We start from the raw sequence: 55,926 nt of genomic DNA on the forward strand, positions 1-55,926 counted from the left end.
GACAACCCGGTGGCCCGCGCTTACCGCGACGTGCGGCTGGTGTCGATTGGCGGTGGCGCCGACGAAATCATGCTCGGGATCATCTGCAAACTCATGGGCATCCTGCCGGGGAAAAAGAAATGAACGCCCTGCCCGATTGCCAGACGCTGCTGTTGGAGTCGCATAACGGCGTGCTGCACATCACCCTCAATCGCCCGGAAAGCAGGAATGCCATGAGTCTGCACATGGTCGCCGAACTGCGTGCGGTCCTTGCGGCGGTGCGTGATGATCGAGCGGTCCGGGCCTTGGTGATCGGCGGTGCCGGCGGGCATTTCTGTGCCGGTGGCGACATCAAGGACATGGCCAGCGCACGAGCCCAAGGCCCGGACGCCTATCGCGAGTTGAACCGGGCCTTCGGCGCCCTGCTGCAAGAGGTGCAACACGCGCCGCAAGTGGTGATCACAGTGCTGCAAGGCGCGGTGTTGGGCGGTGGCCTGGGCCTGGCCTGCGTCAGCGATGTCGCCCTGGCCGATCACCTGGCGCAGTTCGGACTCCCGGAAACCAGCCTTGGCGTGCTGCCCGCGCAAATCGCCCCGTTTGTGGTCCAGCGCATCGGCCTGACCCAGGCCCGGCGCCTGGCGTTGACCGCCGCGCGTTTCGACGGCACACAAGCGCGGCGCATGGGCCTGGTGCACTTTGTCGAGCATGACGCGCAAGCGCTGGCCGAACGCCTCGATGAAATCCTCGCCCATGTGCTGTGTTGTGCGCCGGGGGCGAATGCGACGACTAAAAAATTGCTGCTGGCGAGTGCCGGGCAACCGTCGGATGCGCTGCTGGATGACGCGGCGCAGTGGTTTAGTGAAGCGGTGACGGGGGCGGAAGGCATCGAAGGGACCATGGCTTTTGTGCAAAAAAGAAAACCGGGGTGGGCCTCCTAAAAGCATCGCGAGTAAACCCGCTCCCACATTCGAACGCATTTCAAATGTGGGAGCGGGTTTACTCGCGAAGAGGCCATCACATCCACCGCAAATATCAAGGAAAGCCTTCATGCCCGGACTCAGAAAAATCCTGATCGCCAACCGCGGTGAAATCGCCTGCCGCCTCCAGCGCACCGCCCAGGCGCTGGGCTATCGCACCGTCGCCCTCTTCAGCGATGCCGACGCCGATGCCCTGCACGTACAAATGGCCGACGAAGCCGTCAACATCGGCCCGGCCCCGGTGCAGCAGTCTTATCTGAACATCCCGGCCATCATCGACGCCGCCCGGCGCACCGGTGCCGATGCGATTCACCCCGGCTACGGCTTCCTCTCGGAAAACGCTGGCTTCGCCCTTGCCTGCCGCGACGCTGGCATCACTTTCATTGGCCCCAGCCCCGAAGCCATTGAGCTAATGGGCAGCAAACGCCTGTCGAAAATTGCCATGATCGACGCGGGCGTGCCCTGTGTTAAAGGCTATCAAGGCGCCGAACAGGACGACGCAACCCTGAGTCGCGAAGCCGAACGCATCGGCTACCCATTGATGATCAAGGCCAGTGCTGGCGGCGGCGGACGGGGCATGCGCCTGGTGCAGGATGCCAGCGAGTTGCTGGAACAACTGCGCACTGCCCGCTCGGAAGCGCAGCATGGTTTTGGCAGCGACGAACTGATTCTCGAACAAGCCTTGATTGACCCGCGCCACGTCGAGATTCAGCTGTTTGGCGATCAGCACGGCAACCTGATCTATCTCGGCGAGCGCGACTGTTCGATCCAGCGTCGCCATCAAAAAGTCATCGAAGAAGCGCCCTGCCCGGTGATGACCAGCGAGTTGCGTCAGGCCATGGGTGAGGCCGCGCTCAAGGCCGGCCGGGCGGTGAATTACGTCGGTGCCGGCACGGTGGAATTTCTGCTGGATGCACGCGGGCAGTTCTACTTTCTGGAGATGAACACCCGGCTGCAAGTTGAACACCCGGTGACCGAACTGATCACTGGGCTGGACCTTGTGGCCTGGCAATTACTCGTCGCCGAAGGGCAACCGCTGCCGCTACGACAAGAGCAAGTTCAGCTCAACGGGCATGCCATGGAAGTGCGTTTGTACGCCGAAGATCCCGCTCACGGCTTTCTGCCGCAAACCGGTCAAGTCACGGCGTGGGAACCGGCGTTGCAGAATGGTGTGCGGATCGATCATGGCTTGATTGAAGGCCAGCACATCAGTCCGTTCTATGACCCGATGCTGGGCAAGATCATCGCCCACGGTGCAACCCGCGAAGAGGCCCGGCGCAAGTTGTTGCGGGCGGTGCAGGACAGCGTGTTGCTGGGCGTACAGAGCAATCAGCGCCTGCTTGCCGGTCTGCTGCAACACCCGCAGTTCATCAGTGGCGAGTTCAGCACCGGGTTCATCCCGACCTACTTTGCTGACGATCCGTGCTTGCAGGCGCATGTCCCGAGCGCTGCGGAGCTGGCCATCGCTGCGGCGCTGTTTTATCAAGCGTCGGCACAGGCTCACGCGGCACCGCTGAAGGGCTGGCGCAACAATGCCAGCGTGCCGTTGCACTATCGCATCGGCCTGAATGACCAGGATTGGCCGGTGGAATTAAACGCCTTGCCTGACGGGACGTTTCGGATTCAAGTCGCCGGGCAACTGCTCAACTTGAAAATCATCCGTAGCGATGGACGCCGGGCAATGCTGGAGATCGACGGCATCCACCAGCGTCATGCCTATCGCCTCGAGGCCGGGCACCTGTGGTTGTTCGCGCGCCCCGGCAGTTTGAAACTGCTGGATCGGACCCAGGCGCTGGTCAGCAGTCAGGCCAGCGTCAGTTCCGGCACGCTCAAGGCACCGATGGACGGCGCCATCGTTGACGTACTGGTCAGTGAGGGCAGCGCGGTCAGCAAAGGCCAGCTATTGGTGGTGCTTGAAGCCATGAAAATGGAGCATCCGCTCAAGTCGGGCATCGACGGCGTCCTCAAACGCTTGCAGGTTCAGGTCGGCGATCAGGTCAAAAATCGTCAGATTTTGTTGGAGGTCGAATAAGCCGCTAGGCGGATCCGCCGGGTTTGGCTACGCTCAAGCCCTATCAGGACGCGGATACCAGGAAACCTGCGATGCCTCACTGGCTGGTGATAGATCTGGAAGCCACCACCGATGAAGGTGGCTGGCCAGTAACGGAAATGGAAATCATCGAAATCGGTGCCACCCTGGTGGACCGCAAAGGTCGCGAACTGGACCACTTCCAGCGTTTCGTGCGGCCACTGCGGCGGCCCTTGCTGACACCGTTTTGCCGGGAGCTGACGCACATCACCCAAGGCAATATCGACACCGCGCAACCGCTGACCGAGGTCTGGCCGGCGTTCGAGCGTTGGCTGGGCCAGCATCATTCACGCCTGGAAGGCTGGGCGAGCTGGGGCGATTACGACCGCAAACAGTTGGTTCAGGAGTGGGAACGCCTGCAACTCGACAGCGCCTTGAGCCGCGTGCCGCACATGAACCTCAAGCAGCGCTTTGCCAAGGCCCGGCGCCTGGAACGCCCGCTGGGGCTCAATGGCGCCCTGCAACTGGCAGGCATGCAGTTCACCGGGCAGCAACACCGGGCGCTGGAAGATGCGCGCAATACAGCTCGCTTGTTACCGCTGACTCTCCCCACCTAGAGTGGTGACGGCGCTCAAGGCCTTGTGCATACTGGCCGGCCCTTTTTAGCCCTTTTCGAGGAATCGCCCATGTTTAAAGTCAACGAGTACTTCGACGGCACCGTCAAGTCGATCGCCTTTGGCACCGCTGAAGGTCCTGCGACCATCGGCGTCATGGCTCCGGGCGAATACGAATTCGGTACCAGCCAGCGTGAAATCATGCACGTGGTCAGCGGCGCCCTGACCGTCAAACTGCCTGATGGCAACGACTGGGAAACCTTCGCGGCCGGTAGCCAGTTCAACGTGCCTGCCAACAGCAAGTTCCAGCTGAAAGTGGCCGTCGACACCGCTTACCTGTGTGAATACCGCGGCTAACCCCCGGGTTTTCATAGCGACAAAAAAATGCCCGTGTCATTGGACACGGGCATTTTTCATTCAGGGGGTTTTATTCGAGAATCGTCACCGGCATCCCGACTTCGAGACAACCGTTGCTGTCGTTGACCAGATTCTGCCCAAACATCGCGCCGTCGGCCTCGGCACGGTATTTCTGCAACGTGGCCAGCGGTTCCCGGTCATCGCTGCGCTCACCGGTCTGCGGATCGATGGTGGTCAGAATGCAACGTGAGCAGGACTTGACCACCCGAAACTCGACATCGCCGATGCGAATTCGCTTCCAGCTGTCTTCGGCATAGGCTTCGCTGCCCTCGATCACCAGGTTCGGTCGAAAGCGCAGCATTTCCAGGGACCGTCCGACCTTTTGCGACAAATCTTCCAGGGACGCCTGCCCGATCAATAACAATGGATAACCATCGGCGAACGCCACCTGATCATCGTCCTTGCCGTAACCGGCTTCGGTCATGCGTGCGCGATCGAGGGGAACCTGCACCAGGCGCGTCGGCTTGCCAATGAACGCACTGACCCACGCGCCCGCCTCGTCACCGGCATCCGGCACACGCAAGGTGTCGCGCCAGATCGTGACGCCACGCAGTTCAGCGTTGCTGGAGGGCAAGGCGATATCGATCGGAGAGTGGCCCGGAGCGCTGAGGGTCAAGCCGCCGTCGGCATTCCACAGCGCCGACAACTGGCTCATGGACGCTACAGCGCGCTGGGTCAGGAAGCGTCCGCTGGCCTCATCTACCAGCATCCAGCGTCGATCACCGTCCAGCCCCAGTTTGTCGAGGCCGACCTGTTGCAAGGTTTCACCCTTGCCGGATTTCAACGGATAACGGTAAAGCGCGCTCAGACGCAACATGGCCAGCTCCCTGGTGGTCAAAAAAGGCCACCCTATACGAGCTTGGTCACCGAATCAAAGGCAGAAAACAGAACACTCCCACAGGTCGTGATCAGGCCGGGACTTCGTCGAGCATCAGGCGCTGGCGGACCACGTCGACGAGTTTGTCCGGCTGGAATTTGGAGAGGAAGTTATCGCAGCCGACTTTTTTGACCATAGAGTCGTTGAAGCTGCCCGACAGGGAGGTGTGCAGGACCACATAAAGGCCACGCAGGCGCGGATCATTACGGATTTCGGTGGTCAGGCGATAGCCGTCCATTTCCGGCATTTCGGCGTCAGTGAACACCATCAACAATTTGTCGGTCATGGACACGCCCGTATCCGCCCAGGCCTTGAGCATGTTCAGCGCCTTCAAGCCATCGCTGGCAATGTGCATCTTCACACCCAACTGACCCAGGGTGTCGCGCAATTGCGACAGGGCGACATTGGAGTCATCCACCAACAGCACTTCACGGCCACGGGCGCGTTCAAGTACCGGATCGTCGAGTTTTTCGCGCGAGACCTTGGCGTTGTACGGCACGATTTCGGCCAGGACTTTCTCAACGTCAATGATTTCCACCAACTGGTCATCGACCTTGCTGATCGCCGTGAGGTAATGCTGGCGACCGGCACTGGCTGGCGGCGGCAGAATGGCTTCCCAGTTCATGTTGACGATGCGGTCCACACCGCCGACCAGGAACGCCTGCACCGACCGGTTGTACTCGGTGACGATGATCGTGCTGGTCGGGCTCGGGATCAGCGGACGCATGCCGATGGCCTGGGACAGGTCGATCACCGGCAACGTCTGGCCACGCAGATTGACCACGCCGCAGACGAACGGATGACGCTGTGGCATCAGGGTCAGTTTGGGCAGTTGCAGCACTTCCTGCACTTTAAAGACGTTGATCGCGAACAATTGCCGGCCGGCCAGGCGAAACATGAGAATTTCCAGGCGATTCTCACCCACCAGTTGCGTGCGTTGGTCTACCGTGTCGAGAATGCCGGCCATCAATGACTCCTGGGCTTGTTCTGATTAATTCACTTAAAGAGGGTTATCGGCTGTTATTGCCAGATCTTGACCCTGAGACAAAATGCCACGATCGAGCATTGATGTCACATTAACATCATGGTTTACTGCATCTGCGATTCACCTGCTTCATTCCCTGCCGCGCGACCATTGTTTGCACGATAGGTTCCCCCGCGTAAGGGATTCCCCTAGTAACAATCAGGCCCAACCTGATATTCGCAATATCCAATAGCCATTAATGTGACGCCATTCTCATTGCATGAACGGAGTCAGGCTTTTGTGTGCGATCGCAGGTAAGTGGCCATCCACCCTCTCGAGTTCCCAAGCCTGCCATCAGGCCTGCGGGAGCGCGATCTCATGCCGGCATGGCAGCGTCGGGACGTTGGACGTCCTGGTCGACATACGCGACATCCCCTCATTTGACATGACGTTGTGGAGATAAGCATGCCGAACAAACCCAAGCAGTGGGCTCAGCGTTTGCCGGAGTTTCTTGTCGAGGCAGAAACCCTCCTGGCTAAATCGGAGGAGTGCCTGAGCCACCTGCAGCTGATCAGCAATGACAAGGACGCAATCGATTGCATGCTCAGCAGTCTGCTTAAACTGGCGAGCCGGGCCGATGCCCTGGCGCTGGAAGCCGTGTCGGAATTTTCCCTGCATATTCACGGCTTGCTGAACCACGCCCACACCCACATCGACCTGCACGAGCAAGCACTGGGCGCGCTGAAGGATTGCTTCACGTTGATGGCCTGGCAACTCGAACTCATCGATCAGACCACCGGGCAGCTTAGCCTGGATGACAGCGAACAGACGTCGCTGATCGAAGCGTTTGCAGTCCAGATTGGACAGAGTCATTTTCAGTTAACGGCTAATTCCAAACCGTTTACGCTCGTTTCCTATTCGGAACGGCAGGCTTGAATTAGTCTGACAACTTAGCTATGCGTATTCTTATTGCCATGCAGCCGCTCTATAAATGAGCGGGCTCATGTCGCAATTGAATATTTCATACCTTTGCGCGACAACTCGATATTAATCGTTATTCCCCTCCGTAAAACTTTTCCATAGTGGAACTATCGTCCGCGGCGATATTCCCTGACTCTATGGACATATATACCAAACGCGACCAACGGTATCTTAAGTGGTATTATGCCGACCATTAGTTGACGCCAATTAATGGCAAAGTGGCTTCAGGTCAGAGCCGGCCGATAAAGGCTGTAGTTCCACCTCTGAAGCGCGCTCTGCCCAAGACCAGTCACTACAGATTTTCAGACAGAGACCCGTCAGCCACTATGGCCGGTCTGCCCGCAGCGAACATTCATTGGCTCCATCCGCTATGTACGCCAGCCTCAAGTCAGTCACCTCATGGCCACCTTCCCAGAAAAACGCTCGACGGCTCACGCTATTGCTGTGCACCTGCTCGGCTCTTGGCAGCCTGCTGGTCTTCGGTCTCTCCCCCCCCCTTGCACTGAGCTTGTTGGCGTTCAATATCGCGGCACTGGCCTGCGTCTTGGTCCAGGATCACCTCTCTGGCAAGTCGATAAAATTCGAACCGCAAGAGCTGGCGGACCGCCTGTTGGAAGTACAGGAAAATGAACGCCATCGCCTGAGCAGAGAATTGCACGACGATATTGGCCAGTTGCTGACCGCCGCAAAGCTGCAAAGTGAATGGCTCAAACGTCGGATGCCTGATGAAATGCAGGCCCAGTGCGCAGTGCTTTGCGACACACTGGAAGAAACCCTGACCAAGGTTCGTGACGTCTCGGCCATCCTTAATCCCAGGCAGTTGACGAGCCTAGGGCTGGAAGCCAGTTTGCGTGCGCATCTGCTCAAGACCCTGGCCAACACCTCAGTGCACTGGAGCCTGGAATGCCATCAACGGTTGACGGGTGTACCGGAAGAAATGGCGGTGGCAGCCTTTCGAATCACCCAGGAAGCAGTGACCAATATTTTGCGTCATGCCGAAGCGAAAAATCTTCTGGTACGACTGCAACGCATGCCCCAAGGCCTGACACTATTGATCAGCGACGACGGCCAGGGTTTCGCACCCGTGGTTGATCCCGGTCGAGAGGGACAGCGCGGGATGGCCGGGATGCGGGAACGGATCGATCAGTTGGGCGGGACCTTGGCCGTGACCAGTGAGCCGGGCAAAGGCACTCAAATCGAAGCACTCTTCCCATGGGCGCCGCGTGCGCTCGAACGGGCCAGTACGAATAAGGTTTTGCATTGACTTGTAATTTACTTCTGGTGGACGACCACTCGCTGATCAGGGCAGGCGTACGCGCCCTGGTGCTGGATATCCCCGGCTATGCGGTAGTTGGCGAGGCCAATGACGGCTCGCAGCTGCTCGAAATTGTCGAGAAACTGGCTCCTGACATTGTTCTGCTGGATATCTCCATGAAGGAGACCAGCGGTCTTGAAGCCTTGCAGCGTCTCAAGCGGGTGCGCCCGCAAAGCAAGGTGCTGATCTTGTCGATGCACACCGATCCCGCGCTCATCATGCAAGCGCTGGAGTCTGGCGCTCATGGCTATTTACTCAAGGACACCACGGCCACCGAGCTGGAACATGCGCTGGATGCCCTGCGCAACAATGAACGCTACCTCAGCCCCGCCATCGCCCACACGGTCATCAACCAGGCGCTGATCCGGAACCAGAAACAGCAGCCGGAAACGCACGAATCACATAACCTGACGGCGCGGCAACTGGAAATCCTGCGACTGATTGTTCGCGGAAAATCCACCCGGGAAATCGCCAATGGCCTGGGCCTCAGTATCAAGACCGTTGAAACCCACCGTTCGCAGATCATGAAGCGCCTGCAGATCTACGATGTGGCCGGCCTGGTTTTGTTTGCCGTTCGCGAGCAAATCATCAGCCTGGACGATTAGCTGACCGCGATGTACTCAAAAGCGGTGAGTTCTCCGGCAAATGCACGCGCAATGCCGCGGCACGCGCCGTAAACCGCAGGTTGTCGCCCTCCAGAGGTTCGCCATCAAGGTTGATGTGCAGACCTTCCGAGACCTTGATCTCGACCCAGGGCAAACGAGCGCGCACAAACATGTTGTCGATGCCAAAGCCATCGGCCAGCAGGTTTTTCAAGGTACCGACCACTTCCTGCGGCGCCGGTAAAATACTGATATCCAGCAGACCATCGTCAGCCAGCGCCTCCGGGCACAGCACATGCCCACCTCCCGCCTGCCGACCATTGCCAATACCGAGCGCCAATAGCTCGCCGCGCCAATGAAAGTCCGGCCCCTGCAACTCGCCATAAGCCGCATGCAACTCGCTGAAGCGCGATAAACCGGTAAACAGATACGCTGCGCCGCCGAGGACTTTTTTCAGGTCTTCCGACGTATTGGCCGTGACCTGGCTGCCGAAACCGCCCGTGGCCATGTTCAGAAAGACCTGCCCTCCTACTTCGCCCAGATCGATAGCGTGTGGTGCAACCTCAAGAAGATCCAGTGCCAGCGCTGGTTCTAGAGGCACGCCAGCCGCGCGAGCAAAATCATTGGCCGTACCCAAGGGCATCAGGACCAGGCTGGCCTGATTCGGGTGCGCCGCCAAGGCCTCGGCGATATCGCGTAACGTGCCGTCGCCACCACCGGCAATCAGTTGCGTGTAGCCTGCGCTTAGCGCTTCTTCCACCAACCGCTGCGCGTCACCCGCTTCCCAAGTCAGTCGGACCGCCAGTATCCACCCCTGCTGGCGCTTGCCTTCGACGGCCGCGCGGACCTCCTCGTTGAGTGCCTGCTTGCCATGCAGAATCAACAGCGCCTTGCGCTCACTCATTGTTGTAACTCCTGATTCGAATTCATTCAGAAGATGTTGACCTCACTGCCCCCTATAAAGGTCGCTCTGCGTTGAGATATTTCAAGGCATGGAGGTTTGCGGTCCTACAGACCGGGATATTTTCTTACGATATATGAGGAATCGGCTCAATTGACCCATCAAGGCGATTGGTTCACCTTGGTGTCGGCGCTTATCAGTCATCAAAAGCAAATACACAGGGATGTGCAAACAATGATCAGACACTCATCAAGGGCTACAAAAAACACACGCTATACGAGCTTCGGCCATTCAAAGGGCATTGATGCAAGGAGTGCCTTTCTCCATGCAAACTCATGACATCAAGTTGCCGTTCAACCCGGCGAAGCCGTTCTCGGAAAATCGCGCCGGTCCTCAGGCTGAATTCAACAACAACGCAAAACCCGCTGCAGGAGTTGACATGGAACCTCGCGTCATTGAACTGGAAACTCATCTGAAATACATCCGAAGAGACATGGATGAAGTGCGCAATGACGTCAAATCCATCAAGCACAGACTTGCCTATTCGGCAGGCGGGGCGGCGGTCGTCCTCGGGCTGTTGGGTTGGGTTGCCAACAGCCGCTTCGATCAGGTCGTGACACTTCTCGTTCGTTAAGCGTTAGCCATGCAAGCAAGACCCGACAGCTTTATCGGGCTTGCGGCAAATGAGCACGACGAGATCAGTTCAGGACTTCGCTCAGAGGAATGAACATGACAGGGTCATCCTCGATCAACGTGCGATCTTCCAGCACCTCAACCAGGCCATCAGCCCAAGCGGCACTGCGAAGTACGCCAGAGCTCTGATTCTTGTAAATGATCGCCCGGCCATTCTCCAGGCGTCCACGCAAGTACTCTCGTCGATTGCCAGCTTTTGGCCAGACGAATCCGGCCGGCACCTGAAACTTCAGCGGCTCGACCTCTTTTACACCCTGACGGCGCAGAAGATAGGGTTTTGCCAACAACGCAAAAGTGACCAGTGTCGACGCCGGATTGCCGGGCAAACCAATCACAGGCACACCGCGAAAATGCCCAAAGGTCAGTGGCTTACCCGGTTTAATGGCGAGTTTCCACAGCGTCAACTCGCCGGCCTCACGCAAGGCCATGCCCAGGAAGTCGGCTTCGCCTACCGACACCCCGCCCGTAGAGAGGATCAGATCAACATCCTTCAACTCGCCCAGACGGGCACGAGTGGTTACCAAATCATCGGGAAGAATGCCGGCATCGATAACTTCACAACCCAGGCGATGCAACCAACTGCACAGCAACACGCGATTGCTGTTGTAGATTTGCCCTGGGCCCAGGGCCTGCCCCGGCTCGACCAATTCATCTCCGGTTGAGAGAACCGCAACACGGACCTTGCGAACGACATCGAGCTCAGCGCATCCCAGCGATGCCGCCAAGCCCTGTTCGATTGATCCAAGGCGCGTGCCGGCCGGCAAAACAAGTTCGCCAACCGTTGTTTCCTGACCTTGAGGCCGGATGTTCTGACCAGGGGTCATGGGCTCGATGAAACGGACTCGATCGTCCGCCTGAACCTCGGCATTTTCTTGCATCTCGACACAGTCGGCGCCTGCTGGCACCGGTGCACCGGTAAAGATTCGGGCACAGGTACCGGGTTGCAGCGGTTCGGGCGCCTGACCTGCAAATATCTTCTGACTGACCACCAACGGTTCACCCGTCCAGTCAGCGACCCGCAGGGCGTAGCCGTCCATGGCACTGTTCGGCCAAGGTGGCAGATCAAGGGTTGAAACCAGGTCATCGGCGAGCACGCGCCCCTGAACCTGCGCCACAGGCAAACGTTCACGCTCGCGGATGGGCGACGTCTCTGCCATCTCCAGCAAACGCGCCAGCGCCGTCTCGACCGGCATCAGGCTGCCGGTTTTACCTGGCTTACCCACGGGATTCACAGGGTTCAGCCTGCTTCAAGTGAGCCACGAAATTGCAGGGACGATGCCGAGAATCCAGCTGTTCGGCGAGAATGCCATCCCAGCCAGTGCGCACGGCATTGGTCGAACCGGGCAGGCAGCAGACCAGCGTACCGTTGGCCAAACCGGCCAGCGCCCGGGACTGGACGGTCGAGGTACCAATGTCGGCAACGGAAATCTGCCGGAACAGCTCACCAAAACCATCTACCTGCTTGTCCAACAGGCAACTCACCGCTTCTGGCGTGCTATCACGGCCGGTGAACCCGGTGCCACCAGTAATCAGCACAACCTGCACCACCTCATCGGCAATCCAGTTGGCGACTTGCGCGCGGATTTTGTAGAGATCATCTTTAAGCAACACCCGAGCGGCCAGGTTGTGGCCGGCGGCACTCAAGCGATCGACGAACATCTGGCCTGAGGTATCGGTTTCCAGGGTTCGGGTATCACTGACTGTCAGCACCGCGATGTTAAGCGGCGCGAAAGGTACATCAGCCTTGGCTTTCATAGGCTCGTCCAGTTGTAGGAAAAACAGCTCGGTGTTATATCACAGCGCTTCACTTTTTCAGCGCCCCCATGGAGACCTGCCATGACCTCGAACCCAGCATTGCCACCCTGCTCCATTCTGCTCCTGGCAGGTGGCCGCGGCCAACGCATGGGCGGGCAGGACAAGGGTTTGCTGGAATGGCACGGCAAGCCGCTGATCGCGCACCTGCATCACAAGACCCGCGACCTGAGCGATGACTTGATCATCTCGTGCAACAGAAACCTGGACACCTACGCGCCTTACGCTGATCAGTTGGTTCATGACGACGAAGGCGATTTCCCCGGCCCACTTGCCGGGATTCGCGCCGGCCTCAAGGCTGCCCGTCATCCTTATTTGTTGGTGTTGCCGTGCGACGTACCCCGCATCAACGCCGAACTGCTTCACAGCATGCGCGAAACCGCCAGCCAGCATCCGGACAAACCGCTGATGCTGCGCCAGGGCGCACATTGGGAACCGTTGCTGTGCGTTATCCCTGTTTCACTCTGCGACGCGTTCGACACGGCATGGAATGAAGGTGAACGCAGCCCTGGACGCATCATGCGCAAACTGGAGGCAACCGCCCTGCAATGCGCAGACAACGACCCGCGACTGGCCAACCTCAACACCCCGCAATTGTTAAGCACGCATACCGTGTCAGAATGACACTAGCCAAGGAACTTGCGTGCGTTGTGTACGTCTACAAGCTCAGTAACCAAAAGAATTTTTATTCGGAGATACACTCATGACTCATCGGACCCTCGCCACTCTCATGCTCGCAGCAGGCCTCGCGACTTTGGCGGGTTGCGCATCGCCGACAGTGATCACCTTGAATGACGGCCGCGAAATCCAGGCAGTCGACTCGCCAAAGTACGATGAGCAGTCGGGCTTTTACGAATTCGAACAGCTGGATGGCAAGGAAACCCGCATCAACAAGGATCAGGTTCGTACCGTTAAAGAGTTGTAATCTTTACTGCACCTGCCAGATAAGACAAAGCCCGCTTTATGCGGGCTTTTTCGTGACCGGGATTTTTCACCACTGCAAGGTGATGGTGCTTTCAAACGCTCTTTCCTGGCCGGTGACCGGATCCACAAACCGCAATCCCTGCGCGAGCAGTTTCAGCGGATTGGCATAGTCATCTTCAACGTCCTTGAGCACCTGTGGGTAAAACGGATCGTTACAGATACTGGCGCCCAGCGCAGTCATGTGAACCCGCAATTGATGTTTCTTGCCCGTCACCGGGTAAAGCGCATACCGCCAGAGATCCCCGTTCTTTTCCCGAACCTCGACGGCTGTCTCGGTATTGCTGATACCCGGACCTTCCTGCATGCGGAAAAACGGCTCGCCATCGATGAGCCGGCTTTTATGCACCAAGGGAAAGGTCAGATCAGGCAATGCAGGGGCGATAGCCTCGTAGTTCTTTTCAATCTGCCGTGTCGGAAACAACGACTGATACGCTGAACGGCTCTGTGGGTTGGCGGAAAACAGCACAAGCCCCGCGGTATGCCGGTCAATGCGATGCAACGGCACCAGGTGTGGGTTATCCAGACGACGGATCAATCTTCTCAGCAGCGTTTGTTCAACGTACTCGCCTGCCGGAGTCACCGGCAAAAAATGCGGTTTGTCAGCAACCACCAGATGCTCATCGGCATAGAGGATCGACTCTACCACCGGGATCGGATTTTCGTCCGGGACCTCACGGAAATAATGAATCCGCAGCCCTTCCTTGTACGGCAGATCAAGTGCGATAGGCATTCCGTGCCCGTCGAGCACGCGACCGCGGGCCACCCTGTCCAGCCATTGTTCACGACCGATAGCGCTGAAATGTTCGCACAGGCAATCGATAACGGTCAGCCACGAACCCGGCGGCAAGTAGAGTGTGCTGGCCTGGTTGTGTGCGGCAGAAAAAGATGAAGTGGACATACGAAAGCTCTGACCCTCAATACAGGGCGGCATTATCCAACAGTGGCCGAATCGAACCTAGCAGAGAATCCTCACGCCGGAATCTGCGTGCGCGCCGCGGCTTCGGTGAACTCCTTGAGCCAGCGCAACACATCGACGGCTTCCCAGCGAGCCGGGTCGTAAAGTGCGTACAACAACCCCTGATAGCCCACGACATCAAGCTGCCGGTGGTAACCCGCACGCTGGAACAACGCCTCGATCTCGGCAAAACAGGTGTTGAAGTGCAGTTTGTTAAAAGGCGTTTTTCCTTCCGTCACCAGACCGTCCAGACGCAATTCGAGGACAGCCTCGCGCACAACATCGACCGACATCCGGTTCACGCTGTTTTTCAATTGTTCGACATTGACCACGATTCATCCCTCTCACGCCTGGAACTGCCTTCCCAACCCCGCAAACTCGAGAGGTAAGGCAGCACTACGAATAACTGTATACGCATACAGTATCCGAAGAGCATCGGTTAAGCCAAGGGGATCAGTCGCAAAGTTCGACAGACGGGACCATCGCCAGCACAAAAACCGCTTAACGCAAGAACGCCACCACCTCGTCGGCACTGAATGGCCAACCGAGTTCCGCGCCGGTATCGACTCGTCGCAGGACCGGAATACGCAGACTGTAGGCGGCGAACCAGGTTTCATCGTCAGCAATATCTACCAGCTCGACCAGCAGACCGCGTTCGACAAACTCCATCAGCATCGCTTCGGCCACTTCACAGAGATGGCACCCCAAGGTGCCGAACAACTGACATTCAGGAAGCATGAGCGCTCAACCGCGAAAAATTAAGTGACTATTCTAGGCCTGCCCCGAAAAGCCGTCGAGCCGTCGAATCGTCTGCCCGGCAGCAAGAATCGCCATGATGGCGGAATAACCCTGACGCAAATCAGGCGCCGTTTGCGCCATTTAAGCAATGCTCACGTTTTTTTTGCTTCTACGCTTGAGTAGCCAGCGTCGTTCAGCGGAGTTTTTTGTGTTTGCCAATCTCTTGATTATTCTCGTCTCCTCTCTAGTGGTCATAGCGTTGTTCCAGCGCCTGCGATTGCCCCCGGTGCTGGGTTACCTGTGCGTGGGGCTGATGATTGGCCCGACCGCCTTCAACTGGGTGAATGAGAGCGAAGGGTTGCCACACCTTGCCGAGCTAGGCGTGGTGTTCCTGCTGTTCTCCCTCGGTCTTGAGTTTTCCCTGACGAAAATGATCGCACTGCGACATGTGGTGTTCGGTCTGGGCAGTTTGCAAGTGCTGGCCTGCGGACTGTTGCTGGGGGTTCTGCTGATGATGTTCGGGATGCCGGTCACCCCTGCGCTGTTGCTGGGCGCGGGGCTGGCGCTGTCGTCCACTGCCATCGTCAGCAAGGAGCTGACCAGCCTTGGCGAAATTTTCAGCAGTCATGGCCAGAATGCCATCGCCGTATTGCTGTTCCAGGACGTGGTGGCCGTCTTGCTGCTGACACTGGTGCCCGTGTTCGCCGGCAACAGCGATCAGGCATGGTATTGGGCGCTGCCCCTGACCCTGATAAAAACCGTGGTGTTGTTCGGCGGTTTGCTATTGGCCAGCCGCTGGTTGTTGCCAAGGCTGTTCCATGAAGTCGCCGCCGCCCGTTCCGCCGAACTGTTCGTACTGCTGGCGCTAGTGATTGTGCTGCTGACGGCCTGGCTGACTCACTTGCTGGGTCTTTCCCCTGCCCTCGGCGCGTTCCTCGCCGGCATGTTGCTGGGCGAAAGTCATTATCGGCATCAGGTCGAGGCCGATATCCGCCCGTTTCGCGACATTCTGCTCGGGTTGTTTTTCGTTACCATCGGCATGCTGATCAACTTGAATCTGTTCGCCAGCCACACGCTGCTGATCCTTGGCCTGACCCTGGGATTGCTGCTGATCAAGGGCACCGTGGTGGCGCTGCTGGTCAAATGGCGTGGCAGCGACGGCGAAACTGCCTGGCGCAGTGGCCTGGCACTGGCCCAGGGGGGTGAGTTCTGCTTTGCATTGATGGCGCAGATGCAGCAAAGCGACCTGATGCCCGCGCACCTCGGCGGCTTATTACTGGCTGCCACGTTCTGTTCGATGCTGGTCACGCCACTGATGCTGCGCGCAGCCCCATCCATCGCAAAACATCTGCATCGAAAATCCAACAAGGAGGCACAACTTGAAGAGATCAGCGCGCTGAATGCGGATCTGGACAAGCATGTGGTCATCTGTGGTTACGGGCGCGTCGGCCAGTCCATCGGGCGCTGCCTGAGTCATCAGCAACAACCTTACATTGCGCTGGACCACGATCCGGTCAGGGTCGAGGAAGCGGCCGTCAGCGAAAGCAGCGTGCACTATGGAGACTCGCGCCGAGGTGAATTACTGCTTGCCGTCGGACTGGCGCGCGCCAGGTTGCTGGTGATCGCGGTGGACCAACCTGACATCGCGCTGGAGATCCTCAAGGAGGCTCGCCGAATCAATTCAAGAGTGCCGATTCTGGTTCGTACCCGCGACGACAGCCAACTGGCCGAACTGAAAGAAGCCGGCGCCAACGAAGTCGTACCCGAGTTGCTGGAGTCCAGCCTGATGCTCGCCTCCCATGCACTGATCATGCTGGGACTGCCCGCCCATCAGGTACAGGAGCGGGCCGATCAGATCCGGCATGATCGCTACCGGATGCTCCACGACTTTTATCCGGGAGCCGAAGATGCAGAGAAGTAATTCAGTCCTGACTGACGGCGCCGATCTTGTGCACCGACAAATCCGCGCCGTAGTACTCCTCTTCCTGGCTCAAGCGCAGCCCATGAAACGCCTTGATCGTTCCATACACCGCAAAACCGCCAGCCAGCGCCACGACCACACCCAGCGAGGTGCCGATCAACTGGCTGATCAGACTTACACCGCCCAGGCCGCCCAACGCAGTCTGGCCAAAAATGCCGCACGCGATACCGCCCCACACGCCACACAGACCGTGCAAAGGCCACACACCCAACACATCGTCGATATGCCATTTGCCCTGCGCCGCGGTAAAGCACCAGACAAACAATGCACCGGCGATGGCGCCGGTCACCAATGCGCCCACCGGGTGCATCAAGTCGGAACCGGCGCAAATGGCCACAAGCCCGGCCAAGGGGCCGTTGTGCAGAAAGCCTGGGTCGTTGCGCCCGACGATCAGCGCCGCCACGGTGCCACCTACCATGGCCATCAGCGAGTTCACCGCTACCAGCCCGCTAACGCCTTGCAGGGTCTGGGCGCTCATGACGTTGAAGCCAAACCAGCCGACAATCAGGATCCACGAACCCAAGGCGAGGAAGGGAATGCTCGACGGTGCAAACGCCACCAGGCGGCCGTCGCGATAGCGTCCTTGTCGTGGCCCGAGCAACAACACCGCCGCGAGAGCCAGCCAGCCGCCCATGGCATGCACCACCACGGAACCGGCAAAGTCATGGAAGCTGGCGCCGAATCGCGCCAGCAACCAGGCCTGCAGACCATAATTGCCGTTCCAGATCATCCCTTCGAAAAAGGGATAGATGAACGCCACAATCAGCGCGGTCGCGCACAACTGCGGGACGAACCGGGCGCGTTCGGCAATACCGCCGGAAATGATCGCCGGGATGGCGGCTGCAAAGGTCAGCAGGAAAAAGAATTTCACCAGTCCATAACCATGGTCGGCATTGATCACCGCCGCCGGTTGCATGAACGTCACGCCGTAGGAAATCCAATAGCCTATAAAGAAGTAGGCCAGGGTCGAAATGGCGAAGTCGCTGAGAATCTTCGACAAGGCGTTGACCTGGTTCTTTTGCCGAACCGTGCCAACCTCAAGAAAGGCGAAACCGGCGTGCATGGCCAACACCATGACCGCGCCAATGAGGATGAACAATGTATTGGAGCTATGGACCAGACTGTCCACAGCGCTTTGCAGATTTTCCATGGAATGGCAGACCTTAAGACTGAAAAAAAGCACCAAAGCAGTTCGTGCAAACCATCGATGCACCAAGTTGCGGCTTATACGGATCGAATTACTGATCCCCATGAACCGCTTTGGCGCATCAGAGCGAAATCGTCGCGCGAGTTTTTATTGTTTGAGTCGAGGTTTTCCTGAAATCATGCCCGGCAACAGCGCATCGGCGCCGGCAAACGCACCACGACACAGCAAAAGTTGTACCAGTCATTTGTACTGAACCTTCGCGCAAGGCTCATACTCGAACCCATCAGAAGTCACTTACGGAGATCTACCCATGGCCAGCATCAAGGCAAAGACTGCTCAAGAAATCCTGATGAACGATTTTCAGACCCTGGTCAGCGACACGGAGCGGTTGCTGGAGCACACCGCGACCCTGGCCGGCGATCAGGCGGATGAACTGCGCACCCAGATCCACGACAGCCTGTTGCGTGCCCGGGAAACCCTGAAGCTGACCGAAGACTCGTTGCGCGAACGCGGCCAGGCCGCCGTCACCGCGACTGAAGACTACGTGCAGGCCAACCCATGGCAATCGGTCGGCATCGCCGCCGGGGTAGGCTTCCTCATTGGCCTGCTAGCTTCTCGGCGCTGATATGTCTATCGGCGAATCCAGCTCGTCTGCGACGGGCACAAGCGCTTCATCGCGGCGCCTGGGTGCCGCTTTTCTCGGACTGTTGCACAGCCATGTCGAACTGTTCGGCATCGAGTTGCAGGAACAAAAGGCACGCACCGTAAGCCTGCTGCTGTTTGCAGGCCTGGCGCTGGTCTTTGCATTGTTGTTGCTGGTGGGGTTGTCGACCCTGGTGTTGATTGTGTTTTGGGACACCTATCGCCTGGCCGCCATCATCGGGCTCTGCGTGTTCTACACCCTTGCCGCGATCTTCTGCGGATTGCGCTTGAAAGCAGCGGTCTTCGATGAGTCCTCGCCCTTCCATGGCACCCTGGAAGAATTGGCCAACGATCGGGAGCGCCTGCTGCCATGAGCCTGCCTCAACTGCCCAACAACAGCTCGCGCGCGGAAATGCGCAAGGCGCTGATTCGCCTGCGCATGGAAATGCACCGTCAGGAAATCCGCCTCGAGTCCCGGGAACTGCTGCAACCCTTGCAGCGGATTCGCGGCATGAAGCAAGATCTGCAGGACGGTTTTGGCATCAAGCACGCCCCGCTCTGGGGCGTGGCGGCCGTCACCTTGCTCGGCTTCCTGACAGGCAAGAGTACCCGCAACGGCGGCGCCAGCAGCCTGACTCGGCTGGTTCGTCTGGGCACCAGCCTGGGGCCCTTGATCAAGCTGGTCCTGCAAAGCAATTCGCGCAAAGACTAATTAGCCACTATCTGGCTGCATTCTTGCAATACCACCGGGATGAACCTCTCTATCGAGGGGTTCAATCCTGTGTGCCCACCCGGTAAACAGGCGTAATCCAAAACAAGAATCTAACAAGGAGGCCACGTGATCGACGGGCAACCGCTCGCCTGCTTTCAACCCTTCATCGATACCGCCACCGGCCGTATCGCCGGTGTCGAGGCATTGGGCCGACTGCAACTGGCCAACGGTCAACTGGCCTCGGTAGGTCCGCTGTTCGCCGACCCGAGGACACCCGCCATCGCGTTGCGGCGTCTTGATCGCCAGATCCGCGACAACGCATTGAGCCGTTTGCATGAAGCGCCCTCGGACTGGTTTCTCAGCCTGAACATTTCCCCGCGCTGGATCAATCGCCTGCGGCCGGATCAAGCGCTGCCAAGCCTCAAACAACTGTGCAGGCACAACGTCGACCCGCAACGCATCGTCTTCGAGATCACCGAACTGGGCGGCGACATTCAGCGCCTGGCTGACGTCGTGGCTCGCTACCGAGAGGCAGGCGCACGAATCGCCATTGATGATTTCGGTGCCGGTTATTCTCAACTCGATCGCGTACTGGCCCTGCAGCCGGACATCCTCAAGCTCGACATGCGATTGTTCCAGGCGGCGGCGTTGGGCGGTCCGAGCAGCGATGTGGTGAAGGCGCTAGCCCAGATGGCCGAGAAAACCGGTTGCTGGATCATTGCCGAAGGCGTGGAAACAGAAGCTCAATTGAGTTTTGCCCTGGAGTGCGGCTCGCGGTACGTGCAGGGTTTTCTGTTTGCCAAGGCACAAACCGACTTCTTCGCCGCGGACGCTTTTGTCGAGCGCTTCGCGCAACTGCGCCAACGCTATGTTCAACAAAAACTGGCTGAGCGTGGGCGGCTGATGATCATGCGCCAGCAACTCGGCGAGCTGATGACCCTGTTACAGACATGGGCCCAAGCCCACGCACCGCTCAGCGCCCTGCCCCACCTGGACGCATTCCCCTGGCTGTTGCGTTTCTATCAATGCGATCGCCACGGCACGCAACTGACACCCAACCTTGAATGGCGAAACAATGCCTGGGAATCGGACACCCGGTACCTGGGTCACAACTGGTCATGGCGTCCGTATTTCTATCACTTGCTGGCAGAGGGCTGGGACGAGCGTCGGCTTACACTTTCCAACACGTACCGCGATGCCACCAGTAACCAGTATTGCCTCACCGCCGGGCAATTTTTCGACAATGGTGATCGACTGCTGCTCATCGACATCGACGCCGCCGGGCTCTAGGCTAAGGCATCAGTCACCTGACGGAGAGACCAGCCTTGGATTGGCAAACCCTGCTTACCCGCGAACGCCTCGGAAAACCTCTGCACAGCCCGGAAGAACTCGGCCGCAGTCCTTTCCACAAAGACCATGACCGCATTATTTTCTCAGGTGCCTTTCGCCGGCTGGGACGCAAGACCCAAGTCCATCCGGTCAGCAGCAACGATCACATTCACACGCGCCTGACCCACTCGCTGGAAGTCAGTTGCGTCGGCCGCTCGTTGGGCATGCGCGTGGGTGAAACCATCCGCAGCGCCCTGCCGGACTGGTGCGAACCGAGCGACCTGGGGATGGTCGTGCAATCGGCTTGCCTGGCCCATGACATCGGCAATCCACCTTTCGGCCATTCAGGCGAAGATGCCATCCGCCACTGGTTCCAACAGGCAGCCGGCCGTGGTTGGCTGGATGACATGAGCGAAGTCGAACGTAATGACTTTCTGAATTTCGAAGGCAATGCCCAAGGCTTCCGGGTGCTCACTCAGTTGGAGTACCACCAGTTTGATGGTGGTACCCGTCTCACGTACGCCACGCTGGGTACGTACCTGAAGTATCCCTGGACGGCGAAGCACGCTGACTCGCTGGGCTACAAGAAGCACAAGTTCGGCTGTTATCAGAGCGAACTGCCGTTGCTGGAGCAGATCGCTCATAAACTCGGCCTGCCACAACTGGAGGAACAACGCTGGGCACGTCATCCATTGGTGTACCTGATGGAAGCCGCCGATGACATCTGCTACGCGCTGATCGACCTGGAAGACGGCCTGGAAATGGAGTTGCTTGAATACACCGAAGTCGAGTCGTTATTGCTCAACCTGGTGGGCGACGATCTTCCGGAAACCTACCGCCAACTGGGCCCGCTGGATTCGCGCCGACGCAAACTGGCCATCCTGCGGGGCAAAGCCATCGAACACCTGACCAATGCCGCGGCCCGGGCCTTCGTCGAACAACAGGACGCCCTGCTGGCCGGTACACTGCCCGGCGATTTGGTGGAACACATGCATGGCCCAGCCAAGCGCTGTGTCCTGAATGCCAAAGACATGGCCAGGAAAAAAATCTTCCAGGACAAGCGCAAGACACTGCATGAAATCGGCGCCTACACCACGCTGGAGATTCTACTGAACGCTTTCTGCGGCGCGGCACTGGAACAACACAACGGTCGAACGCCATCCTTCAAAAGTCGCCGCATCCTCGACTTGTTGGGCAACAACGCACCCGATCCTCGCGGGCCTTTGCACACTTCATTCCTGCGCATGATCGACTTCATCGCCGGCATGACCGACAGCTACGCCAGTGAAATGGCCCTGGAAATGACCGGTCGTTCAAGCCGCTGATGCCCCCGCCCCGACCCGCTGTTCAGATTGTCTGGAGAGCGGGTCGGGTGCTGGAATGATCAGGTACTACGTCGGATCAACAAAATCTACCGTTACCGGATATTTGATAAAAACATTGAAACAATCAGACTTTATAAACATATTGACCCTGACACTCCCCTAAAAACCTATCACTCAAACATCAACTAAATACATACAACACTTCCATTGATCCTGATTCAAAACCGAACTGGAACGTAGTCCTATTCTTCTTCAATTGTAGGATTTGTCCTATATCACTGCTATCGACCTGTCAGTTCATGCGCCCCTACAACTATCTGAGCTAAGGTGCGCGCTTTATTTGAGCTTGCATGGGATATGATTATGAACTCCGTTTTTATTGTCGACGATCACCCCGTTATCCGTCTTGCCGTCCGAATGTTGCTCGAACATGAAGGTTATAAAGTCGTCGGCGAAACTGATAACGGTGTCGACGCCATGCAGATGGTCCGCGAATGCATGCCAGACCTGGTTATTCTCGACATCAGCATTCCCAAACTGGATGGGCTGGAAGTTCTCTCCCGTTTTAATGCCATGTGTACTCCGTTAAAAACCCTGGTTTTAACGGCCCAGTGCCCGACCTTGTTCGGTATTCGCTGCATGCAGTCCGGCGCGTCGGGATATGTCTGCAAACAGGAAGACCTGAGTGAGCTGGTCAGTGCAATCAAAGCGGTGCTTTCCGGTTACAACTACTTCCCCAGCCAGGCGCTGAACCCCGTCCGTAGCGATGACACGCGATATGCCGACCTGGAGCTATTCAAGTCAGTCAACGACCGGGAATTAATGGTATTGCAACTGTTTGCACAAGGCCGCACCAACAAGGAAATTGCCAAGGGCATGTTCCTGAGCAACAAGACCGTCAGCACCTATAAAAAGCGTTTGATGCAAAAACTCAAAGCCAAATCACTGGTTGAACTTATCGATATGGCAAAACGCAACGCCTTAGTGTGAGAGACCGGATGCCCAGTCGTTTAAAGGATTATCTGATACTGATCACCGCCGGCTTATGCCTGAGCACGTCAGTGTCTGCGACACACTCCGCCAGCGAGCATTACACCCTGCTCAGTCGCTCAATGGTCGGGCACATGGAAGTACAGCTGGATAAATCACAGCGACAATGGATCAAAAACAAACGCGAACTGATTCTGGGCAGCTCAGCCCCCGATTACCCGCCTTTCGACCTGACCAGCAGCGGCAGCGACTATGAAGGCTTCACCGCCGATTACGCGGGCATCCTTGGCAAGGCGACCGGCCTGCCAGTCAAGGTTCAGCGCTACGCATCCCGGGAAGACGCCATCGAGGCGCTGGAAAACGGCGAGGTCGACATGCTCGGCAGCGCCAACGGATTTGAGGCACGCAACGCCGACATTGTGCTGTCGACACCTTACGCCGCGGATCAACCGGTTCTGGTGACACGAGAAGGAGAAAACCGATCCCTGTCCGACGGACTGGCCGGATTGCGGTTGAGCATGGTGTACCACTACTTACCGATGGAAGAAGTCAAAGCCCTTTATCCGAAGGCGATCATCACGGTCTACCCGTCTTACCAGAACGCAATTAACGCGGTCGCGTTCGATCAGGCAGATGTCTTTCTCGGCGACACCATTTCAACCCACTACCTGATCAACAAGGGTTACCTGAACAACGTCCGGATGGCTAACTTCGGTAAACACGAAGTCCACGGTTTCAGTTTTGCCGTGCACCGAAACAACCCGGAACTGCTTGGGATCATCAACACGATACTGAATGCCACACCCACCCATTCGCGCGAAGAGATCGCCAAACGCTGGAGTGCAGGCAGTGACATCCTTCTCACCGATCACAAACTGCAACTTACCACTCGTGAAGAACGCTGGCTGGCGCAACATCCGGTGGTTAGCGTGGTGGTCAATGAGGCGTTTGCGCCGCTGACATTTTTCGATAACGACGACAACTTTCGAGGTGTCGCCGCCGATCTGCTCGAACTGATCAGGTTGCGCACCGGTCTGCGCTTCGAGATCCATCGCAGCCGAAGCGATGACGAGATGATCGAGCGCATCAGTCAGCATCAGACCGACCTGATTGCCGCTCTGCTGCCCAGCGCCCACCGTGAAACGCTGGTGAACTTCAGCCGTCCTTATCTGGAAAATTCTTTTGTCCTTTTGACGCGCAAAGTGGCTGACAGCCCGATTGACCTCACACAGTTTTCGGGTAAACGCCTGACGATTGCCCAAGGTAATCCGATGGTGGATTACCTGCGTCGCGAATTCCCGAACGTCAACCTGATAGAAACGCCCGACACCTTCAGTGCCGTACAACTGGTTGCAGAAGGTCAGGCTGAAGGCGCCGTAACCTCGCTGGTGATCGCCAACTACTTCATCTCATCCAGAGTCTTTGAACAGACGCTTCAGATCAGTTCCACCGTTGGCACGCAACAGGCTGCGTTCTCGCTGGCGACCGGGCGCGATGCCAAAGAATTGAGCGCCATCCTCGACAAGGCATTGCTGAGCATCACCCCGCAAGAATTGGGCATTATCAACAGTCGCTGGCGGGGTTACTCCTCGACGTCGCAAAACACCTGGCGCAACTACCACCGGGTGTTCTATCAAGTGGTGTTGGGTGTTGGCGTGCTGTTACTGATGTCTGTTGCCTGGAACGCTTACATGCGTCGTCAAATCAAGCAGCGTCAGGCAGCCGAACTCGCGCTGAATGACCAACTTGAGTTCATGCGCTCACTGGTCAATGGCACGCCGCATCCGATCTACGTGCGTGACCGCCAGGGGTTGCTGCAAACCTGCAACGACAGTTACCTGCAGGCCTTCAGCGCAAAGTACGAAGACGTGATCGGCAAAAGCGTCATTCAAGGCAAGCTGAGCAATGCGTTCGAGGCCCGGGAGTTTGAAGCTGACTATCAGCGAGTCGTAAACGAAGGTACACCGCTGATTCTCGACCGCACGTTGCACATCGGCAGTCGCCAGTTGACGATTTATCACTGGGTGCTGCCCTACCGGGACTCGAGCGGTGAAGTGCAGGGCATCATTGGTGGCTGGATCGACATCAGCGAGCGGCGACAACTGTTCGATGACCTTCGAGCGGCCAAGGAACGCGCCGATGAGGCGAACAGGGCCAAAAGCACTTTTCTGGCGACCATGAGCCATGAGATCCGTACCCCGATGAATGCAATCATCGGCATGCTCGAGCTGACCCTCAAGCGTATCGAGCCGGCTCATCCCGACCGATCCGCCATCGACGTCGCGTACAACTCGGCGAAAGACCTGCTGGAACTGATCGGGGACATTCTCGATATCGCGCGCATCGAATCCGGGCACCTGAACCTGAACCCGGAACGCGTCAACCTGAATGAAACGGTAACGTCGGTCGTGAGGATCTTCGACGGCCTCGCCCGGCAGAAAAACCTGCGCCTGTTACTGGACTTGAGTCCTGCTCAACTGCCAAACGATGTGCTGATCGACCCGATGCGCTTCAAGCAGGTGCTGTCCAATCTGATCAGCAACGCCATCAAGTTTACCGAACAGGGTCAGGTCCGGATTGTGCTGGAGTGGCAAGCCACTGAGGAGCCTGACCGGGTCAGGTTTCGCGTGCAGGTTCAGGACAGCGGAATCGGCATCAGCGAGCAGGATCAACAGCGACTGTTCGAGCCATTCGCCCAGGCGACACACAGCACGCAGTCGAACCGGGGAGGCGCCGGGCTTGGCCTGGTGATCAGCCGTACCCTGTGCGAGATGATGGGCGGCAGCCTGCAATTGCGCAGCAAACCCGGTGACGGCACGCAGGTCGAGATAACGCTGCACCTGACGACATTGCCGCCAGACCTGCTGCCGAAAATCGTCGAAGCACCGGTTCAATCCACCTCAACTCCGTTGAAGGTCCTGGTGGTCGACGATCACCCGGCCAATCGCCTGCTCATGTGCCAGCAACTGGAGTTTTTGGGGCACCACCACCGTGCTGAAACGGATGGCGAAACCGGGTTCGAGGCATGGAAGCACGGGCAGTTCGATCTGGTAATTGTCGATTGCAACATGCCGGTCATGAATGGCTACGAACTTGCCCGCCTGATTCGCCAACACGAACAGCAACAGTCGCGCGCGGCGTGCACCCTGCTGGGCTTCACCGCCAACGCACAGCCGGAAGAAGTACAACGCTGCAAAGACGCCGGGATGGACGACTGCCTGTTCAAACCCCTCAGCCTGGCAGCCTTGAGACTGTGGATTGAACGCGTCAAGCCGATCGCCCGTCTCCCCGCGTTCAGCCTTGAAGGGCTGCAATTGCTCACTGGCGGCAATCCGAAGCTGGATCAACGTCTGTTGCTCGAAGTGCTGAACAGCAATCGTCTGGACCGCCAGGAATTGCTGGATTTGTCACAGTGCAAAGACCGCCAGTCATTCCTCGATATCGCTCACAAAATCAAGGGGGCGGCGCGCATCGTCCAGGCGGGTCGATTGATCGACAGCTGCGAGGCGCTCGAAAGCGCCTGCCGTGAAACGTTTCACCCCGAAAACGTAGCCGACTGCACCCAAGCCATCAAGCACGCCATGCTCGAGCTGGAGCACGCATTGCAACAACAAATAGGGCACAACGACAGAAGCAGAATGATGGAGCCTTAACTATGCTTGGACGCTGAGCAGTGTGTTAACCATCACGGAGAGACCAGTAATGTCCAACCCACTGCGCCCCGATCAACGCAGGTTTCCGCTGCACGTCCATATCAGCGTGATGTTTACCTTCTTGCTGCTGCTCACGGGCGTGGTGCTGGGCATTTTCAATTACCGGCAAACCACGCAGATCATCCTGTCCAGCAGTGAAAAACTGTTCAATCGCATCGAACAGGATGTCCGGCTGGACCTTCAGGGCACTTATGAACCGATTCGCCACCTGCTGAGCCTGCTGGCGGACAACCCGGCGACGGAGGCCACCGCGCTGGAGCAACGGCTCGCGCTGCTGAAACCCTTTAGCCAGTCGCTCAAAGACAATCCCAACCTGGCCTCGCTGTACCTGGGATACGGTAACGGCGACTTTTTCATGGTGCGCCCCCTGCGCACCCCCGCCCTGAGAACGCTCACCAATGCCCCTGACACTGCGGCCTATCAGGTCTGGAGCATCGAACACCACTCCGGCACCGGAAAGTCGCGGTCCCAGTCCTTGTTTTTTGATCAACACCTGGCGCTCGTCAGCCGCCAGGATAACCCTGAAGAAACCTACGATCCGCGCACTCGCGCCTGGTTCACCAGCGCTCGCAGCGATGAGGGCCAGATCACCACCGAACCCTATGTGTTTTTCTCCACTCACCATGTCGGGACGACGCTAGCCCGGCGCAGCGGCGAAAACGCGGTGATGGGCGCCGACCTGACCCTCGCCGAACTGTCGGCGACGCTGGCCAAACATGTGGTGACCCCCCATACCGAAATCGTGCTGTTCGATGCCGAGGGCAACGCCGTTGCCTATCCCGACAGCAACAGGCTGATCGTCGACGACCAGACCGCACGCCTGATCAAGGCGGCCGATCTGAATCCGGCACTCGGTGCCCTGCTCACCCATCCGCCCGAGGGAAATCGCCTGGACGCCGCCGGTCGCGAATGGATTGTCGCCCGCAGCAGCATGCAGGAAGGCGGGCCGCAAGGATTGCAGCTGGCGCTGTTGGTGCCCGAAGATGAATTACTGGTCGATGCCTACCGCATGCGCTGGCAAGGCGGGCTGATCACCCTGGCAACGTTGTTGTTGTGCCTGCCGCTGGGGTGGCTTACCTCCAGAATTCTTGTCAAACCCTTGCGCGCACTGGTGCAGGAAGCCGATGCGATCCGCAGTTTCAATTTCAACTTTCCCGTCAGCCGACGCTCGCCCGTGCTGGAAGTCGACCAACTGAGCGTGTCGATGACACGCATGAAGGACACCCTGGCGAGTTTTTTCCAGATTTCTGACAGCCTGAGCGCCGAGACCCGTTTCGCACCGTTGCTGCAACGGGTGCTGTTCGAAACCGTGAAGATCGGGCAGGCCCAGGCGGGCCTGATTTACCTGCGCGAGCAGGAGGGCGACCGCATGGAGCCCCATGGCCTGGTGATCAACGAGACCTCCCAGGCGTTGCCGGCGTTTGGTATTCAAGGCTACGAACTCCAGGATTCACGGAGCCCTCAGTGGATGCAGCAGTTGTCCAGCGCCGACAATGTGGTCACCAGCCTGGGCTTCGAAAACGCAGCAGATCTGCAAAAGGTGCTGCTGGCGCTGGAATGCCCGCGGGTTCACCTGATCGGTATCCGGTTGCACAATCGGCATAACGAAACCGTCGGCCTGCTGGTCCTCTTGCTCGCCGACAGTGGCACACAAAACGAACTGGAAAAGCTGCGTCCGGACCGAATCGCATTTCTCCAGGCAGTATCTGGCGCGGCAGCGGTGAGTATTGAAAGCCAGCGTTTGCAAGCCCGGCAGAAACAACTGCTGGACTCTTTCATTCAATTACTGGCTGGCGCCATCGATGCCAAAAGTCCTTACACCGGCGGGCATTGTCAGCGAGTGCCGGAATTGACGCTGATGCTCGCCGAGGCTGCCGCCGCCAGTCAGGAACCGGCCTTCAGCGGTTTTCACCCCACGGAAGATGAATGGGAAGCCCTGCACATCGCGGCGTGGCTGCACGACTGCGGCAAAGTCACCACCCCGGAATATGTGGTCGACAAAGCCACCAAACTTGAAACCCTGAACGACCGTATCCACGAAATCCGCACACGTTTCGAAGTGCTCAAGCGCGACGCCTGGATCAATTACTGGCAGGCCATTGCCCACGGCGGCGACGAACATCACCTGGCCGAATTGCGTAACGCCACCCTGGCAGGTCTGGACGATGATTTTGCGTTCATTGCCCACTGCAATCTGGGCGGCGAGGCCGTGGCCGAAGCCGACCTGCAACGCTTGCGCGGCATTGCTCAACGCACCTGGACCCGTACCCTGGATGATCGGCTTGGGGTTTCATGGGAAGAGAATCGCCGCCAGGCACGCACACCGGCCCCGACGCTGCCGGTCAGCGAGCCATTACTGGCGGACAAACCCGAGCATCTGTTTGAACGTGCCGAAAGCGAGCTGATTCCGGCTGACAATCCGTGGGGTTTCAAACTCGATGTGCCGCAGTACAAATACAACCGGGGCGAACTCTATAACCTGAGCATCACCCGAGGCACGCTGACTCGCGAGGAGCGCTACATCATCAATCATCACATGGTGCAGACGATCCTGATGCTCAGCCGTCTGCCCTTCCCCAGCCACCTCGACAACGTCGCGGAGATCGCCGGCGGCCATCACGAGAAAATGGACGGCACCGGTTATCCCAAACAGCTGAAGCGCGAAGAGATGAGCCTGCCGGCGCGCATGATGGCGATTGCCGATATTTTCGAAGCGCTGACCGCTGCCGATCGCCCGTACAAGAAGGCCAAAACCTTGAGCGAGGCCTTGGGCATCATGGCCAACATGTGCCGTGACGCCCACATCGACCCGGAGCTGTTCGGGCTGTTCGTCCAGGCACGCATTTATCTGCAGTACGCAGAACGATTCCTCGATCCGCAGCAAATTGACGCCGTCGACCCGACCAGCCTGCTGGTCAAGGCAGGCTTGAGTGCCTGATCAGCAATCGGTCAGGCGCAGGAAAATCTCCGCCAGGCGCTCGATGCCGGCTTGATCCTCAGCGGTAAACCGCGCCAGTTTCGGGCTGTCGAGGTCCAGCACACCGATCAGTCGACCGTCCTTGACCAGCGGCACAACCAGTTCGCTGTTCGATGCGCTGTCGCACGCGATATGCCCGGGAAAGGCGTGCACGTCTTCAACCAATTGAGTCTGCAAGGTCGACGCGGCCGTCCCGCACACACCGCGACCAAACGGAATCCGCACGCAGGCGATTTGCCCCTGGAAGGGACCGAGCACCAGTTCTTCGTTGCGATTGAGGTAGAAACCGGCCCAGTTCAAATCTTCGAGCTGGTTGAACAGGAAGGCCGAGAATTGCGCAGCGTTGGCAATGAAATCACGCTCGTCCGCCAGCAACGATTCCAGCTGCGCCCACAACATGCCGTAACCATCCAGCCCTTGGCCGCTCTTCTGTAAATCAATCATGCTTTGTGCTCCAACAGCTTGAGCCCGACCCAATAGCGGGCAAATTGATAAGCGCAACGTCCATTGCGATTGCCTCGGCCACCGGCCCAACGCACCGCGAGGATGTCCAGCTCTTCGTCACGCTGCCACTCAAGACCGGCCTTGCCGGCCAGTTGACCGATCCAGTGTTCGACGACGTTGAGGAAATGTTCCTGAGTAAACGGATAAAACGACAGCCACAGGCCGAAGCGGTCCGACAGCGCGATCTTGTCTTCCACCGCCTCGCTGGGGTGCAGTTCACCGTCGACGCGTTTCCAGTTTTCGTTATCGCTTTCCTTTTCCGGCACCAGGTGGCGACGGTTGGACGTGGCGTACAGCAGAACATTGTCCGGCGCTTGTTCGAGCGAGCCGTCGAGCACGCTCTTGAGTACGCGATAGTCGCCCTCGCCCGCCTCGAACGACAGGTCATCGCAGAACAGCACAAAGCGCTGCGGCAACTTGGCGATTTGCTCGACCACGCGCGGCAGGTCCGCCAGGTGATCGCGCTCGATCTCGATCAGGCGCAAACCGGCCTGGGCGTGTTCGGCCAGCAAGGCCCGCACCAGCGACGATTTACCGGTGCCGCGCGAGCCCCAGAGCAACGCGTGGTTGGCCGGCATGCCGTCGAGGAACTGCTGGGTATTTCGCCCCAGTTGCTCCAGTTGCCGGTCGACGCCGATCAGGTCGGACAAGCGCATGTCGAGGCTGACGTGCAGCGGCAGCAGAAAACCGCTGCGCCCCTCGCGTTGCCAGCGCGCGGCCAGGCATTGGTTCCAGTCGATGGCTTGCCGAGGTGCGGGCAGCAGCGGCTCGATACGGGCCAAAACAGCATCGGCGCGTTCAAGAAAAGCATTCAATCGGGCGTCCACGTCTTCTCCTCGGGCACGTTCACAGTGATGATGGCGATACAGCAACGAAAACACAGCGTTCAGTGCCCGGTTTATCCCCTGCTCAGGGGTTCGCGAGAACATCGGAATCCATGCATGATCGACTATGCTTGAGCAGCGAAAGGAAACGGAAGTGGTTCAACACCCCATGGACATCAAATTCACCCACCGGCTGTCATACAAGCAAGCCAGGCTTACTGTGCTGGTCGGTTTCATTCTGGGCACGCTGCTCAGCCTGCTGCAAATAGGCATCGATTATGCCAGCGAAGACGCCTCCATCAACCGCGAAATACTGTCTTTGCTGGAAATCAGCCACAACCCCGCCTCGCGCATCGCCTACAACATCGACGCCGAACTCGCCCAGGAACTGACCATGGGCCTGGTGCGCTCGCCGGCGATCCTCAGCGCGAAACTCACCGACAACAACAATACCGTGCTGGCCAGCGTCAAACGCCCCAGCGCGCAAAGTAGCTATCGAGTCATCAGCGACTTCCTGTTCGGCGCCAATCGGCAGTTCGAAGACCGTCTGTTTCTCGATCACCTGCCCAATGAATCCCTCGGCACCTTGCAACTGGAAGTCGACACCTACGCCTTCGGCAGCCGCTTCCTGCGCCGGGCCGAAGTGACGCTGCTCAACGGCTTCGCCCGAAGCCTGATCCTGACAGGCATTTTGCTGGCGCTGTTCTACGTGATGCTGACCAAACCCCTGGTGCGGGTCATCCGCGAACTCAGTGGCCGCGACCCACGCAGCGCAGAGCCAACCTGGCTGGAATACCCGGCGGGGCATAAAAACGATGAAATCGGTGTGCTGGTCAAAGTCGCCAACCAACAATTCGAAAACATCGCCACCGAAATCCAGCAACGACGCAACGCCGAAAACCGTCTGACCGACTACCTCAGTCAACTGGAAAACATCGTTTCGGCACGCACCGCGGAACTCAAGGCGATCAATGCCCGGCTCAGCCAATCCAATCAGGAACTGGAAGTCGCGCGCACCACGGCCATCGAGATGGCTGAAGCACGTTCGGTCTTTCTGGCGAACATGAGCCATGAAATCCGCACCCCTCTCAATGGCCTGTTGGGAATGATCGCGCTGTCGCTGGACGGCCCGCTCACGGCCGAACAGCAACAACAACTGTCGATCGCCCATGACTCGGGCAAAGTGCTGGTGGAACTGCTCAACGATATTCTCGACCTGTCGAAATTCGATGCAGGTCAACTGGAGCTCGAACACATTCCGTTCGACCTTGGCGCGCTGGTCGAAGACACCGCCAACCTGCTTTCTCAGAATGCGGCGCCGAGCGTGGAGTTGACATGCCTGATCGATCCGCAATTTCCGGCACTGGTGCTGGGGGACCCGACCCGGGTGCGGCAGATCGTCAGCAACCTGTTGTCCAATGCGCTCAAGTTCACCCGCTTCGGTCGGGTCGATTTGCGTCTGTCTGCCTTCGAAGAGGGGGTCAGGATCGAAGTTTGCGACACCGGCATCGGGATCGCCCACGATGCCCAGGTCAAGATCTTCCAGCCGTTTACCCAGGCCGGCGCCGGCATCACCCGACAGTTCGGCGGTACGGGGCTGGGCCTGGCCCTGACCTATAACCTCTGCGAAGCCATGCAGGGACGCCTGACGATCAGTTCGGAAGCCGGTTTTGGCAGCCAGTTCTGCGCCGACCTGCCGCTGCCTGCCCACACTCGCGCCATGTCCCCGGCACCGCTGTCCGGCAAGGTCATTGCGATCACCGCTGCCAGCAGCGGTCTGGCCGAGCTGCTGAAAACCCTGCTGCCGGCGTGGGGACTCGACTATCAACAGCGCTCCATCGATGACTCGCTGCTAGGGCTTGAACCTGATGTCTTGATCACCGACTGCCCCGAATGCCTGTTTGGCCTGCGCCCCACCCTTGACGCGCCGATTCTGCTGGTGACCGCTTATGGCAACTTCATGCCCAGCGAACAGGCGAGCGCCCTCGCCCCCTTGCAGCAACAGGCACGACCGCTGGCGCGCAATGCGCTTTACCAGACTTTGCGGCGGGTCTTGCAGCCAGAAACCACGATGATCAATGGCGCGCGGATCGAAGCCCTTCCCCACCTGCGGCGCGGACGGGTATTGCTCGTCGAGGACAACCCGGTCAATCAGTTGGTTGCCAAGGGCATGCTCGGCAAATTGGGCTGCGAGGTCATCGTCGCCGCTCACGGGGCCGAAGCGCTGGATCAACTGGAGCAAAGCGACTTCGACCTGGTGTTGATGGACTGCAACATGCCGGTGATGGACGGCTACGAAGCCAGTCGGCAAATACGTCGCAGCGGACGCTGGCCGCAACTGCCCATCGTCGCGCTGACCGCCAACGCCATGTCCGAGGAGCGCGAACGCTGCCGCGCGGCGGGCATGAGCGACTATTTGGCCAAGCCCTTCCGCCGCGAAGAACTGGCCGCGCTGCTTGATCTATGGGTTCCCACTACGACAGTGCCTTGATCTGCCCCAACAAATGATCGAGACCATTACGCAGATCACTCAGGCGATCCAGATCCACCCCGCTGTCGCACAACAGGCGCGCCTTGAGCGGGCCGACCTGATCACGCAGCGCCTTGCCGGCCGGTGACAGACTGAGGTGCACCTCACGCTCATCACGAGCCGAACGCTGACGCTGCACCAGTTGCAATTGTTCAAGTCGCTTGAGCAACGGCGTCAGGGTGCCGGAATCCAGCGCCAGTCGCTCGCCCAGCGCCTTGACCGTCGGTTGCTCGGGGGCCGCCTCCTGCCATTCCCACAACACCAGCATGGCCAGGTATTGCGGATAGGTCAGGCCGAGCTGGTCGAGCATCGGCTTGTAGGCACGAATCACCGCCCGGGAAGCGGCGTACAGCTTGAAGCAGAGCTGACTGTCGAGCTTCAGCGAATCGACTGACAGGCTGTTCATTTGAGCAGGGCTTCGATCTCGCGGCTCAGGTCCTGCGGTTTGGTCGCCGGGGCGAAGCGCTTGACCAACTGACCGTCCTTGCCGATCAGGAACTTGGTGAAGTTCCACTTGATGCCCTGCGAACCCAGTACACCCGGAGCGCGTTTTTTCAATTGAACGAATAACGGATGGGCGCCGGCACCGTTGACTTCGATCTTCTTGAACAGCGGGAAGCTGACACCGAAGTTCAATTCGCAGAATTCGGAAATGGCGCCTTCATTGCCGGGTTCCTGCTTGCCGAACTGGTTGCACGGAAAGCCGAGCACCACTAACCCTTGGTCCTTGTAGGTTTGCCACAACTCTTCCAGACCTTTGTATTGCGGGGTGAAGCCGCACTTGCTGGCGGTATTGACCACGAGTACGGCTTTGCCGGCGTAATCGGCCAGGGTCTTTTGCTCACCCTTGATGGTGGTACACGGGATGCTCAGCAGGTTGTCGGTCATGACTTGCACTCTTGATGAAAGAAGACGGGATAAACATAGCGAGCAATTGAATTGTGTGCAATTTAAATATCCGGAGAGCGATCAACCGATCACTCCCGATGACTTATTCGCGCGGCACCAGGTCCAGGCACACCGAGTTGATGCAATAACGCAGGCCGGTCGGCGGCGGACCATCCGGGAACACATGCCCCAGGTGAGCATCGCATTTGGCGCAGACCACTTCGGTGCGGATCATGCCGTGGCTGACGTCACGAATCTCGACCATGGCGCTGCCGCCGATCGGTGCGTAGAAGCTCGGCCAGCCGCAGCCGGAGTCAAATTTGGTCTTGGAGTCGAACAGCGGCTTGTTGCAGCAGATGCAGTGGTAAACGCCGTCGACCTTGCTGTCGTTGTATTTACCGGAAAACGGCCGCTCGGTGCCCTTGAGGCGGCACACGTTGTACTGCTCCGGGTCGAGCATCGCCTTCCATTCTTCCAGGGTTTTTTCCAACTTTTCCATCATCACACCTCAGCAACTGAAAAAGCCCGATCTGTACCTTTTCCACGGATCGGGCGGCACGTATGATTGCGCCTCGTCAAACGCCAGTCTGGCAGCCAGACCACGCGCATTCAAACGGATTTATGGGTGCTGCATCTCAAGGCGTCAGGCCTGTGTGAATACGCAGGATTCCCAGTACGGTAGTTCATACACCGCCTGGATCGTTCATTTTCGGGATCACATCGCCATGCAGGTCAGCAAATCGAACAAGCTCGCCAACGTCTGCTACGACATTCGCGGCCCAGTGCTCAAGCACGCCAAACGCCTGGAAGAGGAAGGTCATCGCATCCTCAAGCTGAACATTGGCAACCCGGCGCCTTTTGGTTTCGAAGCGCCGGATGAAATCCTCCAGGACGTGATCCGCAATCTGCCGACCGCCCAGGGCTATAGCGATTCCAAAGGCCTGTTCAGCGCACGCAAGGCTGTGATGCAGTACTACCAGCAGAAGCAGGTTGAAGGTGTCGGCATCGAAGATATCTACCTGGGCAACGGTGTTTCCGAGCTGATCGTGATGTCGATGCAGGCCCTTCTCAACAACGGCGACGAAGTGCTGGTGCCGGCCCCGGACTATCCGCTGTGGACGGCCGCAGTCAGCCTGTCGGGCGGCAACCCGGTGCATTACCTGTGCGACGAACAAGCCAACTGGTGGCCGGACCTGGCCGACATCAAGGCCAAGATCACTCCGAACACCAAGGCACTGGTGATCATCAACCCGAACAACCCGACCGGTGCGGTGTATTCGAAGGAAGTGTTGCTGGGCATGCTCGAACTGGCGCGCCAGCACAACCTGGTGGTGTTCTCGGATGAGATCTACGACAAGATTCTGTACGACGACGCCGTGCACATTTGCACCGCATCCCTGGCCCCGGACCTGTTGTGCCTGACCTTCAACGGTCTGTCCAAGTCCTATCGCGTGGCCGGTTTCCGTTCCGGCTGGATCGCCATCTCCGGCCCGAAACATCACGCGCAGAGCTACATCGAAGGCATCGACATGCTGGCCAATATGCGCCTGTGTGCCAACGTGCCGAGCCAGCACGCGATCCAGACCGCGCTGGGTGGCTATCAGAGTATCAATGACCTGGTGCTGCCGCAGGGCCGTTTGCTGGAACAGCGTAATCGCACCTGGGAACTGCTCAACGACATTCCGGGCGTCACCTGCGTCAAGCCGATGGGCGCGCTGTATGCGTTCCCGCGGATCGACCCGAAAGTCTGCCCGATCCATAACGACGAGAAGTTCGTGCTCGACCTGCTGCTCTCCGAGAAGCTGCTGGTGGTTCAGGGCACAGCCTTCAACTGGCCTTGGCCGGATCACTTCCGCGTGGTGACCCTGCCGCGCGTGGATGACCTGGAGATGGCCATCGGGCGGATCGGCAGCTTCCTCAAGTCCTACCGTCAGTAGAGGGTCAGTCACCGTGCGACTTTTTGCGAAAGTCGCACGGTGATTAATTCAGCAACACATCTCTGCGTCCTGCCACACATCCTTGCTTCAAGTCATGCCTGATCACTTGTTGGGTGGTCGTGTCTAACAATCACGGGGCCTGCGCCGCGCTTTGCCTGTCAAACATTTCCTATGCTCGCGTCGGAAAAGGCCTGCAAGCGGCTAGACTGTTGCCGTAGGACACAGTTTGAAATAGTCACCCGGTTGAATAGCCCGGTGCAGCACCTTATATACCCCGCAGTAAGCTACATCTTTAGCACGAGGAGATTTCTACAACCATGATGCGCATCCTGCTGTTTTTGGCCACTAACCTGGCGGTCGTGCTGATTGCCAGCATCACCCTGAGCCTTTTCGGCTTCAACGGGTTCATGGCGGCCAACGGGGTTGATCTGAACCTCAATCAGCTGCTGATTTTCTGTGCGGTCTTTGGTTTTGCCGGTTCGCTGTTCTCGCTGTTCATCTCCAAATGGATGGCGAAGATGAGCACCAGCACCCAGATCATCACCCAGCCACGCACCCGTCACGAGCAATGGCTGCTGCAAACCGTCGAGCAACTGTCCCGGGAAGCCGGGATCAAGATGCCTGAAGTCGGGATTTTCCCGGCCTACGAGGCGAACGCGTTCGCCACAGGCTGGAACAAGAACGACGCACTGGTCGCGGTCAGCCAGGGCTTGCTGGAGCGTTTCTCGCCTGATGAAGTGAAAGCCGTGCTGGCCCACGAAATTGGCCACGTCGCCAATGGCGACATGGTCACCCTGGCGCTGATTCAGGGCGTGGTGAACACCTTTGTGATGTTCTTCGCGCGGATCATCGGCAACTTTGTCGACAAGGTGATCTTCAAGAACGAAGAAGGCCAGGGGATTGCCTACTACGTGGCAACCATCTTCGCCGAACTGGTGCTGGGCATTCTGGCCAGCTCCATCGTCATGTGGTTCTCGCGCAAGCGTGAATTCCGTGCCGACGAAGCCGGTGCACGCCTGGCCGGTACTGCCGCGATGATCGGCGCCCTGCAACGCCTGCGCGCCGAACAGGGCCTGCCGGTACACATGCCGGACACCCTGAACGCCTTTGGCATCAACGGTGGCATCAAGCAAGGGTTCGCCCGGATGTTCATGAGCCACCCGCCGCTGGAAGAACGTATCAACGCGCTGCATCGTCTTCAGCGCTGATTGTTCAGCAACAAAAAAGGCCCGCAGTGATGCGGGCCTTTTTTGTTTGCTTGGTTGATGCAGTGCTCTTTAGTGCCCCTTCGCGAGCAGGCTCGCTCCCACAGTGGGTCTTTGGTGAACACAAATTGTGCAATCACAGAAGATCTACTGTGGGAGCGAGCCTGCTGGCGAAGAGGCCAGCAAACTCAACACACCTTACCGGCTGGAAACCCGATACACCCGCTCTTCAAGCCGGGTAACTCCCGCCTCGAGGAATTTCCCGCTCGAACTCAACACATCCTGATCCTCCAGAATCTTCAGCGCCCACGAGCCACCAAACAACCGCTGCACTTCATCATCCAGCACAGCAAACGGCGGGCCTTCCATTTGCGCCTGGTCGTAGTCCAGAGTAATCAGCAACCCCAGCGACTCCTTCGGCAAAATCCGCGTGAGGTGCGCGGCGTACTGCTCACGCATCTTCGGTGGCAAGGCAATCAACGCGGCGCGGTCGTACAGTGCGCTGCAGTCGGCGACATCGCCCGCAGTCAACGCGAAGAAATCACCACACCAGATCTCGATCGAACCCGCCCGATAGACCGTGAAGGGGCCTTGGTCGCTGACGTCCGGATCAAATTGATGCTCGTGGAAAAAGTCTTCCACCGCTTTCTCCGACAGCTCGACGCCCAACACCTCGTGACCGCACTTCGCCAGCCACAGCAGATCCAGGCTTTTCCCGCATAGAGGCACCAGTACGCGCGATCCCTCTTCCAGGCCCAGCTGCGGCCAGTACCGTTGCAGATAAGGATTCACTTCCGGCAGGTGAAAGCCGATCTGATTCGTCGTCCACCGCTTGTGCCAAAACTCCGGCTGCATAATTAATCCCGAAAATTCGATCAAAAGACCCTAAAACTTATATTAGATTTAGATCAATGATCTGACTGAAGATGACGCCATCTTACCCCTCAGGAGCTCTTACATGTTCCCCAGCCTGTACATATCCCATGGCTCGCCCATGTTGGCACTGGAACCGGGGGCCAGCGGGCCGGCGCTCGCTCGATTGGCCGCCGAATTGCCGAAACCAAAAGCCATCGTGATCGTATCTGCGCATTGGGAAAGCAATGAGCTGCTGGTCAGCGGCAATCCCCAGCCGGAAACCTGGCACGACTTCGGCGGCTTTCCGCAGGCTTTGTTCGACGTTCAGTACCCGGCACCCGGTAATCCCCAGTTGGCGGCAGAGGTTGTCGAGTTACTGAAGGCCGCCGATCTGCCAGCACGCATCGATGCCAAACGCCCGTTCGATCACGGTGTCTGGGTGCCTTTGACGTTGATGTATCCGCAAGCCGATATCCCCATTGTGCAAGTCTCGCTGCCCACGCGTGGCGGCCCTGCCCTGCAAACCCGCGTCGGCCATGCCTTGGCCAGCCTGCGTGAGCATGGCGTGCTATTGATCGGCTCTGGCAGCATCACGCACAACCTGCGTGAACTGGATTGGCATGCGGGCCCGGAAAGCGTCGAGCCGTGGGCTAAATCCTTCTGCGACTGGATGATCGAGAAACTCGCGGCCGACGATGAAGCGGCGCTGCACGATTATCGTCAGCAAGCGCCCAATGCCGTGCGTAATCACCCTAGCGATGAGCATCTGTTGCCGTTGTACTTTGCTCGCAGCGCCGGAGGTGAATTCAGCATTGCGCATCAGGGATTCACCATGGGCGCGCTGGGGATGGACATTTACCGCTTCGGCTGAGCCTGCATCGATCGTTCCCACGCTCCGCGTGGGAACGATCAGGCAAAAAAAATCCCCGAGCCAGTCGGGGATTTTTTATAGGCGATCAATCAGCTCAAGAGCGGATCAATCTTCGCGATAGCGACGCAGCTTCAACTGCTTACCGGCAACGCGAGTGTCCTTCAGTTTGGTCAGCAACTTCTCCAGACCATCTTCCGGCAGCTCGACGAGGCTGAAGCTGTCACGTACCTGGATGCGGCCGATGGCTTCACGAGCCAAACCGCCTTCATTCAGGATAGCGCCCAGCAGGTTCTTGGCAGCGATACCGTCACGCGCACCCAGCGCGGTACGGCAACGAGCACGACCTTCAGCCAATGGAACCGGAGCACGACGCTCACGATCACCACGGTCCGGACGATCACCGGTACGCTCTGGACGATCGCCACGCGGTGCGTTGTTCGGCACCAGTGGACGTTCTTTCTCGATCGCAGCCAGGGTCAACGCCTGAGCGTTGGTTGCCTTGCGCAGCAGAGCAGCGGCCAGTGCACGTGGAGTGCAACCGATGTCGGCAGTCAGACGATCCAGCAGATCACCGTGAGTCGACTCGGCATCAGCCACCAGCGGCGACAGGCTGTTGGTCAGTTTCTTGATGCGGGCATCGAGAACGGCCTGGGCGTCCGGCAGGCGAACTTCGGCAACCTTTTGACCGGTTACACGCTCGATCACTTGCAGCATGCGGCGCTCACGCGGAGTCACCAGCAGCAGTGCACGACCTTCGCGACCAGCACGGCCGGTACGGCCGATACGGTGAACGTAGGATTCTGGGTCGTACGGCATGTCAACGTTGAACACGTGAGTGATGCGCGGAACGTCCAGGCCACGAGCAGCAACGTCGGTCGCCACAACGATGTCCAGACGGCCATCCTTGAGGGATTCGATCACGCGCTCACGCTGGTTCTGAGCAATGTCACCGTTCAGCGCAGCGGCTTTGTAGCCTTTGGCTTCCAGGGCACTGGCCAGGTCCAGGGTCGCTTGCTTGGTGCGCACGAACATGATCAGGGCGTCGAAATCTTCCACTTCCAGCAGGCTCAATACAGCCGAGGTCTTCTGGTCAGCGTGAACCAACAGGTGAGCCTGTTCGATCGCGGTAACGGTCTGAGTCTTGGTCTGGATCTTCACGTGTTGCGGATCGCGCAGATGGCGTTCGGCAATGGCACGGATCGACTGTGGCAGTGTGGCCGAGAACAATACGGTCTGACGGGTTGCAGGCAGAGCCTTGAAGATAACTTCGAGGTCGTCCATGAAACCCAGTTTGAGCATTTCGTCCGCTTCGTCGAGAACCAGGTGGTTCACGGTAGCCAGGACTTTTTCGTCACGACGCAGGTGGTCGCACAGACGGCCCGGAGTGGCGACAACGATCTGTGCGCCATTACGGATTGCTTTCAGTTGTGGACCCATAGGGGCGCCGCCGTAAACGGCCACAACGGTAACGCCCGGCATTTGCTTGGCGTAGGTTTCGAAAGCGGTTGCTACTTGCAGCGCCAACTCACGGGTTGGCGCCAGGATCAGGGCTTGCGGTTCGCGCTTTGCAGGATCGATGCGATGCAGGATTGGCAGGGCGAACGCGGCGGTTTTACCGGTACCGGTTTGCGCTTGGCCAATCATGTCGTGGCCGGCCATGATGATCGGGATCGATTGCTGCTGAATAGCCGAAGGCTCTTCGTAGCCAGTCGCAATGACGGCTGCAAGGATATTCGGATTAAGATTAAAAGCGGCGAAGCCGCCGGTTTCCTGGGTCATGGGTCTGCCTCTAAGTGCATCCGCAAAGACCCATGCTCCAAAGCTGCGCATGCCGTGTAAGACTCAAGAGTCGCCCTGGCTGCTTTGTCGGCGGGGATTTGCGAAAACGAATGAATGAAAAAGATTCGTCAAGGGAGAGTCCGCTGTGCGGACGTGCAGCCGAAGCTGACTTCGGGGAATTGCGCTACCTAAACGCGGCCCGGTTAAAGGCCGGCGCGCACTATACCGGAATTCGCCCAAAAAGGGAGCATTATTTGTCGGAAAACTGACGGATACACCGTTGTGTCACAGGCTTTGCGGATAATCCTGAGACGGTCTATTTTTCAAAGGCCCGGCCCTGCTGGTGATGGCGCTAAAACGGTTCATCGTCAACAGGCAGACCTGCGGTCTGACATACCCTTCCCGCCCGAGGAATTGTTCCATGAATCAGCCCGCTTGCAGTCGTGTCACCCGCGAACGACACGGCCATGTCCTGATGATCGGCCTGGATCGGGTGGCCAAGCGCAACGCCTTCGACCTTGAGCTGCTCAACGAACTGAGCCTGGCCTACGGCGAATTCGAGGCCGACAGCGAGTCGCGGGTCGCGGTGGTGTTCGGCCATGGCGAGCATTTCACCGCCGGGCTCGACCTGGTCAGTGCCAGCGCGGCATTGGCCGAAGGCTGGCAGGCCCCGCCGGGCGGCTGCGATCCATGGGGGGTTTTTGCCGGCCCCCGCGTCAGCAAACCGGTGATTGTGGCCGCGCAGGGCTACTGCTTGACCATCGGCATCGAGTTGATGCTCGCCGCTGACATCAACCTGTGCGCCAGTAATACCCGCTTTGCCCAGAAAGAAGTGCAGCGCGGGATCTTCCCGTTTGGTGGCGCGACATTACGTCTGCATCAGGTCGCCGGCTGGGGCAATGCCATGCGTTGGCTGCTGACCGGCGATGAGTTTGATGCACATGACGCGTTGCATCTGGGCCTGGTGCAGGAAGTCATGGCCAGCGAGGATCTGCTGCCACGGGCGATTGAATTGGCGGAACGGATTGCCCGGCAGGCGCCGTTGGGAGTTCAGGCGACGCTGATGTCGGCGCGACAGGCGCGTTATGAAGGAGAAACCGCCGCGGCGCAGGGCTTGCCGCCGTTGGTGAAGAAATTGTTGGCAAGTGAGGATGCCAAGGAGGGTGTGCGGTCGATGGTCGAGAAGCGGCCTGGCATCTTCAAAGGGCTTTGAGATCTGTGTTGGCTTTCATGGTCCCTTCGCGAGCAAGCCCCGCTCCCACATTTGATCGCAGTCTAATGTGGGAGCGGGCTTGCTCGCGAAGGGGCCCGAATAGACAACGACTTATGTCGCCGGGCGAATCGCCTTGATCAGCGACTGCAACGAATACCCCAACCGCGGCGCCAACCCTTCAGCGCGAGCGACAAGTCCGTCCATGTCCAGCTCCTGATCCAGCTCCGAAGGCACGATCAAAATCACATTGCCCTCCTTCACCGGCAGCTCCCAGTAATGCCGGTGATAGAGCCCGCGCAACAACGCCGCGCCCAACGGCTTGCCATCATCGGTGGCCCATTGGTTGATCACCAGCCAGCCACCCGGATTCAAGCGCTTCTGACAGTTTTCCAGGAAGCTCCACGCCAGATGCCCGACACCCGGACCGACATCGGTGTAAAGGTCGACGAAAATCAGGTCCGCCGGTTCAGCGGTATCGAGCAACTCCAGCGCATCACCCACCCGGATATACAGCCGAGGATCATCGTCCAGCCCCAGGTATTCAATGGCCAGGCGCGGCACATCCGGGCGCAATTCAATCGCTTCGACATCTTCCAGTGGCAGGAACTTCAGGCAAGCCTGGGTCAGCGTGCCCGCGCCAAGCCCCAGAAACAGTGCGCTTTCCGGCTGTTCGTGGCACAGCGCACCGATCAGCATCGCCCGGGTGTAGTCGTACTCGAGCCAGCTCGGATCAGCGGTGAAAACGCAGCTCTGCTCAATGGCATCGCCGAACTCCAGAAAACGGTAGTCGGCGACTTCCAGCACGCGTATCACGCCGAACTCATCCTGTACCTCGGCGAGCAGATGCTCGACGCGCTCCTCAGTCATTTCGTCTCCTGATTGCTGCCGCGCCGACCTGTGATAAACAGCAGCGCAATAAAACCGCGAGGGGGCGCGGCAAAGGCGCGATTGTCCGCGAAGCGACGGGAACAGGTCACGCACTAATTGCTGATAACATGACCGTCCGAGCGTAAAACACTAGAGAACGTGATGAGCCAACCCTGGAGCCCTGACAGCTGGCGCGCCCTGCCGATCCAGCAACAACCTCAATACCCCGACGCCGCGCATTTGCAGCAGGTCGAGCAAACCCTGGCCAGTTATCCGCCGCTGGTGTTTGCCGGTGAGGCCCGGGAGTTGCGCCGTCAGTTTGCCGAAGTGACCCAGGGGCGCGCGTTCCTGTTGCAGGGTGGCGATTGCGCCGAGAGCTTTGCCGAGTTCTCCGCTGCGAAAATTCGCGACACCTTCAAAGTCCTGCTGCAAATGGCGATCGTCATGACCTTCGCTGCCGGCTGCCCGGTGGTCAAGGTCGGGCGCATGGCCGGTCAGTTCGCCAAGCCGCGTTCAGCCAACGACGAAACCATCGACGGCGTGACCCTGCCCGCCTACCGTGGCGACATCGTCAATGGCATCGGTTTCGACGAGAAGAGCCGCGTGCCGGACCCGGAGCGCCTGCTTCAGTCTTACCACCAGTCCACCGCCACCCTGAACCTGCTCCGCGCGTTCGCCCAAGGCGGATTTGCCGACCTGCATCAGGTACACAAGTGGAACCTGGACTTCATCGCCAACTCGGCACTGGCGGAAAAATACAGCCACCTGGCCGACCGTATCGATGAAACCCTGGCGTTCATGCGCGCCTGCGGCATGGACACTTCGCCGCAATTGCGCGAAACCAGTTTCTTCACCGCCCACGAAGCGCTGCTGCTCAATTACGAAGAAGCTTTCGTGCGGCGCGACAGCCTGACCAACGATTACTACGATTGCTCTGCGCACATGCTCTGGATCGGCGACCGCACCCGTCAGCTCGACGGCGCGCACGTCGAGTTCCTGCGCGGGGTGAATAACCCGATCGGAGTCAAAGTCGGCCCGAGCATGAACCCTGAAGACCTGATTCGCCTGATCGACGTGCTGAACCCGGACAACGATCCGGGTCGTCTGAACCTGATCGCCCGGATGGGCGCGAACAAGGTCGGCGATCATTTGCCGGCGCTGATTCGCGCGGTGCAGCGCGAAGGCAAGCAGGTGCTGTGGAGTTCCGACCCGATGCACGGCAACACCATCAAGGCGAGCAGCGGCTACAAGACCCGCGACTTCGCGCAGATCCTCGGCGAGGTGAAGCAGTTCTTCCAGGTTCACCAGGCGGAAGGCAGTTACGCCGGCGGCATCCATATCGAGATGACCGGGCAGAACGTGACCGAATGCATTGGTGGGGCGCGGCCGATTACCGAGGATGGGCTGTCGGACCGGTATCACACCCATTGTGATCCGCGGATGAATGCTGATCAGTCGCTGGAATTGGCGTTTTTGATTGCTGAGACATTGAAGCAAGTTCGGCGCTAGACCGCATCAAACCCTTCGCGAGCAAGCCCGCTCCCACATTTGATCTCGGTCTAATGTGGGAGCGGCGGTGCGACGATTCGACTTGCTCGCGAAGGCGTCGATTCAATCACCACCAATCTGTGCCAATGCCACCCGCAACCGAGCAGCACTCACCCGCTGACAATTCAACTGCACCCGCTCAAGCCCCAACCAGTCCGCCATCCGCCGCAAATTGACCGCCAACGCCTGCATCCCCTCATCATCCAGTCCTGGCTCTTCCTCGTGTACCGCGTGCACCGCCAACCGTCCCAACGCCCGCTCCGCCCGCAGATCCACCCGCGCGGCAATCCGTTCGTTGTGCAAAAACGGCAACACGTAATACCCGTAAACCCGCTTGTCCTGCGGCGTGTAAATCTCCAGCCGATAGCGGAAATCAAACAACCGCTCGGTGCGGCTGCGTTCCCAGATCAGCGAATCAAAGGGTGAAAGCAATGCACTAGCCTCGACCTTGCGCGGCACTTTCGGCTCGGGCAGGCAATACGCCGGTTGCCGCCAGCCGTGCACTTCGCAGCTCAGCAACTCACCGGCCTCGACCAGTTCCGCCAGACGCGGCCGACTGTCTGCCGGGTTCAAGCGAAAATAGTCCCGCAGGTCCTTTTCCGTGCCGACACCCAACGCCGTCACCGCGTGCAATAACAATCCGCGCTGAGCCTCGGCCTCACTGAGCTCCGGCTGCTGCAAAATGGCTGAAGGAATCACCCGCTCCGGCAAATCATAAAGTCGTTCAAACCCACGACGCCCCGCCACCGTCACTTCACCGGCGGCAAACAACCATTCCAGCGCATGTTTTTCCGCGCTCCAGTCCCACCACGGCCCGGCCCGTTCCTCACGGGTCGACAGGCTTCCGGCACCCAGGGCGCCGAGTTCTTCGACCGACGCCAGCACCCGGCGGATCGTGTCCTGTTGTTCACGCCCGAAACGCGCCAGTTGCTGATAAATATCTTCGCCACGCGTAGCGCGCTGCATGCGCCAACGCATCAGGGGATACATCGATAATGGCAACAACGAGGCTTCGTGCCCCCAATATTCAAACAACGTGCGACGTCGGCCCTGACTCCAGGCAGCCTGATCGAGCAAGTCGGATGAGTAATTGCCGAGGCGGGAAAACAAGGGAAGGTAGTGCGAACGCACCAACGCATTGACCGAATCGATCTGCAGAATGCCCAGCCGCTCGATCAGTCGGTTGAGCTGAACCGGTTTGATCGCCGCTGGCGGCTGGCGCCCATTGAACCCTTGGGCAGCCAGTGCCAGACGTCGAGCTTGCTTGTTGGAAAAGGACAGCGTCGCGGGCATGAATACCTCCGTGTCTGCTCGCAAACTACCTCACCAGAGAGGGGTTTGTGTAGCAATGGCCTCATCATTTATGCATCGGATCATCCCAGAACGGCCTGACCGATTCATGTTCGACGTCGGCGCGACTCATGCCGATGTCCTTCAGTGCTTCATCGCTCAGGCTCGCCAGCAGCTCGCGCTCGCGATGAAGTTCGTACCAGCGACTAAACTTGTGCAGCAGATCCGATACCACGTGGGTTGAGAATTTTTGTTCCGTTACAACCTCGTTATGACCTTTCATCTTGTTGTCCTCCGTTGGGGATGGCTCAAGTCTCGCCCCAGCGATAAGATCAATCCAACGAATGTTTCTGATGGTAACCATCTCGGAGATTGATGGATGTCGGCTTTCCCCAGTATCGATACGGATGTCCTGCGCACCTTTGTCGCCATCGCCGATCAGGGCGGTTTTACCCGCGCCGGCGAATTGGTCAACCGCACGCAGTCGGCGGTGAGCATGCAGATGAAACGCCTGGAAGAGGACGTGTTGCAGCGCCAACTGTTCGAACGCGATGGGCGACAAGTCAAACTGACCGCTGAAGGCCAGGTTTTGCTGGGGTATGCGCGGCGCATCCTCAAACTCCACAGCGAAGTGTTCAACACGCTGCGTGAGCCGCACATGGTCGGCACCGTGCGCATCGGTACGCCGGACGATTACGTGATGCGTTTTCTGCCGGGGATTTTGTCGCGCTTCGCCAAAAGCTATCCGCTGATCCAGATCGAGGTTCATTGCGAATCATCTAAACAATTGCTGCAACGCCAGGATCTGGACCTGTCCATCGTCACCCGCGAGCCCGGCACCGAGATTGGCCAGTTGTTGCGCAAGGAACGTTTCGTCTGGGCCGAGGCACAATGCTTCAGCGCCCATGAGCAGACGCCGCTGCCTCTGGCGATGTTCAACAGTGATTGTTTCTGCCGCTTGTGGGCGTGTAATGCGCTGGATGCGATGGGCCGTGATTACCGCATTGCCTACAACAGTTCGAGCCTGTCGGCGTTGATGGCCGTGGTCAGTGCCGGGCTGGCGGTGACCGCGCAACTGGAAAGCCTGATCACCCCGGACATGCGCATTCTCGGCGACGCCGAAGACCTGCCGCAGTTGCCGGAAGCCTGCATCATGCTCGTTCGCAACTTGCACAATCCGTCGCCGATCACCGAGTGCCTGGCCGAGCACATCGTCGAAGGCTTCAAACTTTAAACGCGAGCATCACCGCGGAGCACACCAGAAATCCGCAGAACAACCCGCGCAGCAGTCGCTCCGGCATTGCGTGGGCGATTTTCACGCCCCAACTGATGCTCATCAACCCGCCGACGGCCAACGGCACGCCAATCAGCCAGTCGACCTGATGGTGCACTGCGTAAGTCACCAGGGTCACGCCGGTGCTGGGTAATGCCAGCGCCAGTGATAACCCTTGGGCCACCACTTGGCTGGTGCCGAACACGCTGGTCAACACCGGCGTCGCCACCACCGCCCCGCCTACACCAAACAAGCCGCCCATGGCCCCGGAAGCCGCACCGAGTACACCCAGCCATGGCCAGCCGTAATGCATCTGCGCCGAGGCCGGAGTGTTGGCGATGAACATTCGGAGCAGGTTGTAGGCCGACAGCGCCACCAGGAACGCGACAAAGCCGATACGCATGGTTTGTGCATCGATGCCGACCGCCCAGATCGAACCGATCCAGGCAAAACAGAACCCCATCGACGCCAAGGGCAACGCGTGGCGCAATTCAATGCGATTGCGCTGGTGATAGCGCCACAGCGCCAGCATGACGTTGGGTACGACCATCACCAGCGCGGTGCCTTGGGCGATCTGTTGATCGAGCCCGAACAGCACGCCCAGCAACGGGATCGCGATCAAACCGCCGCCGATCCCGAACAACCCGCCGAAGGTGCCGAGGGCCGCGCCAAACACCAGATACATCACAAACTCGATCACAGGGAATTCCTCATTTGTCAGGGTGTTCATGCTACGCAGTCCGCGATGGCGCGGAAACGCACAGCAGCGCACAATGGCTGTGCCAATCTCGCACAGCCGTGATCACCATGAACCCTAATCAATTGACCGAACAGCTTGGGCTGTTTCTTGATGTACTGGAATCCGGAAGCTTCTCCGCGGCCTCCCGCCGCCATCCCCTGACCCCATCGGCCGTGGCGCGGCGCATCGATAGCCTGGAAAAGGCCGTCGGCAGCCAGTTGTTCACCCGCAGCACTCACGCCGTGATGCCAACCCCGGCGGGCCTGGCCTTTGCCGAGCGCGCCCGACGAATCGTCGCCGAGCTTCGGCTGGCACGGGCCGAGGCGGTGTCCCTGAGCAGCGCGCCGGAAGGCTTGATCAGGATCGATGCGCCCGCGGCATTCGGGCGACGGCATCTGGCACCGGTGATTGCCGACTTCCTGATGCTGTACCCCGGCCTCGACGTTCAATTGCACCTGATCGACAGCTTCGTCGACATGCAGGGCTTGAACCTGGGCAAGGTCGATCTGGTGCTGCGCGCCGGGCAGATGGCCGACACCCGGCTGGTGGCCACGCCACTGGCGAGCTTGGTGCGCGTTGCCTGCGCCAGCCCGGACTATTTACAACGCCGCGGCGTGCCGACCGAGCCGGCACAGTTAGTCGATCACGATGGCCTCGATTGGGATGGCCTGGCCCCGCCCTTCGCCTGGCGCTTCGAACGCGATGGGCACCTGCATTTGCACCGCCCGGCGCGGATCCGCATGAGCGCCAACAATGCCGAGGCGTTGCTCTGTGGCGCCCTGGCCGGACTGGGCATCGCCCACCTGCCGACCTGGCTGGCCAGCGAATACCTGCTGCGCGGTGAACTGCTGCCGCTGTTCTGCGATAACGGGCTGCCGAAACCGGAGAGTGCCGGCATCTATGCCTTGCGACTGGCGCAACAGCCCAACTCGCGCAGCCGGTTGTTGCTGGAATACCTCAAGACTCGCTTCAGCCCCATCCCGCCGTGGGACCTGGCACTGCAGAACACGCTGGATCGCCACTAGTCGAAAATTATATGGCGCATTAAAGATTCGCCCGCTAGATTCATGAAGATTACCGATCAAGGCTTTTGAGATGACCACCGAACGCGACACCCCGGATACCTGCGAACAACTGCTGCTGGATAATCAGGCCTGTTTCGCCCTGCACTCGACTTCGCTGCTGATGACCAAGGTCTATAAACCGCTGTTGCAAGCGCTGGGCCTGACCTATCCGCAATACCTGGCGATGATGGTGCTGTGGGAACGCGATGGTTTGACCGTGGGTGAAATCAGCACGCGACTGCTGACCGATCCCGGCTCGCTGACGCCGTTGCTCAAGCGCCTGGAGGTCGAAGGGCTGCTCAGCCGCACCCGCAGCCGCGAAGACGAACGCGTGGTGATCGTCGAACTCACCGAACAGGGTCGCGCCTTGCGGGAACAGGCACGGAGCATTCCGCAGTGCATCCTCGGCGCCAGCGGAATGACCGTGGAACGACTGAACAAACTGCAAGCGGAGCTGCAAGTGCTGCGCGGCAATCTGCAGGAAAGCCTCTGATCCCCCAGCCAAAGTAGATCCCCTGTGGGAGCGGGCTTGCTCGCGAATGCGGTGTGACATTCAGCATTGATGTTGACTGACACACCGCATTCGCGAGCAAGCCCGCTCCCACATTCGTTTTGCAGTGTACTGTCGACCTTATTCGCCTCCTCCAAAAATTTTCACCCCTGAAAATCTCACCGAAACCGCTCTAGCTCGGCCCTTCACATCGTCCGCCCACATCCCGGCCAAATCTTTTTCAAAAATTTATATTGCGCGCTAAATACTCGCGCGATACATTCACCTCGCACTTACTTAGCGCACAAACATTTAGCGCAATACAATCAAACCCGAATGAGGCTCACACCATGCAAACTCTCTACACCGCAATCGCAACTTCCACCGGTGGCCGTGATGGTCGTGCTGTTTCCAGCGACAACATCCTCGACGTCAAACTCGCTACCCCGAAAGAACTCGGTGGTGCGGGCGGCGCAGCGACCAATCCTGAGCAATTGTTCGCAGCCGGCTACTCCGCCTGCTTCATCGGCGCCCTGAAGTTCGTTGCCAGCCAGACCAAACGCACCATCCCGAACGACGCCTCGATCACCGCCCATGTCGGCATCGGCCAAATCCCTGGCGGTTTCGGTCTGGACATCGACCTGCACATCAGCCTGCCGGGTCTGGAGCAAGCCGACGCGCAATCCCTGGTCGACGCTGCCCACCAGGTCTGCCCGTACTCCAACGCCACCCGTGGCAACGTCGATGTGCGCCTGCACGTCACCGTCTAACCGCTGAGCCCAAGGCCCGTACAGGAAACGAACATGAACACTTTCAGCAAAGTCTTGACCGGCACCCTTCTCGCCCTGTCCATCGGTAACGCGTTCGCAGGCGACGGTGTTGAACACAACACCCAGGCCTTCCTCGACGTGCTGAATGCCGGCACCGGCAAACCGATGGAGCAACTCACACCGAAAGAAGCCCGCGCCGTGCTGACGGGCGCGCAAGCCTCGGTGAAATTGACACTGCCCAAAGCGGATGTCAGCGAGAAGACCATTCAAGTCGATGGCCAATCGCTGCGCCTGACCATCGTCCGGCCGGCCGGGGTCAAGGGCGAGCTGCCCGTGTTCATGTACTTCCACGGTGGTGGCTGGGTGCTAGGCGACTTCCCGACCCACGAACGATTGATGCGGGATCTGGTAGCGGGTTCGGGGGCGGTGGCTGTGTTCGTCAATTACACCCCGTCACCGGAAGCGCATTACCCGGTAGCGATCAACCAGGCTTACGCCGCGACGAAATGGGTGGCCGAGCACGGTAAAGAGATCAACGTCGACAGCAAGCGCCTGGCCGTGGCCGGCAACAGCGTCGGTGGCAACATGGCGGCAGTGGTTGCGCTGATGGCCAAGGACAAGGGCACGCCGGCGATCAAGTTCCAGGTGCTGCTGTGGCCGGTGACGGACGCCAACTTCGACACTGCGTCTTACAACCAGTTTGCCGAGGGACACTTCCTCACCAAAAACATGATGAAGTGGTTCTGGGACAACTACACCACCGACGCCAACCAGCGTAACGAGATCTACGCCTCGCCGCTGCGGGCAACCACCGCACAGCTGAAGGGCTTGCCACCTGCACTGGTGCAAACGGCGGGCGCCGACGTTCTGCGCGATGAGGGTGAAGCTTATGCTCGCAAGCTTGATGAAGCCGGGGTGCCGGTGACGTCGGTTCGCTACAACGGCATGATCCACGACTACGGTTTGCTCAACGTGGTGAGCCAGGTGCCTGCGGTGCGTTCGGCGATGTTGCAAGCGTCGCAAGAGCTCAAAGAACACCTGAAGTGAAAATCCTGTGGGAGCGAGCCTGCTCGCGAATGCGGTAGGACTGCGAGCATTGATGTCGCCTGACACACCGCTTTCGCGAGCAGGCTCGCTCCCACAAGGGTTCATCGGTGAAGCTGAAATGGCAGGCACAAAAAAGCCCGACTCAATGGTCGGGCTTTTTCATTCCTCAAGCAGTGCTTATTTAGCACGGCCTTTGTAGGAACCGCCTTCGCGGGTATCGATCTCGATCATGTCGCCGATTTCGATGAAGTCAGCAACCGACAGCTCGGTACCGTTCTTCAGTTTGGCAGGCTTCATTACCTTGCCGGAAGTGTCGCCGCGAGCGGAACCTTCGGTGTAGTCAACCTGACGCACGATAGTGGTCGGCAGTTCTACGGAAACCAGACGCTCTTCGAAGAAGATCGCTTCGCAAACATCGGTCATGCCTTCTTCAACGAAAGGCAGAACGGCTTCGATGTCTTCAGCGTTCAGCTCGTACATGGTGTAGTCAGTGGTGTCCATGAACGTGTAGGTGTCGCCGCTGATGAAGGACAGGGTCGCTTCTTTGCGGTCGAGGATTACGTCGTCCAGTTTGTCGTCAGCGCTGTAAACGATCTCGGTCTTGTAACCGGTCAGCAGGTTTTTCAGCTTGGTCTTCATGATCGCGCTGTTACGACCGGATTTGGTGAATTCAGCTTTCTGAACCAGCCAAGGATCGTTTTCGAGACGGATCACGGTACCGGGTTTCAGTTCTTTACCAGTTTTCATTGCGAATATCCGAATTTGGATGGGATTTACAAAAATCTAGGCCGCGTATCATATCCAATTTACATAAAACTGTACCAGCGCCGCGGCAAGATCGGCCTGCAAGGCTTGTTCCAGACACCACGCCTCGGCGTGTTTTTGCAGCTCTGGCCAGTGTTTGCAGGCCTTGCGCCAGTGGTCGGACATATCATGACCGGCATTCCAGGCGTGCCAAAGACCGTTGATCGCCTGGCTGGCAGGCTCGGACAGGCCTTTTGTGTACAGAGCGAGGAACGCATCGAGCTTGTCCAGGTGGATGTCTTCCTCCTGCTGATAGATGTGCCAGAGCATCGGCCGGCCCGCCCATTGGGCGCGAACGAAGGAGTCTTCACCGCGCACCGCGTTGAAATCGCAGCACCAGAGCAGGTGATCGTATTGATCCTGTCGGACGAACGGCAGCACCTGGACGGTCAATCCGTCACGGACATGCAGCGCCCCCGCGATCAATCCTTCAACGCCGAGCCAGCGTTCGACATCGCCGAGAATCCGCCCTTCGGGCACCAGCAAATGCGTGGGCGTCGAATCGGCGGCCAGCACATCCAGCCAACTCGACAAGCCAGCATTCTCATAGGCAAACAGCGAGATCAATTGCGCATTCGGCGCAGGATCAATGCCCAACCCTTGAAGGAATGTTCGCTGAGCCTCGGGACTTTGCTGAAACTGCCGACGTCGCTCCAGCAATCCGCTCTCACGCAACAAACCTCCGGTGCCCGGCTGGAATCCGGGGAAGAAGAAGTACTTCTGCACCGTTTTGTATTTGACCGACGGCAAACCGTGGCAGCCGATCACCCAGTCCTCGGCGCTCAGGTAATCGAGGTTCATCCACAGCGGCGGCTTTACCCGCGCGGCCATGGCGTCCATGTAGGCGCTCGGCAACTGGCAAGCGAATGCGGCGATAACCACGTCCGCCGCGTCGGTGGCCAACCACTCGGTCGACCATTGGCGCACTTCGACACCGGCCTGCCATTGCTGCGCGACATGGGTATCGATCTCGGGACACAGACGTTCGAAGGCGCGCAGGTCATCGACCCACAAGCGCACTTCCAGCCCATGGTCGGCCACCAGTTGGCGAGCCAGGCGCCAGGTCACGCCGATGTCGCCGAAGTTGTCGACCACGGTGCAAAAAATATCCCAGCGCCGGCGGTTTTTCGCTTGAGGCAGTTCAGGCATTCCAGGTTCCCGTTGGCAAAGGCACCGATTGTCCGCATAAATTACCTCGTGCAGAAGAGCCGACGGCGATTAATCTTCGTGCGACAATCGCCACTCGCCCGCGACCATCCGCCAGGAGGCAGTCATGCCCTACCGTCCCAATCCGCGCCGCCCGTTGCCGATCCAGCTCAGCGCCCTGCAATTGACCGGCAGCGTTGCTCTCGGTTTGTGGCTGGGATTTGTCGCCATCGCGCTGACCTGCTGGCTTGTCTCGGCGGTGTTTTTCAAAGAACAACTGGCACCGGTCGCCGCCGCGGTGGAGCAACTGGCCAAGCCGCCGGTGGTCGAACAGCCGAGACCGGATATTCCACCGCAGAGCCCGTTGTTCGAACAATACGAAGAGAACCTGCGCAAGGACGAGCAGCAAGCGCGCATGGATCAGGCCCGTAGCAGCAGCCGCAATCTGTCCAATCCGAAATGCCAGTTCTGGTTGCAGCAGGACCATACCGCGCCGAGCGAAAAAAGCCGCGCCAATGTCCTGCAATTCTGCGACTGATCATGAACAAACAGACCGTCCACCAATTGATTCTCGACAAGCTGCGGATCGATCTCGACATCGCCGAGCGTGCCGCGCAAACCGCCTACGAAACCGCGACACACGAAGAAAACATCGCCGAAAACAAATACGACACCCTGGGGCTGGAGGCGTCCTATCTGGCAGCCGGCCAGGCCAAACGGGTCGAGGAAATCCGCCAGTCACTGACGTTGTGCCAGAACCTGGCCTTGCGCCCTTATGACGATCAGCGTGGCATCGAAGTCGGCGCACTGCTCGGCCTGGAAGACGAGAAGGGTCGTGAGCAATGGCTGTTTCTGGCCCCCGATGCAGCCGGCCTGAAGGTCGATCTGGTGGGACAACTGATCACCGTCATCACCCCACGCTCGCCGCTGGGCAAAAGCCTGCTGGGCAAGTTCGAAGGGGATGAAGTGGAGATTCTGGTGGCGGGTGCTCGGCAACAGTTTTCTGTCACCGAGGTGGTATAGAAAGGGAGATTAATGGACCGGCAGTTCGACGCCGTCGAACAGTTCTTCCAGTTCCTGTTTGTTGTGACACTGAATGGCTTTGGCCATCACTTCGCGGGTCAGGTGCGGGGCGAACTTCTCGATGAAGTCGCACATGAAACCACGCAGGAAGGTGCCGCGACGGAAACCGATCTTGGTGATGCTGGATTCGAACAAATCGCTCGCGTCGAGCATGACCAGATCGCTGTCGAGTTTGGCATCGACCGCCATTTTCGCCACGATGCCCACGCCCAGTCCCAAACGAACGTAAGTCTTGATCACGTCGGCGTCGGCGGCGGTAAACACCACTTTCGGCGTCAGGCCACGATGGCTGAACGCTTCGTCGAGCTTCGAACGGCCGGTGAAACCGAACACGTACGTCACGATCGGGTATTCGGCCAGGGCCTCGAGGGTCAGCTTCGACAGCTTGGTCAATGGATGACCTTGTGGCACGACGACACAGCGGTTCCAGCGGTAGCACGGCATCATCACCAGGTCGCCGAACAACTCCAGCGCTTCGGTGGCAATGGCGAAATCCACGGTGCCGTCAGCGGCCATTTCAGCGATCTGCATCGGCGAACCCTGGTGCATGTGCAGGGCAACGTCCGGGTATTGCTTGATGAAGGTGCTGATCACCGGAGGCAACGCATAACGTGCCTGGGTGTGGGTGGTGGCGATCGACAGGGTGCCCTTCTTCTCGTTGGAGAATTCCTGGGCGATCTGCTTGATGCTTTCAACCTTGCGCAGGATTTCGCCGGCGGTGGTGATGATGCGTTCGCCGGCCGGGGTGACACGGGTCAGGTGCTTGCCGCTGCGGGCGAACACCTCGACGCCCAATTCGTCTTCCAGCAGGCGGATCTGTTTACTGATACCCGGTTGCGAGGTGTAAAGGCTTTGGGCAGTAGCGGAAACGTTGAGGTCGTGGTGCGCCACTTCCCAGATGTAGCGCAGTTGTTGAAGCTTCATATGAATCCCTCAAAGCAGGTAGACGCCACGGGCATCAGCGACGGTATATAACTATATTAATGGCTTGAAGAATAAATCTAGAACTTTTTTGTCAAATTGCCACTATTTGTGTTCTAGCGATCTTCCTGGCGGCGACGCTCTACCAGCGGCACCAGATAGACCGGCACCCGCGACAGCTGCAACACGCGCGCGGCAGTCCTGCCCAAGGGCGTTTCCGCGCCGGCACCATGGCTATGACTACCTACGATCAGCAAATCCACAGAGAGTTTCTGCGCCTGGTCGAGAATCACCTGCGACGGATCCCCCTGAAGGACGCGCACCGCGCGGATTCGCGCCAGGTCCTGCTCCCCTTCATCCCCCAGCTCTTCGCGAAAACTGTCGAGCACCCGCTGCTCGATATTGGCAATGACAGTACTCAGGCCCTGACTGTGAAATTCGTTCAAGGCCTGTTCATCGAGATAACTTTGAAGCACCGATTCGGCAAACAGCCCCATGGGCTCAACCGCGTGGACCACATACAAGTCGGCATTGAATGTCCGCGCCAGAGCCAAGGCATGTTGCATCACCAACGGTGCATATAGGCCAAGGTCAGTGGCATACAGCATCGACTGAATCATTAGG

General features: G+C 58.7%; 57 protein-coding genes (1 of these 57 cut by a window edge). 33 read left to right on the plus strand and 24 right to left on the minus strand.

Annotation, left to right across the window (positions count from 1 at the left end):
* The 5 genes from atuD to ppnP all read left to right on the plus strand — a co-directional run.
* Nucleotides 1-123: the final stretch of a citronellyl-CoA dehydrogenase gene (gene atuD / locus BK660_RS06305; RefSeq protein WP_123432599.1), read on the plus strand. Its footprint begins 1,035 nt before the window's first position; only the last 123 of its 1,158 coding nucleotides appear in the window; its start codon lies beyond the left edge, outside the window; its stop codon occupies nucleotides 121-123.
* Nucleotides 120-917: an enoyl-CoA hydratase/isomerase family protein gene (locus BK660_RS06310; protein ID WP_123432600.1), complete on the plus strand. Its 798-nt coding sequence runs from the start codon at nucleotides 120-122 to the stop codon at nucleotides 915-917. The genes atuD and BK660_RS06310 overlap by 4 nt, the downstream gene beginning before the upstream one ends.
* A 109-nt stretch (nucleotides 918-1,026) precedes the next feature.
* The gene (locus BK660_RS06315) at nucleotides 1,027-2,988 is read left to right on the plus strand and encodes an acetyl/propionyl/methylcrotonyl-CoA carboxylase subunit alpha (RefSeq protein ID WP_123432601.1); all 1,962 of its coding nucleotides are present in this window, start codon (nucleotides 1,027-1,029) and stop codon (nucleotides 2,986-2,988) included.
* 71 nt (nucleotides 2,989-3,059) lie between these two features.
* Entirely contained in the window at nucleotides 3,060-3,602 is a 543-nt protein-coding gene (locus tag BK660_RS06320; protein ID WP_123432602.1) for a 3'-5' exonuclease, read from the plus strand.
* Between the two features lie 69 nt (nucleotides 3,603-3,671).
* Nucleotides 3,672-3,956 (plus strand): pyrimidine/purine nucleoside phosphorylase, encoded by a 285-nt coding sequence (gene ppnP / locus BK660_RS06325; protein ID WP_034151340.1) that lies wholly within the window; start codon nucleotides 3,672-3,674, stop codon nucleotides 3,954-3,956.
* A gap of 70 nt (nucleotides 3,957-4,026) precedes the next feature.
* On the opposite strand, the gene BK660_RS06330 is transcribed toward ppnP, so the two are convergent.
* Both BK660_RS06330 and BK660_RS06335 read right to left on the minus strand, forming a co-directional pair.
* The gene (locus BK660_RS06330) at nucleotides 4,027-4,833 is read right to left on the minus strand and encodes an MOSC domain-containing protein (protein WP_123432603.1); all 807 of its coding nucleotides are present in this window, start codon (nucleotides 4,831-4,833) and stop codon (nucleotides 4,027-4,029) included.
* Between the two features lie 91 nt (nucleotides 4,834-4,924).
* On the minus strand, nucleotides 4,925-5,860 hold the full coding sequence (locus BK660_RS06335; protein WP_123432604.1) for a chemotaxis protein CheV: 936 nt from the start codon (nucleotides 5,858-5,860) through the stop codon (nucleotides 4,925-4,927).
* Between the two features lie 462 nt (nucleotides 5,861-6,322).
* Here BK660_RS06335 and BK660_RS06340 point away from each other — a divergent pair, with 462 nt between their 5' ends.
* From BK660_RS06340 to BK660_RS06350, 3 genes are all read left to right on the plus strand, one after another.
* Nucleotides 6,323-6,793 carry a hypothetical protein gene (locus BK660_RS06340; RefSeq protein WP_123432605.1) on the plus strand — a complete coding sequence of 157 codons (471 nt, stop codon included), beginning with the start codon at nucleotides 6,323-6,325 and terminating at the stop codon, nucleotides 6,791-6,793.
* 415 nt (nucleotides 6,794-7,208) lie between these two features.
* A complete protein-coding gene (locus BK660_RS06345) occupies nucleotides 7,209-8,102 on the plus strand; it encodes a sensor histidine kinase (protein ID WP_123432606.1) in 894 nt (297 codons plus the stop codon).
* Entirely contained in the window at nucleotides 8,099-8,758 is a 660-nt protein-coding gene (locus BK660_RS06350; protein WP_123432607.1) for a response regulator transcription factor, read from the plus strand. Before BK660_RS06345 ends, BK660_RS06350 begins: the two co-directional genes overlap by 4 nt.
* Here the strand turns inward: BK660_RS06350 and yegS are convergent.
* Entirely contained in the window at nucleotides 8,742-9,659 is a 918-nt protein-coding gene (yegS, locus tag BK660_RS06355; protein ID WP_123432608.1) for a lipid kinase YegS, read from the minus strand. The two genes, BK660_RS06350 and yegS, sit on opposite strands and share 17 nt — an antisense overlap.
* Before the next feature lie 322 nt (nucleotides 9,660-9,981).
* Between yegS and BK660_RS06360 the strand changes: the two genes are divergently transcribed.
* Nucleotides 9,982-10,290: a hypothetical protein gene (locus BK660_RS06360; RefSeq protein WP_123432609.1), complete on the plus strand. Its 309-nt coding sequence runs from the start codon at nucleotides 9,982-9,984 to the stop codon at nucleotides 10,288-10,290.
* Nucleotides 10,291-10,354: 64 nt separating this feature from the next.
* On the opposite strand, the gene BK660_RS06365 is transcribed toward BK660_RS06360, so the two are convergent.
* Together BK660_RS06365 and moaB are read right to left on the minus strand one after the other, a co-directional pair.
* A complete protein-coding gene (locus tag BK660_RS06365) occupies nucleotides 10,355-11,542 on the minus strand; it encodes a molybdopterin molybdotransferase MoeA (protein WP_185045027.1) in 1,188 nt (395 codons plus the stop codon).
* A 22-nt stretch (nucleotides 11,543-11,564) separates the two neighbouring features.
* Nucleotides 11,565-12,104, minus strand: coding sequence for a molybdenum cofactor biosynthesis protein B (moaB, locus tag BK660_RS06370; protein WP_123432611.1), 540 nt, complete (start codon nucleotides 12,102-12,104; stop codon nucleotides 11,565-11,567).
* Nucleotides 12,105-12,185: 81 nt separating this feature from the next.
* On the opposite strand from moaB, the gene mobA reads away from it, so the two are divergent.
* Both mobA and BK660_RS06380 read left to right on the plus strand, forming a co-directional pair.
* Nucleotides 12,186-12,785 carry a molybdenum cofactor guanylyltransferase MobA gene (gene mobA, locus BK660_RS06375; RefSeq protein ID WP_123432612.1) on the plus strand — a complete coding sequence of 200 codons (600 nt, stop codon included), beginning with the start codon at nucleotides 12,186-12,188 and terminating at the stop codon, nucleotides 12,783-12,785.
* A 79-nt stretch (nucleotides 12,786-12,864) separates the two neighbouring features.
* Complete coding sequence (locus BK660_RS06380) at nucleotides 12,865-13,086, plus strand: YgdI/YgdR family lipoprotein (protein WP_123432613.1); 222 nt, start codon at nucleotides 12,865-12,867, stop codon at nucleotides 13,084-13,086.
* Nucleotides 13,087-13,152: 66 nt separating this feature from the next.
* Here BK660_RS06380 and BK660_RS06385 read toward each other — a convergent pair whose 3' ends face one another.
* The 3 genes from BK660_RS06385 to BK660_RS06395 form a co-directional block, all read right to left on the minus strand.
* Nucleotides 13,153-14,043 carry a pseudouridine synthase gene (locus tag BK660_RS06385; RefSeq protein WP_123432614.1) on the minus strand — a complete coding sequence of 297 codons (891 nt, stop codon included), beginning with the start codon at nucleotides 14,041-14,043 and terminating at the stop codon, nucleotides 13,153-13,155.
* 71 nt (nucleotides 14,044-14,114) lie between these two features.
* Nucleotides 14,115-14,432 (minus strand): transcriptional regulator, encoded by a 318-nt coding sequence (locus BK660_RS06390; protein WP_027925747.1) that lies wholly within the window; start codon nucleotides 14,430-14,432, stop codon nucleotides 14,115-14,117.
* A gap of 169 nt (nucleotides 14,433-14,601) precedes the next feature.
* Nucleotides 14,602-14,838 carry a glutaredoxin family protein gene (locus BK660_RS06395; protein ID WP_007973483.1) on the minus strand — a complete coding sequence of 79 codons (237 nt, stop codon included), beginning with the start codon at nucleotides 14,836-14,838 and terminating at the stop codon, nucleotides 14,602-14,604.
* Nucleotides 14,839-15,046: 208 nt separating this feature from the next.
* Here BK660_RS06395 and BK660_RS06400 point away from each other — a divergent pair, with 208 nt between their 5' ends.
* Nucleotides 15,047-16,759: a cation:proton antiporter gene (locus BK660_RS06400; RefSeq protein WP_123432615.1), complete on the plus strand. Its 1,713-nt coding sequence runs from the start codon at nucleotides 15,047-15,049 to the stop codon at nucleotides 16,757-16,759.
* A gap of 1 nt (nucleotide 16,760) precedes the next feature.
* On the opposite strand, the gene BK660_RS06405 is transcribed toward BK660_RS06400, so the two are convergent.
* Nucleotides 16,761-17,969, minus strand: a complete 1,209-nt coding sequence (locus BK660_RS06405; RefSeq protein WP_123432616.1) for an ammonium transporter — start codon at nucleotides 17,967-17,969, stop codon at nucleotides 16,761-16,763.
* Nucleotides 17,970-18,276: 307 nt separating this feature from the next.
* Here BK660_RS06405 and BK660_RS06410 point away from each other — a divergent pair, with 307 nt between their 5' ends.
* The 8 genes from BK660_RS06410 to BK660_RS06445 all read left to right on the plus strand — a co-directional run bounded on the left by BK660_RS06410 (nucleotide 18,277) and on the right by BK660_RS06445 (nucleotide 29,615).
* Entirely contained in the window at nucleotides 18,277-18,591 is a 315-nt protein-coding gene (locus BK660_RS06410) for an ElaB/YgaM/YqjD family protein (RefSeq protein WP_007943326.1), read from the plus strand.
* Nucleotide 18,592: 1 nt separating this feature from the next.
* Nucleotides 18,593-18,982 carry a phage holin family protein gene (locus tag BK660_RS06415; protein WP_123432617.1) on the plus strand — a complete coding sequence of 130 codons (390 nt, stop codon included), beginning with the start codon at nucleotides 18,593-18,595 and terminating at the stop codon, nucleotides 18,980-18,982.
* Nucleotides 18,979-19,320, plus strand: coding sequence for a hypothetical protein (locus tag BK660_RS06420; protein WP_123432618.1), 342 nt, complete (start codon nucleotides 18,979-18,981; stop codon nucleotides 19,318-19,320). Before BK660_RS06415 ends, BK660_RS06420 begins: the two co-directional genes overlap by 4 nt.
* Nucleotides 19,321-19,446: 126 nt before the next feature.
* Entirely contained in the window at nucleotides 19,447-20,610 is a 1,164-nt protein-coding gene (locus BK660_RS06425; protein WP_123432619.1) for an EAL domain-containing protein, read from the plus strand.
* A 35-nt stretch (nucleotides 20,611-20,645) separates the two neighbouring features.
* Entirely contained in the window at nucleotides 20,646-21,974 is a 1,329-nt protein-coding gene (locus BK660_RS06430; protein ID WP_123432620.1) for a deoxyguanosinetriphosphate triphosphohydrolase, read from the plus strand.
* Between the two features lie 363 nt (nucleotides 21,975-22,337).
* A complete protein-coding gene (locus BK660_RS06435; RefSeq protein ID WP_027925739.1) occupies nucleotides 22,338-22,964 on the plus strand; it encodes a response regulator transcription factor in 627 nt (208 codons plus the stop codon).
* An 8-nt stretch (nucleotides 22,965-22,972) separates the two neighbouring features.
* Nucleotides 22,973-26,617 carry a transporter substrate-binding domain-containing protein gene (locus tag BK660_RS06440; protein WP_123432621.1) on the plus strand — a complete coding sequence of 1,215 codons (3,645 nt, stop codon included), beginning with the start codon at nucleotides 22,973-22,975 and terminating at the stop codon, nucleotides 26,615-26,617.
* Between the two features lie 49 nt (nucleotides 26,618-26,666).
* Nucleotides 26,667-29,615, plus strand: a complete 2,949-nt coding sequence (locus BK660_RS06445; RefSeq protein WP_123432622.1) for an HD domain-containing phosphohydrolase — start codon at nucleotides 26,667-26,669, stop codon at nucleotides 29,613-29,615.
* Here BK660_RS06445 and BK660_RS06450 read toward each other — a convergent pair whose 3' ends face one another.
* On the minus strand, nucleotides 29,616-30,098 hold the full coding sequence (locus BK660_RS06450; RefSeq protein WP_123432623.1) for a GAF domain-containing protein: 483 nt from the start codon (nucleotides 30,096-30,098) through the stop codon (nucleotides 29,616-29,618).
* Complete coding sequence (locus tag BK660_RS06455) at nucleotides 30,095-30,985, minus strand: ATP-binding protein (RefSeq protein WP_123432624.1); 891 nt, start codon at nucleotides 30,983-30,985, stop codon at nucleotides 30,095-30,097. The genes BK660_RS06450 and BK660_RS06455 overlap by 4 nt, the downstream gene beginning before the upstream one ends.
* Nucleotides 30,986-31,151: 166 nt before the next feature.
* Here BK660_RS06455 and BK660_RS06460 point away from each other — a divergent pair, with 166 nt between their 5' ends.
* Nucleotides 31,152-33,473 (plus strand): hybrid sensor histidine kinase/response regulator, encoded by a 2,322-nt coding sequence (locus BK660_RS06460; protein WP_123432625.1) that lies wholly within the window; start codon nucleotides 31,152-31,154, stop codon nucleotides 33,471-33,473.
* Here the strand turns inward: BK660_RS06460 and BK660_RS06465 are convergent.
* From BK660_RS06465 to msrB, 3 genes are all read right to left on the minus strand, one after another.
* Nucleotides 33,457-33,918, minus strand: coding sequence for a MarR family winged helix-turn-helix transcriptional regulator (locus BK660_RS06465; protein ID WP_059182407.1), 462 nt, complete (start codon nucleotides 33,916-33,918; stop codon nucleotides 33,457-33,459). The genes BK660_RS06460 and BK660_RS06465 overlap by 17 nt on opposite strands.
* The gene (locus tag BK660_RS06470) at nucleotides 33,915-34,400 is read right to left on the minus strand and encodes a glutathione peroxidase (RefSeq protein ID WP_007943706.1); all 486 of its coding nucleotides are present in this window, start codon (nucleotides 34,398-34,400) and stop codon (nucleotides 33,915-33,917) included. The genes BK660_RS06465 and BK660_RS06470 overlap by 4 nt, the downstream gene beginning before the upstream one ends.
* Nucleotides 34,401-34,503: 103 nt before the next feature.
* A complete protein-coding gene (gene msrB, locus BK660_RS06475) occupies nucleotides 34,504-34,899 on the minus strand; it encodes a peptide-methionine (R)-S-oxide reductase MsrB (RefSeq protein ID WP_123432626.1) in 396 nt (131 codons plus the stop codon).
* Nucleotides 34,900-35,125: 226 nt separating this feature from the next.
* Here msrB and BK660_RS06480 point away from each other — a divergent pair, with 226 nt between their 5' ends.
* Together BK660_RS06480 and htpX are read left to right on the plus strand one after the other, a co-directional pair.
* A complete protein-coding gene (locus BK660_RS06480; RefSeq protein WP_123432627.1) occupies nucleotides 35,126-36,337 on the plus strand; it encodes a pyridoxal phosphate-dependent aminotransferase in 1,212 nt (403 codons plus the stop codon).
* 317 nt (nucleotides 36,338-36,654) lie between these two features.
* Nucleotides 36,655-37,545 carry a protease HtpX gene (gene htpX / locus BK660_RS06485; RefSeq protein WP_027925729.1) on the plus strand — a complete coding sequence of 297 codons (891 nt, stop codon included), beginning with the start codon at nucleotides 36,655-36,657 and terminating at the stop codon, nucleotides 37,543-37,545.
* A 195-nt stretch (nucleotides 37,546-37,740) separates the two neighbouring features.
* Here htpX and BK660_RS06490 read toward each other — a convergent pair whose 3' ends face one another.
* Nucleotides 37,741-38,397 (minus strand): thiopurine S-methyltransferase, encoded by a 657-nt coding sequence (locus BK660_RS06490; protein ID WP_123432628.1) that lies wholly within the window; start codon nucleotides 38,395-38,397, stop codon nucleotides 37,741-37,743.
* A gap of 103 nt (nucleotides 38,398-38,500) precedes the next feature.
* On the opposite strand from BK660_RS06490, the gene BK660_RS06495 reads away from it, so the two are divergent.
* Nucleotides 38,501-39,268, plus strand: coding sequence for a DODA-type extradiol aromatic ring-opening family dioxygenase (locus BK660_RS06495; protein ID WP_123432629.1), 768 nt, complete (start codon nucleotides 38,501-38,503; stop codon nucleotides 39,266-39,268).
* A 105-nt stretch (nucleotides 39,269-39,373) separates the two neighbouring features.
* On the opposite strand, the gene BK660_RS06500 is transcribed toward BK660_RS06495, so the two are convergent.
* Nucleotides 39,374-41,047, minus strand: coding sequence for a DEAD/DEAH box helicase (locus tag BK660_RS06500; protein ID WP_007943712.1), 1,674 nt, complete (start codon nucleotides 41,045-41,047; stop codon nucleotides 39,374-39,376).
* Between the two features lie 421 nt (nucleotides 41,048-41,468).
* On the opposite strand from BK660_RS06500, the gene BK660_RS06510 reads away from it, so the two are divergent.
* Nucleotides 41,469-42,260, plus strand: coding sequence for a crotonase/enoyl-CoA hydratase family protein (locus BK660_RS06510; RefSeq protein ID WP_123432630.1), 792 nt, complete (start codon nucleotides 41,469-41,471; stop codon nucleotides 42,258-42,260).
* A gap of 111 nt (nucleotides 42,261-42,371) precedes the next feature.
* Here the strand turns inward: BK660_RS06510 and BK660_RS06520 are convergent, their stop codons facing one another.
* On the minus strand, nucleotides 42,372-43,127 hold the full coding sequence (locus tag BK660_RS06520) for a spermidine synthase (RefSeq protein ID WP_123432631.1): 756 nt from the start codon (nucleotides 43,125-43,127) through the stop codon (nucleotides 42,372-42,374).
* Nucleotides 43,128-43,289: 162 nt separating this feature from the next.
* On the opposite strand from BK660_RS06520, the gene BK660_RS06525 reads away from it, so the two are divergent.
* The gene (locus tag BK660_RS06525; RefSeq protein WP_123432632.1) at nucleotides 43,290-44,636 is read left to right on the plus strand and encodes a class II 3-deoxy-7-phosphoheptulonate synthase; all 1,347 of its coding nucleotides are present in this window, start codon (nucleotides 43,290-43,292) and stop codon (nucleotides 44,634-44,636) included.
* A 102-nt stretch (nucleotides 44,637-44,738) separates the two neighbouring features.
* Here the strand turns inward: BK660_RS06525 and BK660_RS06530 are convergent, their stop codons facing one another.
* A complete protein-coding gene (locus BK660_RS06530) occupies nucleotides 44,739-45,968 on the minus strand; it encodes a winged helix-turn-helix domain-containing protein (protein WP_123432633.1) in 1,230 nt (409 codons plus the stop codon).
* Nucleotides 45,969-46,032: 64 nt separating this feature from the next.
* The gene (locus BK660_RS06535; protein WP_046032413.1) at nucleotides 46,033-46,248 is read right to left on the minus strand and encodes a DUF1127 domain-containing protein; all 216 of its coding nucleotides are present in this window, start codon (nucleotides 46,246-46,248) and stop codon (nucleotides 46,033-46,035) included.
* 96 nt (nucleotides 46,249-46,344) lie between these two features.
* On the opposite strand from BK660_RS06535, the gene BK660_RS06540 reads away from it, so the two are divergent.
* Nucleotides 46,345-47,199, plus strand: coding sequence for a LysR substrate-binding domain-containing protein (locus BK660_RS06540; protein WP_123432634.1), 855 nt, complete (start codon nucleotides 46,345-46,347; stop codon nucleotides 47,197-47,199).
* Here BK660_RS06540 and BK660_RS06545 read toward each other — a convergent pair.
* On the minus strand, nucleotides 47,189-47,923 hold the full coding sequence (locus BK660_RS06545) for a sulfite exporter TauE/SafE family protein (protein WP_185045029.1): 735 nt from the start codon (nucleotides 47,921-47,923) through the stop codon (nucleotides 47,189-47,191). The genes BK660_RS06540 and BK660_RS06545 overlap by 11 nt on opposite strands.
* Before the next feature lie 122 nt (nucleotides 47,924-48,045).
* On the opposite strand from BK660_RS06545, the gene BK660_RS06550 reads away from it, so the two are divergent.
* From BK660_RS06550 to BK660_RS06570, 4 genes are all read left to right on the plus strand, one after another.
* Nucleotides 48,046-49,002 carry a LysR family transcriptional regulator gene (locus tag BK660_RS06550; RefSeq protein WP_123432635.1) on the plus strand — a complete coding sequence of 319 codons (957 nt, stop codon included), beginning with the start codon at nucleotides 48,046-48,048 and terminating at the stop codon, nucleotides 49,000-49,002.
* A 70-nt stretch (nucleotides 49,003-49,072) separates the two neighbouring features.
* Nucleotides 49,073-49,534 (plus strand): MarR family winged helix-turn-helix transcriptional regulator, encoded by a 462-nt coding sequence (locus BK660_RS06555; protein ID WP_123432636.1) that lies wholly within the window; start codon nucleotides 49,073-49,075, stop codon nucleotides 49,532-49,534.
* 347 nt (nucleotides 49,535-49,881) lie between these two features.
* Nucleotides 49,882-50,301, plus strand: coding sequence for an organic hydroperoxide resistance protein (locus BK660_RS06565; RefSeq protein ID WP_027925717.1), 420 nt, complete (start codon nucleotides 49,882-49,884; stop codon nucleotides 50,299-50,301).
* Nucleotides 50,302-50,334: 33 nt separating this feature from the next.
* Nucleotides 50,335-51,348 (plus strand): alpha/beta hydrolase, encoded by a 1,014-nt coding sequence (locus tag BK660_RS06570; RefSeq protein WP_123432637.1) that lies wholly within the window; start codon nucleotides 50,335-50,337, stop codon nucleotides 51,346-51,348.
* A 177-nt stretch (nucleotides 51,349-51,525) separates the two neighbouring features.
* Here the strand turns inward: BK660_RS06570 and BK660_RS06580 are convergent, their stop codons facing one another.
* Nucleotides 51,526-52,095 (minus strand): elongation factor P, encoded by a 570-nt coding sequence (locus BK660_RS06580; protein ID WP_007943632.1) that lies wholly within the window; start codon nucleotides 52,093-52,095, stop codon nucleotides 51,526-51,528.
* A gap of 48 nt (nucleotides 52,096-52,143) precedes the next feature.
* The gene (earP, locus tag BK660_RS06585) at nucleotides 52,144-53,301 is read right to left on the minus strand and encodes an elongation factor P maturation arginine rhamnosyltransferase EarP (protein ID WP_123432639.1); all 1,158 of its coding nucleotides are present in this window, start codon (nucleotides 53,299-53,301) and stop codon (nucleotides 52,144-52,146) included.
* A gap of 124 nt (nucleotides 53,302-53,425) precedes the next feature.
* On the opposite strand from earP, the gene BK660_RS06590 reads away from it, so the two are divergent.
* The gene (locus BK660_RS06590) at nucleotides 53,426-53,836 is read left to right on the plus strand and encodes a hypothetical protein (RefSeq protein WP_123432640.1); all 411 of its coding nucleotides are present in this window, start codon (nucleotides 53,426-53,428) and stop codon (nucleotides 53,834-53,836) included.
* A 2-nt stretch (nucleotides 53,837-53,838) separates the two neighbouring features.
* Nucleotides 53,839-54,321: a GreA/GreB family elongation factor gene (locus BK660_RS06595; RefSeq protein WP_123432641.1), complete on the plus strand. Its 483-nt coding sequence runs from the start codon at nucleotides 53,839-53,841 to the stop codon at nucleotides 54,319-54,321.
* A gap of 9 nt (nucleotides 54,322-54,330) precedes the next feature.
* Here BK660_RS06595 and cysB read toward each other — a convergent pair whose 3' ends face one another.
* Entirely contained in the window at nucleotides 54,331-55,305 is a 975-nt protein-coding gene (cysB, locus tag BK660_RS06600; RefSeq protein ID WP_027925712.1) for an HTH-type transcriptional regulator CysB, read from the minus strand.
* 113 nt (nucleotides 55,306-55,418) lie between these two features.
* Nucleotides 55,419-55,922 carry a universal stress protein gene (locus BK660_RS06605; protein WP_123432642.1) on the minus strand — a complete coding sequence of 168 codons (504 nt, stop codon included), beginning with the start codon at nucleotides 55,920-55,922 and terminating at the stop codon, nucleotides 55,419-55,421.
* Nucleotides 55,923-55,926 lie beyond the last annotated feature (4 nt).

This window comes from Pseudomonas brassicacearum, from assembly GCF_003732265.1.
Classification (GTDB): domain Bacteria; phylum Pseudomonadota; class Gammaproteobacteria; order Pseudomonadales; family Pseudomonadaceae; genus Aquipseudomonas; species Aquipseudomonas brassicacearum_D.

Coding starts and splice junctions, on each gene's coding strand:
- BK660_RS06550 (WP_123432635.1), top strand. CDS start 48,046: ATGAACCCTAATCAATTGACCGAACAGCTTGGGCTGTTTCTTGATGTA.
- BK660_RS06365 (WP_185045027.1), bottom strand. CDS start 11,542: ATGCCGGTCGAGACGGCGCTGGCGCGTTTGCTGGAGATGGCAGAGACG.
- BK660_RS06345 (WP_123432606.1), top strand. CDS start 7,209: ATGTACGCCAGCCTCAAGTCAGTCACCTCATGGCCACCTTCCCAGAAA.
- BK660_RS06530 (WP_123432633.1), bottom strand. CDS start 45,968: ATGCCCGCGACGCTGTCCTTTTCCAACAAGCAAGCTCGACGTCTGGCA.
- BK660_RS06555 (WP_123432636.1), top strand. CDS start 49,073: ATGACCACCGAACGCGACACCCCGGATACCTGCGAACAACTGCTGCTG.
- BK660_RS06330 (WP_123432603.1), bottom strand. CDS start 4,833: ATGTTGCGTCTGAGCGCGCTTTACCGTTATCCGTTGAAATCCGGCAAG.
- BK660_RS06480 (WP_123432627.1), top strand. CDS start 35,126: ATGCAGGTCAGCAAATCGAACAAGCTCGCCAACGTCTGCTACGACATT.
- ppnP (WP_034151340.1), top strand. CDS start 3,672: ATGTTTAAAGTCAACGAGTACTTCGACGGCACCGTCAAGTCGATCGCC.
- BK660_RS06580 (WP_007943632.1), bottom strand. CDS start 52,095: ATGAAAACTGGTAAAGAACTGAAACCCGGTACCGTGATCCGTCTCGAA.
- earP (WP_123432639.1), bottom strand. CDS start 53,301: ATGCCTGAACTGCCTCAAGCGAAAAACCGCCGGCGCTGGGATATTTTT.
- BK660_RS06315 (WP_123432601.1), top strand. CDS start 1,027: ATGCCCGGACTCAGAAAAATCCTGATCGCCAACCGCGGTGAAATCGCC.
- BK660_RS06460 (WP_123432625.1), top strand. CDS start 31,152: ATGGACATCAAATTCACCCACCGGCTGTCATACAAGCAAGCCAGGCTT.
- msrB (WP_123432626.1), bottom strand. CDS start 34,899: ATGGAAAAGTTGGAAAAAACCCTGGAAGAATGGAAGGCGATGCTCGAC.
- BK660_RS06595 (WP_123432641.1), top strand. CDS start 53,839: ATGAACAAACAGACCGTCCACCAATTGATTCTCGACAAGCTGCGGATC.
- BK660_RS06565 (WP_027925717.1), top strand. CDS start 49,882: ATGCAAACTCTCTACACCGCAATCGCAACTTCCACCGGTGGCCGTGAT.
- BK660_RS06415 (WP_123432617.1), top strand. CDS start 18,593: ATGTCTATCGGCGAATCCAGCTCGTCTGCGACGGGCACAAGCGCTTCA.
- yegS (WP_123432608.1), bottom strand. CDS start 9,659: ATGAGTGAGCGCAAGGCGCTGTTGATTCTGCATGGCAAGCAGGCACTC.
- htpX (WP_027925729.1), top strand. CDS start 36,655: ATGATGCGCATCCTGCTGTTTTTGGCCACTAACCTGGCGGTCGTGCTG.
- BK660_RS06440 (WP_123432621.1), top strand. CDS start 22,973: ATGCCCAGTCGTTTAAAGGATTATCTGATACTGATCACCGCCGGCTTA.
- BK660_RS06420 (WP_123432618.1), top strand. CDS start 18,979: ATGAGCCTGCCTCAACTGCCCAACAACAGCTCGCGCGCGGAAATGCGC.
- BK660_RS06310 (WP_123432600.1), top strand. CDS start 120: ATGAACGCCCTGCCCGATTGCCAGACGCTGCTGTTGGAGTCGCATAAC.
- BK660_RS06470 (WP_007943706.1), bottom strand. CDS start 34,400: ATGACCGACAACCTGCTGAGCATCCCGTGTACCACCATCAAGGGTGAG.
- BK660_RS06570 (WP_123432637.1), top strand. CDS start 50,335: ATGAACACTTTCAGCAAAGTCTTGACCGGCACCCTTCTCGCCCTGTCC.
- BK660_RS06395 (WP_007973483.1), bottom strand. CDS start 14,838: ATGCTTCCTGAATGTCAGTTGTTCGGCACCTTGGGGTGCCATCTCTGT.
- BK660_RS06535 (WP_046032413.1), bottom strand. CDS start 46,248: ATGAAAGGTCATAACGAGGTTGTAACGGAACAAAAATTCTCAACCCAC.
- BK660_RS06445 (WP_123432622.1), top strand. CDS start 26,667: ATGTCCAACCCACTGCGCCCCGATCAACGCAGGTTTCCGCTGCACGTC.
- BK660_RS06490 (WP_123432628.1), bottom strand. CDS start 38,397: ATGCAGCCGGAGTTTTGGCACAAGCGGTGGACGACGAATCAGATCGGC.
- BK660_RS06435 (WP_027925739.1), top strand. CDS start 22,338: ATGAACTCCGTTTTTATTGTCGACGATCACCCCGTTATCCGTCTTGCC.
- BK660_RS06525 (WP_123432632.1), top strand. CDS start 43,290: ATGAGCCAACCCTGGAGCCCTGACAGCTGGCGCGCCCTGCCGATCCAG.
- BK660_RS06510 (WP_123432630.1), top strand. CDS start 41,469: ATGAATCAGCCCGCTTGCAGTCGTGTCACCCGCGAACGACACGGCCAT.
- BK660_RS06545 (WP_185045029.1), bottom strand. CDS start 47,923: ATGTATCTGGTGTTTGGCGCGGCCCTCGGCACCTTCGGCGGGTTGTTC.
- moaB (WP_123432611.1), bottom strand. CDS start 12,104: ATGAAAGCCAAGGCTGATGTACCTTTCGCGCCGCTTAACATCGCGGTG.
- mobA (WP_123432612.1), top strand. CDS start 12,186: ATGACCTCGAACCCAGCATTGCCACCCTGCTCCATTCTGCTCCTGGCA.
- BK660_RS06360 (WP_123432609.1), top strand. CDS start 9,982: ATGCAAACTCATGACATCAAGTTGCCGTTCAACCCGGCGAAGCCGTTC.
- BK660_RS06590 (WP_123432640.1), top strand. CDS start 53,426: ATGCCCTACCGTCCCAATCCGCGCCGCCCGTTGCCGATCCAGCTCAGC.
- BK660_RS06500 (WP_007943712.1), bottom strand. CDS start 41,047: ATGACCCAGGAAACCGGCGGCTTCGCCGCTTTTAATCTTAATCCGAAT.
- BK660_RS06335 (WP_123432604.1), bottom strand. CDS start 5,860: ATGGCCGGCATTCTCGACACGGTAGACCAACGCACGCAACTGGTGGGT.
- cysB (WP_027925712.1), bottom strand. CDS start 55,305: ATGAAGCTTCAACAACTGCGCTACATCTGGGAAGTGGCGCACCACGAC.
- BK660_RS06380 (WP_123432613.1), top strand. CDS start 12,865: ATGACTCATCGGACCCTCGCCACTCTCATGCTCGCAGCAGGCCTCGCG.
- BK660_RS06410 (WP_007943326.1), top strand. CDS start 18,277: ATGGCCAGCATCAAGGCAAAGACTGCTCAAGAAATCCTGATGAACGAT.
- BK660_RS06340 (WP_123432605.1), top strand. CDS start 6,323: ATGCCGAACAAACCCAAGCAGTGGGCTCAGCGTTTGCCGGAGTTTCTT.
- BK660_RS06605 (WP_123432642.1), bottom strand. CDS start 55,922: ATGATTCAGTCGATGCTGTATGCCACTGACCTTGGCCTATATGCACCG.
- BK660_RS06465 (WP_059182407.1), bottom strand. CDS start 33,918: ATGAACAGCCTGTCAGTCGATTCGCTGAAGCTCGACAGTCAGCTCTGC.
- BK660_RS06385 (WP_123432614.1), bottom strand. CDS start 14,043: ATGTCCACTTCATCTTTTTCTGCCGCACACAACCAGGCCAGCACACTC.
- BK660_RS06320 (WP_123432602.1), top strand. CDS start 3,060: ATGCCTCACTGGCTGGTGATAGATCTGGAAGCCACCACCGATGAAGGT.
- BK660_RS06495 (WP_123432629.1), top strand. CDS start 38,501: ATGTTCCCCAGCCTGTACATATCCCATGGCTCGCCCATGTTGGCACTG.
- BK660_RS06540 (WP_123432634.1), top strand. CDS start 46,345: ATGTCGGCTTTCCCCAGTATCGATACGGATGTCCTGCGCACCTTTGTC.
- BK660_RS06450 (WP_123432623.1), bottom strand. CDS start 30,098: ATGATTGATTTACAGAAGAGCGGCCAAGGGCTGGATGGTTACGGCATG.
- BK660_RS06520 (WP_123432631.1), bottom strand. CDS start 43,127: ATGACTGAGGAGCGCGTCGAGCATCTGCTCGCCGAGGTACAGGATGAG.
- BK660_RS06405 (WP_123432616.1), bottom strand. CDS start 17,969: ATGGAAAATCTGCAAAGCGCTGTGGACAGTCTGGTCCATAGCTCCAAT.